The organism is Brasilonema angustatum, from assembly GCF_059505445.1.
The window spans coordinates 49061-106731 of the sequence record NZ_JCACKO010000151.1; the positions used below are offsets into that span (position 1 = coordinate 49061).

Below are 57671 nucleotides of genomic sequence, written 5' to 3' on the forward strand. Positions count from 1 at the left end.
CTCTGTGATTGACCTGCGAATGCGGCGGTTGGAGCAATCATCAAACCTGCAGCCAATAAACCGAAAGCAATAGATTTGTTCAACATGATTTTTTGACCTTATTAGTTGTGTGTGGTGAAACTGAAAACTTATCTGTTGTGGTGAAAGTATGGCGTTGCATTTTGAGCAAATATTTGGCAACGCCGAAGCAGCAAATCAATGACTAGCGACTAACGAGCATTTTGGCGCTGAGTGTTGTTGGTGCGGCTGTTTTGGTCAGTGGTAGAACCATCAGTTGCTGCACCACTTTGCTTGGTCGTTTGGACACCATTTTGATCTTGGTTAACTTTGCCAGTACGACGGTAAGTGCTGCTACCGTAAGGATATCCGTGGCGGTTGATAACAGTAGTGCGAGGGCTTCTTGCATTTTGCACTTGGCGGCTGTTGGTTGTGGAGGTTTGAACTGTAGAACTACCGTTTACTGCTGCACCATTTTGCTCTGTATACTGGTCTGAACTCTGTGATTGACCTGCGAATGCGGCGGTTGGAGCAATCATCAAACCTGCAGCCAGTAAACCGAAAGCAATAGATTTGTTCAACATAATTTTTTAACCTTGTCAGTTGTGTGTGTTGTTTTCGTATTTGTTGTTTTTTGTGAGAGTGAACACCGTTGCCACCGTACGTAGGTATTTAGATGTATTTCTACCTTAAGGAGTTCCTTGTGGTGTTTGTTTCTCTGTTTGTTTTGCTATTGAGAGCTACATTGTCGAGTTACATCATTCCGCAATTATCCAAAAGATTTTTGAAAAATATTTTAAGCCGTTTATTTGCCCTCTGGTTCACCCTTCCCCCCCTAGAGATGACTAGAGATAGAAGTGAATTATATACTTTAATGTTTTAACCAAAGATTTTAAGTGCGTCAAGACCTGGACAAAAGTTTTTGGACAAAATTTTTTGGGCACAAGTTTTTTTTGGTGCTAGGATCTACGGCTAAGGTTAGATATATACGCGCTATAGCTGTGAAACAAAAGGCAAAACCACGGATAGCTTTTCTACGTGAAAAGGCAGGACTGACCCAGCTTGAGCTTTCACGCCTCGTGGGCGTGACTGAAAGCACTATTCAGAACTGGGAAAGCGGAAGGACGGGGACAGAACACATTGAGAGAATTATTAGATTTTGCAAAGCTCTGAATTGCCAAGTGGAAGATTTAGTTCAATACATAAGTGATTCACCAGAGGAGCCTGCTGCAAAACCTAGTTCACTAAGCGAGATACATCATTTATTAGGAACTGAGGAGGTTTCCCTCACTCCCAGCTTTGAATCTGAAGTTGTTCCAAAACGATAAGTTAGTCATTAGTCAAAAATCAAGCTCAAGGGTCATCAGTTATTATTTCTGTTACCCATCCCCAAAGGAGACCGCAAAGCCCCCACCCCCCTCACTTCCTGCCAGAGAGTGTCTACCGTTACAAATTGATAGCCTTGTTCCATAAGTTGAGGAATGAGGATTTCTGTCGTTGCGGTGACATCTTGTCCGCCGCACATACCGTCATGCAAAACAATTAGTGAACCATTACAGACCTGCTGGAGAATTCGCTGCACCACAGTGGCGATTCCTGGTCTTACCCAGTCCTCCGGTACAACGCTCCACATAACAGGTCGATAGTTCCATTGATTTAGTAATTTTAATGTTGTAGGTGTAAACAAACCATTGGGTGGACGGACATCGCGCACTTTATCGGGTGTCAGATCACAAGCATTGTAAATAGCAGCTTGGGTTTTTTCTAAGCTCTGTTGAAGTTCTGTTGGGGACAGCATGGGAAAATTTTGATGATCATAGCCATGCAATCCGATCCAATGTCCGCGATCGCACACCTGTTTGGCTATACCTGGCGATCGGTTAACGCAAGCGCCTAGCCAGAAGAAACTTGCCGTAACATTGTAACGCTCTAAAACTTTCAGCAGTTGTGGCGTGTATTGAGGATGTGGACCATCATCAAATGTCAGTGCGATAATTTTGGAATTTGCATCACCACACCAAAGACAGTTAGGAAACGTTGGTTTGAGGATGCGATAGAAAATCGGAAATAATGGAGCCAGTTGCATCTCGACCTACCTGCTGCTTTTGGTTTTATGTACTGTAATATAACGAAAGCGTAGTCATCTGTTCCGGATTTTTCCAACTTTTTTATCAGATGTTCTTTTGCTGTATAGCAGTCGCCAAAGCCGTTAGGACAAGTCGGCGGTAGACACCTTCAAAGCGCGTATATTGTGAATTTATTGTTGTCCTAAGCTTCCTGTCCGTTGCTATATGTCAAGAAAAAGGGAGTGTAAGGGGAGCCAGTGCCGGGGTGAGGCAGTCCGGTCTTGGGGGTTTCCAACGCCAGAACAAGCGTGAGGGAACCCTCCTATGGCACAAAGGCACAAAGTGCCACGCTACGCGCTTCAGTACTGGTTCCCCATGAGGAACTGCCGAAAGGGTTCCCCGACTTGAGGCCTCTGGCGTGGTAAGGGCATTGTCCTCCCCTATACCCCTACACCCGCGTGTTTTGGTCAAATCAATTGAAAAACGCTGTAACGATCACTGTTACTTGTTGCATAAATTATTTGAGATACTTATCGCACCAGTTCACCATCTCCCAAAGTGCATGAGCAACTCCTTCACGAGAGCGATAGCCGTGGTCTTCTAAAGGTAACACTACCAAGCGAACAGTTGCTCCCAGCCCCTTAAGCGCTTCATACAGTCGTTCCGTTTGTAGTGGATAAGTGCCAGGATTGGTATCTTTGTCCCCATGAATCAGTAAAAGTGGTGCTTTGATTTTAGCTGCATGAGTAAAAGGAGACATATGAATGTAAGTTTGTTGTGCCTCCCAGAAATTGCGTTGCTCTCCTTGAAAACCAAAAGGAGTGAGAGTTCGGTTATAAGCCCCACTCCTACCAATACCTATGCTAAATAAATCAGTGTGTATTAGCAAATTTACTGCTGTAAACGCACCGTAAGAATGTCCACCAATACCAATACGTTTGGGGTCGGCAATACCACGCTCTACCACATAGTCTACTGCTGCTTGTGCTCCCGCAATCAACTGCTCTACATAAGTATCATTTGGCTCTACATCGCCTTCGCCAATAATCGGTAAAGTCGGACCAGAAAGAACTGCATAGCCTTGAGTGAGAAGAAATAAAACAGAAGCACGGCTGGGACGGCTGAAAGTGTTTTCAGATTTCGTAATCTGTCCTGCAAATTCTTTATCTTTAAATTCTTCTGGATAAACCCAAAATAACATCGGCAGAGGACCATCACGCTTAGCATCATAACCAGGAGGCAGATACAGTTTTGCTGAGAGTTGCACACCATCAGCCCGTTGATATTTTACCAACTCACTGTAAACTCCAGCCAACTGAGGAGCAGGGTCTTGATAATGAGTTAGCGCGATAGGACTTTGGTTCTCGCGACGGTTTAAGAGAAAATAATTGGGTGGCTCAGTTTGAGATTGGCGACGAATAATCACAGTTTGTGCTTCATCATCCAGCACATAAGCGATTTCCTCTAGATATGGGTCTTGAGATTGCCATAGGCGTTGCTTCTGTCCTGTTTCTAAATCGAAGCAATCTAAAAACGGATACGCTCCATTGGGTGAAGCTCCTCGCCCATTAAGGTAAATGATATTGCCTTGTGGTGTAAAGCGCAGAACTTTATACCTGTAAGGTCCTATAGTCATTAAGGCTGACCCAGGATCAGTGTATTTATCTTCATAACTACGGTCAAAGAGTAATTGCGGCGGTGTTTCAGGCGCTTGGGGATATATGCGCCAGATTCGTTGTTTACGGGTATCGTACCATCGTTCCGAAACCAAAGCGACATCTTCTTTACCCCAAGCAAGGTTCGCAAAGCGGTACTCAGATTCCCAGAGTTGCTTTGGTGTATCTGTAAAAGGAGCATCCAATTCAAATAAAGCATCGCGTTTGGGAACGTCCTTTGTTGGATCACCTTCGTCTAAAGCTTCTAGCCAAGATAATGTCGCTTTTACATCGGTGCGCCAAGAGATTCCCCTACGTCCTGTGCGGACTTCATCAAATTTAGTTGTACGACGGACAAAAAGAGGGACGTCAGCAACCTCATAAACCCATTTTCCTATATCATCAATAACTTCAATTTTTTTGGGAAAATACGAGATTGGAACTTCGTTAGAAAACGGTCGGTGCAGCGTGGTGAGTAGGATAAATTTGCTATCAGGCGAAGGTATGGCTTCATGAATGAGACTGCTAGACACTAACAAAGTACGTTGACCATCTAGCATTACTTTCTCCAAGGTAGAGGTTAAGTAGTATTCAAGTAGTGCCTCATCGTGAGGATTTTGCAGTAGATTTGTGTAGGTGCGAGTTGGGCTTTTACCTTTGAGATTTTCTTGAATAAGCGGTCCTGGTGGAACGGCTGGTTCAGAGGGAGGTTTGGGGCGATGATCCAAAATGAACTTGCAAATAAGCGTCTCATCTGACAGCCAACGATAGGGTTCTCCATATGCAGCGTTGAGAACTGGCTGTGTTAACTGCTTGGGAATAAAATCTGCAACATCCACAAACCATAATTCCAGTCCTGTTGCTTGAGTCAGAGTAAAAGCAAGTTTTCGGCTATCAGGTGACCACTTTAGGTAACCAATCTGGGCGTTGTCAGGAAGCCCCACGGTTTTGCTCATCTCTAAGAAAGGGAACCTCCTAACTCTCATGGTTTGAAAAGGGTTAGGATGAGCAGGTGCGTTCGTTTTGGGATTGATCAAAAAACCTGCCAGAGGAACTTCCGTTTCTGCAAGCAAGGAAATGGGAACCAACAATGGTCTTTCCAACTCTACCATCCATTCTCTGTTGGGAGACAGCAGAATAGCGGGTGGCGATGGAGCATCCAGAATTTGGTTAATCGGTTCTGGAGGAGATTGCCAGAGTTGTTCAATAATCGGGTGATTTATAGAGAGATTGTCCATTTCGAGTCGGATGTTGGCAAGTTCATATTCCAAATTACCAACACCTGACTTAGAATACATCCAGAAAAGCTCACTTTGCTACTAGTGTGTTGAGACTTCTACATTGCTTCTTATAAGCAGATTAACTTTATTCAAATGTAAAATGTCCGCCACGAGGGAAACGTAGTGAGTAAGGAATCTAGATTCAATCAAAAGCAATTTTTGTAGGGTACGGACTCTATTTTTGATTTTTCAATGTTCACTTACTTTATTTGAAGTAATATTAGATACTTTTACTCCCAAACAGAGAACTATCTAGACTCAGCTATTTCTCACAAAAGTATAACCTCAGCCATAATTTCAACATCTTGTTTTTACAGATTTATGCGGAGTCTTTTAAAACTAAGTAGGAATAAACAGAACTACGAAGAGAGAAAGTACTGAAACTCTGAGCAATGAGTTATGACTTATCACTAATCACAACCCAAACGAGTTAACTTTATTTGTGTCGGCTTACTTATTCCTTAAGGTTTTTAAAGTTATTTCTTCTGAAAGATGACTAAAACTATTGCAGTGTTAAACTTAATATTAATCGCAACAAAAATGGAAGGTATTTAACAAATGAACATCATCGCGTGGGTGGTCTTAGGCCTTTTAGCCGGTGCAATTGCTAAAGCTATCTATCCTGGTTATCAAGGTGGTGGAATCCTTGCGACTATCGTGTTGGGAATAGTAGGTGCTTTCATCGGTGGAACTTTAGGAGTTTTCCTCACTACTGGAACTTTAGCCCTAGCAGCTCCTACCTTTAGCATCGCTGGTTTAGGTTTAGCTGTTCTTGGTGCACTAATTGCTATTTTCATTTGGTATTCGTTTGCTCGCAGAGCTGTTTAATGCAAGTTAACAATTTATTATTAGTGATTCGTAGTTCGGAATACAATTACGAATCATCCATTATTAAAGAAAGTAGATCTTTTTGCTATTAATTATAGAGAAGGCGTATTGTTGAAATAATCACAATGCCCGCTTTACTTAGAATCCAACTGACACCAGAAGAAGACTTAAGCCAAAGGTAGGAAAAAACGAAACGTGCTGCCCGATCCTAGCTGACTTTCTACTAAAATTTGACCCCCTTGCAGTTCGACTAAACGGCGGGAGATGGTTAAACCAATACCTGTTCCTCCAGAATGGCGATCGCGAGACTTGTCAGCTCGCCAGAAGCGTTCAAAGACATACGGCAAATCTTCTTTGGCAATTCCCATCCCTGTATCAATGACTGCAATCCATAGTTTAGAGGCTTCAGCCCAAGTACGGAGGGTAATTGAACCTTTAGTGGTATGACGCACTGCATTACCAAGTAGATTGACCAGCACCTGTTCTGTACGGTCAATATCAGCCAACACCAAAGGGAGTTTCGATGAACACTCTAAGTTCAGAACAGGTCCATCATCTAGCAGTTGGTCAGCAAATTTCTCTACTAAAGACTCTAATAAAGGACGTAGATTGACTGATTGTACCTTTATCGGAAGATAACCCGCTTCTGCCTTAGAGAGTTCTTGCAAATCGTTGACCAACCGCTCTAAACGCTTTGTTTCTTTTGCGAGTCGTAAATAAATTTCTGCACAGGGTTCAATACTTCCATCAGCAAGTTCTTCTAAGTAACCGCGTACGACTGTCAATGGCGTTCGTAGTTCATGGGTCATATCTCCAATTAGTTCCCGCCGTCGCGCTTCTATCCCTTCTATACTTATTGCCATACGGTTGAAACTAGCACCAAGTCGATTCAATTCTGGAATATCTGATAAAGGTAGTCTTGCATCAAATTCACCAGTTGCAAACTTTTGGGTGATTTGTTCCATCTGTGTCAACCGCTGCATGATCAATCTAGACACCCAGTAACTCAGTCCTCCAGCCGCCGTAGCACCAGCTAACACCGACCATACAGTGCTTCGTCTCCAAGCAAATTCAAAGCTGTTAACTAACTCAGTACGAACATCAAATAAGTCATATCCTCTTTTTTCCAATCGTTCCAAATGCAGAACGAAAAAGCGAGGGGAAGAGACTTTGCTGATAATGACGAAGCTAGCGACTCCTACTATCATCACCAGTAAGTGGGAGATAAATAGGCGTGATGCCAAAGGTAATGACTTTGCCCAACGCCACCCCGTTTTTCTCATAAAATAACAGAAGAATCTTCAAACTTATAGCCAACTCCAACAACAGTTTTCACAAAAGTTGGATTAGTAGGGTCTGGCTCAATTTTTTTTCGCAACCGAGCTATGTGAGTATCCACCACGCGCTCATCACCAAAAAAGTTATCTCCCCAAAGTTTGTCAATAAGTTGGGTGCGATCCCAAACTCGACCAGGATTGCTAATAAAGGTGCTTAACAAATTGAATTCTAAGGTAGTTAAATCTAGCACTTCTGGTTCCTGAGAATTGATTTGGCGACTTATCGTCCGCTGCTCTACATCCACAATAAAGTGTTTAGTACGGTACACCTGATTTTGTGACCCGTAGCGGAGGCTACGCCGCAATAGCGCTCGTACTCTAGCAATCAACTCTCTGGGGCTAAAGGGTTTGACCATGTAATCGTCAGCGCCTGTAGATAAGCCAATAACGCGATCAATTTCCTCACCTTTAGCTGTAAGCATCAAAATATACGGGTCTTTTGCACCAGGTTTGTGCCGAATTCTTGCACAGACTTCCAAACCATCTAAACCAGGAATCATTAAATCTAAAATAATTAAATCTGGTGATTGCTCCTGAAACATTCGTAAGGCGTTCAAACCGTCGCTGCTAACGCGACAGGAAAAACCTTCTTTTTCCAGAGACATTTGGATTAACTGGGCAATTTCGGGTTCATCTTCAACGATGAGAATGTCCATACTAAATTATCGGCAAGCAGAATGCACAAGGTCATTTATTAGGTTGCTATTGTAACTGATATTTATCTATCAAGATCAGGGTTGATAGACAAAATATAGTCAAACATTTTACAATTTATTGTTATATTTCTTTTATTGGTAGCCAAGTTTATAGTAATATCATTTGACTTTAAGGTTGATATATATCGGTAAGTAGTTCTTCCTCTGATGAGACAGAGAGACAGAGGAAATGAATTTTATCGAAATGTTGGTGAAATAATATAAGCCGTCCTTAAAAACTTTGTCTTTTACAAACTAGAATTCGACAGAGGTCGGTAGTTGTAGCAGGAATGGGAATCTTTTTGAATGTATTGTTTGATTGTCTCTATGTCAACGAAATAATCAGTAACATCAATCAAACTATCGCTCGTCATTGAGCGTATGCTGACAACTTCAACTCGAACTCCTTGATAGGAAAGAGCGTTAACTGCATAAGCTAAATCTCCATCACCACTGACTAAGACTGCAGTGTCGTAGTAAGGAGCTAAATTCATCATATCTACAGCAATTTCTACATCTAAATTGGCTTTTTTTGATCCATCTGGAAATTGTACTAAATCTTTGCTAACAACACGATAGCCATTCCGACGCATCCACAGCAAAAAACCCTGCTGCTTTTCATTTGTACGATCTACTCCAGTGTAAAAGAAAGCACGTAAAAGTTTTGCCTTTTCAGTTAAACAACAAAGAAGTTTAGCATAGTCAATTTCAATACCGAGTTGTAAACCTGCATGAAATAAATTCGCTCCATCAATGAAAATGGCTACTCGACCCCGATTTAAATTACCGAAAATGGATTGATCAATCTTAGTCACGGACATTTTTCTATCTTTATCTTGGTCAGTAATCTCTCTGTGGCATTCTTCTTGCCAATGTAATTGATCTTTGACTAATTTATATTGATTTTTTTCTTTGTTAAAACCAGCAAGATTCATTAATACCTCTGAATTTCAAAATTTGCAAGTCTTTTTGGGAAAATTGACAATAGATAACTTCTAGTAGGTTATCACCTTGACAAAAAATCGTCTAATGTCAATAATGTTAAATATACTCAACTGCTCCTAATTTTCAAAAATATAAAGCTCAAAAAATCTTTTGGCTTTATACTTTCAACTCTTGACTTAAACATATGCAGGTGCTCAACTAAAAGCAGCATGTTTATTAATTAGCATAATCTGAGTGATCTATCAACATTAACTTTATTGTAACTAGGCGTGTGACTCGTCTATATATAACATCATATTGTATTGATAAATTTTCTGATGAAAATTCAAAAAATTACCAAAAATATAAAGACTGCTTTTTATAGGGATGGATACCACGCTATTTCTTGATAAAAATAAAAATAGTGCAAGAAAGCACATAAGCCTCTGCGTTCCCCAGAACAGTGCCAGGGTGAGGTAGCGCGTTTGTGGTGAATCCAGGGCTATGTAGGCGCGTTTCCCACGTCCAGGCGAGTGGTGAATCCAGTTATGTACCGAGGTTTCCCACACCCCTTAATTGGTACTCGTTCTTCAAGCGTGTGCTCCCTTGCATACCGGTTGGGTGAGATTAGCAGTGCCATCAGAGGCAGGCATAACATTGATTCTGGATATTATAATCTGGAGTGCCAGAAGTTGGTTTTTTCTTAGAAAAGATTTAAACTTAACAGCGGGCTTTTTATATTCTGACAATTGCTAACTGGACATAAATAAACACCACTATGTATACAACTAAAGTTCTCAAAAAAAATTTATCTTTAAAGCAGACAGAATTACTATACAGAATACTATATGGTAGCTGTTTTGCATAATTCCCATACCAATACCTTCTCTCGTGATTCTATAAGCTGCATTCCAATTTTTTCTAGCACCCGCTTTGAGGCTATATTATCTGGATCACATCCAGCAGTCACTTTTTGCACATTTGGTTGACAAAATGCCCACTCTATTGTGGCTTTTGCCGCTTCAGACGCATATCCCTGCTGTCGATACGATGGAACTATAAAATAGCCAATTTCTAATGAACCTGTGGGTGAACCTGTGCTATCTGGGATAATTTTGACCATAGTATGACCAATCAGCGTATTTTCTGCTTTCTGAATGATTAAACTTCCCCACCCCCATTCACCTTGTAACGGATCTTTGCAAAAGATCTCTGGAATACCTGGTAAATTTTGAAGAAACTCTTCTTCACACCAGTTTGGCAAAACTGTAACCGCCAGAACTTTTTCTAATTCAGCATTTCCAATGATTGCTGCTTTTACTATTTCCAGCTTAAAGGGTACTAAATACAATTGTGTGGTAACTATATTTTCCATATTATGTGCTTTAAGAGCTTGAACTATTTACAATAGACTTCTTGCAGAAGTTGGAAACGCTTAACAGGGAACGCTTAACAGGGAACATAGCCTCATAAAATCTCACTTTTGCAAGAGGTCTAATCTACTGCATCGTTACTTGAGCATTTTTTGACTGTATAAATATCATAAAAAGGATAGGATTATAAAAAGTGTGGGTAGCCGCTAAACTCTTACCCATTTCAATACTTTTGGGTCTTTGTTATAGCGGTAAGTTAAACCATCTTTAGTAGTGATGAATTTACCTAAACTTGCCTTGCCTCTAATGGTATTAATGGAAGAGTCTGTTAATGTCTGCATTTCTTTATGAGAAAGCCCTTTGATTTTATCTATCTCAGCCAAGATTTGTACTTGTTTTTGAGATTGATGTTTGGGTGAAACATCGATTGTTATTTGAGCTTCTTCGGGGGAATTAATGACAATTGCTTTTTGCTGTCGATAATTCTCTACGGAAATAAGTTGCCAACTAGAGTCTTGTAAAAGTTCCAGAACCCATTGATGATAATTAAACAAACTTTCCCGATGTCCAACACTGATAAAAGTTGTTTTAGTTGCTTGTAACTGTTGATATAAATTACTTTCATTTTTCAAATCCAAAGCACTCGTTGCTTCATCTAATATCGTGAAGCTAGGACGACTAATTAATAGTCGCGCGAAAGCAAGACGTTGTTGTTCTCCTAACGACAATACATTCTCCCAAGGAACTTCTGTATCAAAACCATTAACGCGAGTCAGCAAGTGTTGGAGGTTGACTTGTTGCAAAATATTTTCTAGTTCGCGATCGCTCATTTGCCGATTTGCATGAGGATAGAGTAACTGTTCGCGCAATGTTCCTAAAATTATATAAGGACGTTGGGGCAAAAACAACATTTCTTCTAGGGGAGGTCGCACCAGACGACCAGTTCCTGCATTCCATAAACCAGCGATCGCCCTTAACAGAGAACTTTTACCTCGACCACTCGGACCAACTATCAATAACCCTTCTCCTGGTTGAACAGACAGTGACAAGTCTTCGACGATCACCTGCTCATAGTTTGGTGTTTGTAAGGTGATATTCTCGAAAGCCAAATGCTTATCTTCTATTGCTTTAATAGTACTTACATTCTCTGGTTGTTTGGTAACAGCTTCTAACGCATCCGAAAACTCAGCTAAACGCTCAACATAACTAGAAAATCGTCCGGAAGTCCCAAATTCAGCTATTAATTCTCCCAAAGCATTAGAAAATAGAAAGCACGCTAAACTAACTTGATTAATTTCTCCATAATCAATTTTATCTTGAAGAAATAAAGGTGTGAGTATGAACATCGAAAATACAGTTACAGCAGACTGATATCCTCTGTTAAAAACATCCTGACCTCTCTCCCAATTTAGCCTACGTTCAGCGCTTTTCAGAACATTATTAAATCTGCGTTGAATAATATTTAATTCTTCGTTTTCTCCCTGAAAAAAAGCTATCGATTCAGCGTGATTCCGAACATGAGTCAGGCAATAAGCGAAGTCAGCTTTAAATTCAAGTTCTTCTTGATTAATTTGATTCAGTTTTTTATTTAAGTAAACAGCAATCAAATTACCTATAATCGTATATATAACCAGATATATTGCGATTTCTGAGGAAATTGTCCAGAGGATTATTAAAAAACTTATCATTTCCAGCGTTTTTTCTAGGAAAGTAGCTGAAAATCTCAAAACACTGCTGGTAATCGGTTCAATTTCTTGAGATATGCGTTGATCTGGATTACCAATATCGGATTGAAAATTTATTTTATAATATGCTTGACGACTTAAATATTTTTCTAAAATGTGATTATTTAGCCATTTGTACCAATCAATAGCTATTTTTTTTCTGATATATTTAGAAAACGCTACCAAGAGCGTTATCACGACAATAAAAAGGGTGGAAACCCATAACGTACTTGTGTACTTAGAAAGATTTCTCTCTTCAATAATGATATCGAGTACATAGCGATTCCAGAAGCTACTTGAAGCATTTACCCCTATAAGTGCAACTATTAATAATATTAGGACAATCAGCATTCCCCATGAGCGAATTACGTCTGAGAAAGCTCTTGATCCTACCTCTGTTGGATACCAGTAAGGTTGAGCAACTACTTTGACATCCTCCCAAAATTGAGTCAAAGTCGAAAAAGGATTCGTTATGGTTTTATCACGAACAACTTGAGTTGGCATATTCTAAAAATATAGTTATTCTTATTTGAGTGAAATGTAGTAGCAAAAGAAAGCATCCCAAATGTTTAAATTTATGGTGTTTCGTAGTGCAGGCTTCTAGCCTACTTTGGTTAAAATTTGTGAGCATCTTGCTTGCACTACTTGTTTTCTTTGATCCATTGGAATAATCACGTAGTCAAATTGGTATTTGAATAATGGTCTTTGAGGGTGAAATCGGATTCACTGGCCATTTTCTCATGTTACTGCAATGCTGTCTCTACTTGTCGCTTTTCTTCGCTTCGCCTGACGCTCGTTACTCGCTAATACACTCGTAGTTTGGTTGGTAAATTCTCATTTGATAGAATCAGCCTTCTGAGTTTCGCACCGGGAACTAGTCTAGTTCCCGGTGCAAAACTAAATTTCCAAAAAATAAGGGTACGAATTTAAGATGTTTCCAGGAACCAAAACCTTGGTTTTTATGCTTGATAGAATCAGCCTTCTGAGTTTCGCACCGGGAACTAGTCTAAACTCCAAAATTAATACTCATTTACAAAAAAACTGACTCTATGATTTAAAACCACGAGCCACTTGAAGAGGTAAATTTTTCGCTTTATTCATGTTTTTCCATACCAGTTTTCAATCAACTCTGTTGTTGGGTTTTTTTGTTTGCTACACCTCAAGGTGCGTCTCTTACTTCCTTGCGATAAAGACGTTCGCTTAAAATTCAAGACAATCGCTATAAATTAAAATGGGATGATTTATTTTTTGGTAGTGAGTAGAATTTCTGCGATCGCACCAGAAATCGGGAAGTGTGGTGAAAACATCTCCAGCCAGAAAAACTCCCCAACTGGGTTAACCTCAAGGAATACATGCCGACCATCGGGTGTAACGATAATATCAATTGCCCCATAGTTTAAGCCAAAATAAGCCATCAGTTTGAGAAGCTTTTTCTCAACATCTTCGGGTAAATCGTAGGGTTTCCAAGCGTTACTCAATGCCCTCCCTTCTTTGCGCCAATCAAAAGTAGATCCCTCCAACTTTTGGGAGTTTACTGCGGCTGTAAATACACGGTGTCCCACAATAGTTGTCCGCAATTCCAGCGCCTTTGGCAGGTTTTCTTGAAACGTCATTGGACAGAAACGCAGTCCTTCCAGATTATCCAGATCATCATCTGTAATTGGATTGGTGAAAACAACCATTTCTTCTCCTTTATCACCATAGATGGCAAAGGAAGAAAGCATTTTTGTAATAATACCTTGCTCCTTACATTCTTGGGCAAATTGCTTCACTGCTTCTGGATTGTTTGTAGTCAGGGTACGCGGAGTCAAAAGACCAACCTCTCGTGCGACTTGCAGCTGTAGTTGCTTATTATTGGTTAGATCGACATTTGACATTTTGTCAAAGTGGAATCCTTTGAGGCTGGCAATCATCCCCCTAACAGTGCGGCGAGTTTCCTCAATTGAAGCGTCTCTAAATTGCTTGTCCATCGTGTCGGGAATTTTTTGCCCGTAGCGCATCCTTCGATACCAAACTGAGGACACCTCACTCAAATCGAGCTTCTGTTCACCATCAGTAATAATGATCCGTTCAGAATCACCATGGTAAATATCTAGTTGTACTTCAGTGGGAAATCTGTCTGTGTCAAAACGAAATGCTTTTTCTCCTTTAGCCTCAATTGCTTTGATTACCGGAGGAATACTCTCGTTGTCTTTACTAAAAGTGATTATTAAAACTGTCATTTTATTTTAGATTTTATATTGATACCACGTAGTAAATCTGAACCAATTTTTGTAGGGTGGGCACTCTTAACTTAGCACTCAGCACTTTCAAGACAAAGATTCAGTTCAGCCTTTAGCCTTCATCCTTTTTTTGAAGTAGGGCATCTGCGATCGCACCAGAAATCGGCAAGTCTAAATCTCGTTCCAGCATTCCCCACTCTCCTACGGGGTTAACTTCCAAAAATACATATTCTCCTGATGGTGTGACAATAAAATCTAACGCCCCAAACAAAAGCCCAAATTTACCCATAAAAACTTTGAGACGACGCACCACTTCATCAGGAAGCTCATAGTGTTGCCATGCACCAACCTCAACACCAGGTTTACGCCAATCAACTTTGGATGCTGTATAAACATTTGCATCTAGCGCCCCCACAAATACATTTCCATTCACATACACCACCCGCAATTCCGACTGCTTAGGAATTTGCTCTTGAAAAACCATTGGGCAATAGCGCAGTGACTCAGCATCAAGCAAGTCTTCTTCTTTAACAGTGCTGGTGTAAAGAAAGAAAGAGGTGGCTTCCATACTGTGGGAGAGAGCAGTTAATAGCTTGCTCACCATTTTTCCGTTGACTTGTTGGAAAAACTCCCGTGCTGACTCAGCTTTATTGGTGACAAGAGTTTGGGGGATGACAAAACCTACCTCAGACGCAACCCGCAGTTGGCGTAGCTTATTGTGTGCAACATTTATCCGCTCTAAATCATCTACCCAACGGGCTTCTTTAAGACTGTCCCAAAAACCATCCAAAGTTGCCTGTGATTCTCTAATACAGGCATCTCGGAACTGTGGAGCCAATTCTTTACTCAGTTCTGGCTCCCAAATGCGTCGCATCCAAACAGCTTGCACCTGCTCTGTACTGATAAAGTGAGTGCCATACTCCAAGGTGTGATAAGTTTTGGATTTGTTAAAGTGCGCTGTTAATTGGACTTCTAGCGGAAACTTATCGGTGTCAAGACGGAATGGTTCTGCCCCTTTTTTTGACAAAGCTTCTGCCACTCTATCTATTGTGAAGAAATCACCACTGTGAGTAATTAATAAAACAACATCACGCGACAAGTGCATAAAAACATTTTCTTTGAAAGTTTTTAGGAGGTAGATGTTAGGTATTACTGATATCTTGCACCATTCTCAATAACCGTAGGGTGGGCACTGTCCACAACGTAAAAATAAGGTTTTGAGCGAACTCTAGGCAGTGCCCACCTTACAAAAATTGCAATAACGCAACTGGTGCAAGATGTGAGCGCCCGACTAGCCGCGTTTTTTCGCCGCTAGCAACAAATAAAACTTGTACATTTTTCAAAGGAGGGCTAAAAGCTTTGCTATATAAGGCTTATAAAATGTGCAAGTTAGGAGTTAAAACGGACTGGAATTTATATTCAGTAAGCTTTAGCTTACTTGACCTTTGAGCCAAGAAATTTATTTATTGGCGGATCCAAAAGCAGGTGCAAGATCTCAGTTAAGCTATTAGCCTCAGAATGAATTCTGAGGCGGTTGTTGAAAACAGTGCAAGATCTGATTTAGTCAGAGACTTAACGCACCGTGACATTTCACCGCTCCTTGGAAAATACTTCTTGCCAAAGCTGTACTTTATTACTAAAGCATGACCGTTACCATTTAATAGTACCCTTAAAATGGTAACGATCACGCTTTAAGAAGTAGTTTTTAGTTATTGAATAACTGCAACTGCCTTGATTTGAGTAGAAGAACACGCTTATTTAGCGATCTTCCCAATCGGAAGGATACTTCAAAGTGAAGGGGGGAGGAGGAGGAGGAGGAGTATCTGACTTATCCTTATCTGACTGTTGAGATACTTGCTCTTCCAAAAAGCGAGCGAAGAATGGCACCTCTTTCACATCTGATGCTTTAACTGCGTTTGTAGACATGGAATTATTTCTGGATATTGGTTGATAGTAATCAGTACTTTTCAGTTATTTGATAACTGCTACTCGCTTAATTTTAGATCAAGCTCACACTAATTTAGCGGTCTTCCACATCGGAAGGAAACTTGAGAGTACTGGGATATGGAGCAGTATTTGGTTGTTCAGCAACTTGCTCTTCCAAGAAGCGGGCGAAGAATGGTACTGCTTTTACATCCGATGTTTTTACTGTGTTTGTAGACATGGTATTTCCTCGTGAGAATTTTTTTACCTAAATTATCTTATACTAGTTACCAATATCAATGCAACAACAGTTAAGAAATAACTATATAGCAATCCTCAATGATTTTTGAACACACATGAACCAGGTTCCTTTTATAAAGAGAGTTTGGTGGAATTGAAAACTTTTACACATCAAATGGGATGGCTATAAGAAATTGAACATAAGATAATTAGGACAGTTAAGACAGTTAAGACACTTAAGACGGTTGACAAAAAAGTAATCATGTATTAGAAAGATGAAAAAATGTTGGCTAAAAAAGCTTGATTTGGAAGCATCCCAATTCATGCAAAAAAGGCGAGAGACAATTACTCTTTTACGGGCGATAGTTCAGCAGACTGAACAACCTGTAATTGGTAGCTCTCAAAAGGAACTTTTTGCTGGTCATTCTCCGCTTGAGCTGAACTCACCGACTGATAGGTAACCAGTTCATAGTGAAGCCGATTACTTTGTCGCTCATATTGTGTATTGAGCAATCTATTTTTGACTCTGAATTGACTGTAGAGTCTGTCCCCAAACCACCACGCATCAATGAGAGTTCCATCTTTCTCATCAATCACAAAGTGACCAGCGCCTTGATCCTTAACAACCAACTCATAATTACGTACTAGCTTTTTCGCTCCCGTTCCATAAGTGATTTGCCAACTGTAGCGTGTGGGGTTATTAGAGATTGGCTGAATTCGGAGTGTCATTGGTACACTTTGAGACCGCCCTTGTACAGGGCGATTAGACATTGTGCCGCTCCATGTGCCTTGCCAGTTCTGAGGAAAGGAATGACTGGATGATGCAGCACTTTGCACAATTCCGGGGTTTGTGAGTATCAAAAGAGATATCAGCAGGACAACGAGGAGGTTTCGCTTCAAGATTGAAAGAAACTGTTTCATATTACTGTTTATTCGTGGTTAAATTGTGTCGTTAAATGTAGAAATATTGCATATCAAGATGTTTTTTGTAAAAAAGAAAGATAACAATGCCAGACCAAAAAATGGTTTGCACTTGCTTGCGATCGCAGTAATGTATTCATGCTAGAAAATAAAACAATCCTCATCACAGGAGCCACAAAAGGCATTGGCAAAGCGCTGGTGTCGAGGCTTGAAACACAAAAGACAGTTCGCTTTGCTTTAGTTGCTCGCTCTAGTGAACTTTTAGGTGAACTCAAAGCGCACCTACAAAACCAGGGACATGAATGTGAAGTATTTGCCGGGGACGTTGCGGCAGAACCTTTTGTTCTCTCCACGGTTCAACATTGCGTTGAACGTTTCGGTTCAATCGATATTCTGGTGAACAATGCAGGCATAGGAAAATTTGGGGAAGTTGAACAGTATTCTCTTGGTGAATGGCAGCAACTTTTTGATACTAACGTCACGGGTACTTTTCTATTTTCCCGTGAGGTTGTACCGCATATGAAACGACAAGGACACGGGCATATTGTCATAGTTGCATCCGATGTATCAAAACGGGTTTTTGACGGAGGAACTGCTTACTGTGCGACAAAATTCGCTCAAGATGCTTTCTCAATGGCTTTACGCAAGGAGGTTCGACGATTTGGCATTAAAGTAAGCACTATTTTTCCAGGTTTGGTTGACACATCATTCCATGCGCAACCTCAGGGAGATCCGGCACATCAAGGATGGCTGAGTGCATATGATGTTGCAGATGCCATTTGCTATGTGCTCAATGCACCGTCACATGTAGTCGTTGATGAATTGATGCTTCATCCACTCATACAGGAGTATTAGGTTGTGGTTGAAAACACCCTTTTTTTACTTTTTCACTAAAATATACGCTGTAGCATATTCAGGCAGTTGCCTAGTATGCTGCCCAAAATCTTGTCTACCTTGAAAAATACCTGCCAAAAAATCGAGTTGATGGAGATTAGGTAAAAATGCTCCACCTGTATCTGCAAGGACTCCTAGTTGTAGTTGTTTACGTCCACCTTTAGGATACTCAAGAACAATCACTCTACCTAAACCAATATTTAAGACATCTCCAGCAAAAGTCACTCCTGGTTTGATGGATATTTTTGCATCTATCTTATATCCATAACCTTTGATGTCATCCACTTGTCTAAAATACCAATAGCGCTTTTGTGATGTAGCTGCGACTCCTCGAAGATAAGGCATCTCATTACTTCTATCGACATTAAAAAGCGCTTTAGAACCATCCGTAAAATTAAGAAGTATTGTTCCCTCCATCAGCGCTTCTTCAAAACCTTCTCGGGTTAAGTAAGCAAGAGGTTCCACTTTTCCATATTCTTTACCACCTTGTTCATAAATACCTGATAATACATCCTGCTTTGTATATTTTGTATAGAACTTTTCAGACGTTGAGTTATCTTTTAAGCTATAAATTGGTATGTTATATTTAGAAGTTTTTTTATGAGAAGCTGGATGAGTAAAAACAGCATATTTTGTAATCCGCAATTGTTTTTTACTAGAATTTGGAGAGTGATAAGCAGACCACTTAATAACACGAAAATTAGTGTTAATAAAACTAGGATCTTGTAAACGAGTTGCTCGATTATTAGCAATATCTTCTTGTAAAACACTAATCATGAAGTCTAAGGTTTTGAGAATGTCTTCTACAGTCACTCCTTGAGTGGCAAGCGCTCCTGTGCGTAAAACATTTTGGTCTTCGGAAGCGTAATCTTGATAATACTTTCTAGTGTTAACGAGAACTGTTAGTAAGTCTGATTGATTGAAATTAACTTTCGTCGTCGGCAACTTTCCAGAAGTGAAAACCTGATTTCCGTGAACACTAAATTTATATTTTTTTAACTCGTCTATAACTTGATAATATGTTGATGTTGCTGCTGACTTTTGCTCAGAGGGACGAGTGTTTTGTTTGTCTAAATTCTCATATGAGGTTTGTTGAACCAAAAGAGTCTTTTTTTGACTTGAGGCTAAGGAATTCTGCTGTTGAAGTGGGACAGAATTTTCCGGTTGTTTAGTTTTTGACTGAGCAGACAGATTACTATTGGCTAAACCGATAAATAATGAGGTAGCAAAAGTGACTGTGAGTCCGAGTTTTTGATGAAATGGAATACTCATAAATTCGAGAATTAATGCCACTGGTCAATAATACACGACTGACGCAAACAAAGGAAAAGTCAGGAAAAAGGGGTGTAAGGGTATAGGGGTGTAGGGGTATAGGGGTGTAGGGGTGTAGAAGAAATGCGGCGTTTCGTTGGTGATGACTTGCAATCGAGTCTTGATGAATAAACTTTATGGATCAACTAAAAATTAGACAAAAAATTGATAATATTCTCCCAATTCTAGTCTCTATAAGGCTTTTGAGCTTCGCGACCTTCACTTAATTATCAAATGAGGTAATTCTCCAAAAACTCCTTATATGTAAAGATTTTAACGTTTTATGCTCAAAATTAGTCTAAAATCTCGATCAATAATTACATCTGGATAAGGTTTTGGGAACATTTCCAACTGCATAAGTTAATCTCACTGGTATTTATATAATCATTAGGCAGTTTAGTGCCTAGATTCACTACAGCCCTTTCCCCCAGCCCGCGAGCTAAGGGGGTTTTTTTATTTTGCCATAAAGAAAACAGATGCGGTGCTGATAAAATCAGAACGTCTGAGTTGACCTCCTAAAAAAGGGGGTGAATGGGTGCTTTGCCCCATCGCATCCCCAATACTTAATTTTGATGTTTCGTAACCCAGCTTCTCACCACAACTCTGATATCGCTTGATAACGACCCAGAGCTAATAAAGGAAAATATTGTTGATAGAGGTGATACTTCAGATAAAAATGACAAGGAAACCCCGTCCCTGTGAAATCTGCCTCGTACCAAGTCCCATCAGATTGCTGAGTTTCCAACAGGTAGCTAATTCCTCGCTCAATGGCAAGCTTAGCAAACTTGCTAGTTGCTTGACCTGCTGCTATTAAACCTAATATTGCCCAAGCTGTTTGAGAAGCAGTACTAGGACCTTGTCCTTTAAGGGCTGGATCATTGTAGCTGCGACAAGTTTCGCCCCAGCCACCATCTGAGTTTTGACACCCAACTAACCAAGCAGCACCCCGTTCTATACTGACTTGCGTCTTTTCTGGCGCAATTAACGACAAAGCTGAAAGTACTCCACTGGTTCCATAGATGTAATTTACTCCCCAGCGACCAAACCAGCAACCTTCAGTTTCTTGCTCGCGTATGAGATAGCTAATTGCCCGTTCTTGGTTACGTGTATCTATTGACAAATTGCCACTGCCTAACATTTCTAAAACTCTAGCGGTGACATCAGCGGTGTTTGGGTCAATCATGGCTTTGAGGTCAGCATAGGGAAGCAGGTTGAGCCACTCCTGATTATTGTCCAAATCAAATGCTGCCCAACCTCCGGGCTGACACTGCATAGATGCAGTCCAGTTGACAGCACGGGCGATCGCCGCTTGCTTTAATTTTTCATTCGGCAGTTTCACCTCATTGAGAGCCATGACAACAACAGCAGTGTCGTCTACATCCGGATAAAAGCGGTTGTCAAACTCAAACGCCCAAGCCCCCGGTTTTCCTTTTTTATTTTTCATCGCCCAATCACCGTAGTCCAGAATCTGCTTGCTCAACAACCATTCTCCAGCCCGAACCACAGCTGGATGATCTGGTGCCAAACCTGACTCTACCAAAGCTCGCATTGCCCACCCAGTATCCCATACAGGGGAAATACAAGGCTGCACTGTGTAGGTATCAGCAGTTTCTATGGCAAAGTTGTCAACTGCTCGTAGTCCTCGCTCTACAATGGGGTCGGCTGGGTTATAATCCAGAGCGCGCAAAGCTAGCAGTGAATTCAGCATGGCGGGAATAATACCACCCCAATCGCCCGTTGCTTCTTGCCGTTCTAAAATCCAACGCTCTGCAGCTTGAATACCTTCTTCGCGAAAAGGAACAAGATTCAGAGTTTCTGCTAACTTAAAAGTCTTATCGAGAGTAATAAATAAATCTGTCCAATCACCATTGCTGGGCAACTCATACCGGGCTTGCTCGATACCTTCGGCATACAGTTCGTCCAAGGTGATAGCGGGATCAGTCACAAAAACAGGTTTACGGTCAATAACAATCAGTAAAGGAACAGTACTTGACCTTGCCCAGCTTGACATTTCGTAAATGTTAAACACAAAATTATCGGGCAACAACATCACCCAAGGTGGCAAAGAAGGAATGCCTTGCCAGCTGTAGCATCCAATCAGGGCTAGGTGTAACTTAGTGAAAATGCGAGTTTTACTGATACCACCGCGTTCTAAAATAAACTTCCGCGCCTTTACCATTGCGGCATCTGTTTGTGGTACACCAAGCAACTTCAGCGCCATGTATGCTTCAACCGAAGTGCTCAGTTCTCCTCCATCACCGTAGAAAAGTTCCCATCCTCCGTGATCCCGTTGTTGAGAACGTAGGTATGTTTCAACTTTGTGTAATGGTCTTTCTTGGTCTGTTCCCCAAATTTTATGAAGGAGGACAACCTCAGCAGTGATGGTAACATTAGATTCTAACTCCGCCCACCAGTATCCATCAGGATATTGAATGGAAAGAAGATAGTTCTGATTTTTGGCGATCGCATCCTTGACACGGGAAACTGTCTGTTTATCTTGAATTTGCATCCGTTTCCGTTACTCCTCAACCACATCTGCTTCTTGTTAGCTGTAACAAGAAAAATCTTTGCTTCTCTAATCGTGACATTGTAATGTGTTTTCTATGTGAAGAAAACAAAACACAATGATCGGCGAAATTGGACTATGGCTTTCTATTGTATCCTTGGTAATTTGGGTGATATTACTAGGCTTTTGGGGTCAATTTTGGCGCTGTAACCAACGATTATCAAGACAGGAAACAGATTTACAAAAGTTCCCTGCCATTTGTGCCGTAGTTCCTGCTAGAAATGAGGCGGAATTACTTCCTGTGACTTTGCGATCGCTTCTTACCCAAAACTATCCTGGTTCTTTCACTGTCGTTTTGGTAGACGATAACAGTACTGATGGAACAGCAAATATTGCCTCTGGAGTTGCCCAGGAATTAAACAAAACTCAGCAATTACACGTTCTTTCTGGACAACCTTTGCCTCCTGACTGGACGGGCAAATTATGGGCGCTACACCAAGGTATCGAATATGTACAAACCCTGACACAGCCACCAGACTATGTTCTTCTGACAGATGCCGATATTGAACATGATGCTCAAAATCTCCGCTTTTTGGTAACAAAAGCGCAACAAGAGAATTTAGAGCTTGTTTCTCTGATGGTGCTGCTGAGGTGTGAAAGTTTTTGGGAAAAATTCCTCATTCCAGCATTTGTCTTTTTCTTTCAAAAACTTTACCCCTTCCCCTGGGTGAATGATTCTACAAAGTCAACAGCTGCCGCCGCTGGTGGTTGTATTTTAATTGCTAGTAAAGCTTTAACTCGGATTGGTGGTATTCAAGTCGTCCGCAATGCACTCATTGATGATTGTGCCTTAGGGCAAGCAGTCAAGTCTAGCCGTTTTACTCAACTTCCCCTGCTCCCTGCTAAAAGCCCCGTTTCCTCCTCATCTGCTTCATCTCACAAAATATGGCTAGGACTGGACGACTCAACTCACAGCTTGCGATCTTATCCGTCGCTGTCAACAGTTTGGGACATGGTAGCCCGAACGGCTTTTACACAGTTACATTATTCTTTAGGGCTGTTAATTTTAGCAGTCATCGGGATGATACTTGTCTACATAGTTCCACCTGTTAGTGCAATCTTCGGTTTGCTCACCGGAACTTGGCTTGTCGCGTGTGTTGGCTTATTAAGCTGGCTACTTATGAGTTGCGCTTACTTGCCTACGATCCGATTTTATGGGTGTTCACCCTGGTTCGCACTCTGTCTTCCAGGAATTGCGCTCCTATATACGCTTATGACTATAGATTCAGCTGTGCGTCATTGGCAAAAGCGAGGAGGAACTTGGAAAGGAAGAGTATATTCTAAAACGAATAGTGGTAGTTAGCCCAATTAGTCATTAGTAGAACAACTAATGATCCTATGGCTGACGCTACGCCTCACGGCTATCGGGAGAGCCAGATCCGGCAAGAGGGAAATCCTCAAAGCCGCAGCTTGTCTCACTCATAACTAATAACGACCACTACTTTGTTAACTTTATTTGTACTGACCTACTTAACAATTCCCTATTAAGTTTTATGGCTTCAATTGCTCGTAAGAATTTACTCGAAGATATTCCTCGCTTTTTGGTGGCGCAGGCGGGAATTTTATTTGCTGTTAGCCTAGTCACCATTCAAACAGGTCTTCAATATGGATTTGCTCGTTCTTCTACTCAGTTAATCGATCAATCCCGTGCTGATATTTGGGTGTCTTCAAAAAATATGCAGCATTTGGGGCTAACTCTACCAATTCCCTACGAACGAGTCACTAAGGCGCGCAAAGTCAAAGGTGTAGACAAAGCTGAAGCTGTGATTATTGATGGTGGACTTTGGCATGAACTTGCAACAGACAAGATTAGTTCTATTACGCTGGTTGGTGCAGATCCACAGGGGATGTTATTTGACCGAGCAAATATTGTTGAAGGTCGTTTGAATGACTTGAAGCAATCGTTTCGTTTCATGATTGACAAAACTAACCTGGATTCTATTGATCTCAAAAGGTTGGGCGAAGTAGGAGAAATTAACAATATTCCAGCAAAGTTAGTGGGTTTCACTCAAGGGACTCAATCAATTGTCTTTGGTACTTTAATATTCACCTCTTTAGAGACTGCCAATACTTATAGAAATTATGGAACTCAGACAACGGCTTCTCCAAATAACGTGGGTTCCTCTGCAAAGAAACCAGTATCAACAGACCAAATAAGCTTTGTTTTGGTTAAGGCAAAACGAGGTCAAAACATCGCCAAACTCAAGCGAGATTTAGAACAGGCTTTGCCAGATACCCGTGCTTACACTCGCCAAGAAATATCTAAAATCACACAGGAATATTGGCAGGTTCGCTCTGGAATTGGATTTATTCTCGGTCTTGGTGCGGTGGTTGGTGTTGTTGTTGGGGCAGTTGTGGTAAGTCAGATTCTTTACGCTTCTGTCACAGATCACATAAAAGAATTTGGCACCCTCAAAGCAATGGGGGCATCTGATTGGTTTATTTATAATGTGATTATTGAGCAAGCAATCTGGATGGCAATTTTAGGCTATTTACCAGGAATTGCTCTTTGCGTAGGAGTAGCGGCTTGGACATCAACAACACAAGGAATTGTCATTTTAATAACACCAGTATCAGCAGTCATTGTTTTCGGAATTACAGTCTTGATGTGCGTTGGTTCCGCTGTTTTTGCCATTCAAAAAGTTACACGCGTTGATCCAGCAATTGTCTTTAAAGGATAGTTTTATTGGTACTTATTAACTTTACCAAAACTTAGTGTTAATTATGACAAAATCATAATAGTAAGTTTAAAGTCTACTCAAAAGCACTCAACAAATATCAACTAATAATTAAAAACTATATATGACCAAAGAATTTGAGGAGATGGCTGATTATAAAAAGAAATTTGATAAGTTTGCTCAGAGCAAATATCAAATGAATTTCACCACAAGAGGGGCAATAATTGCCAAAAATGTGGGAATGGTTATTAATTCCAAACAACAGCGCCTTCAAATCTTGAAAAAAGTTTACTGGGAGATCCAAAAAGGTGATATAGAAATTTTGATGGGGCCTTCTGGTTCAGGGAAAACAACCTTGCTATCTATTTTAGCGGGACTGTTGACTCCAACGGCGGGGAATGTTTATTTACTTGGGCAAGAAATTACGAGAATGTCTCGAACTCAACTAGCTAAGTTCCGAAGACAGAACATTGGTTTTATTTTTCAAGATTTTAACTTGTTTCCAGCACTAACGGCGATTGAGAATGTAGAAGCAGCCTTGAACGTTAAAGGGATTCGTGGAAGATCAGCACGCAAGGAAGCCCAAGCTTTGTTGGAACAAGTTGGACTGGCTGATAAAGCAAAGCTGCTTCCGCGTGATTTGTCAGGAGGACAAAAACAAAGAGTGGCGATCGCCCGTGCCTTAACTGGTTCTCCACAGATCATTATGGCGGATGAACCAACGGCTGCTTTAGACTCCCACAGCGGACATTTGGTTATGGAGTTACTGCGTGGACTAGCAAAAGAACAAGGTTGCACAGTACTCATTGTGACTCATGATCCCCGGATTTTAGATTTAGCTGACCGAGTAGCGCATATGGAAGATGGAGTACTAAAGTAATAAACAAAAAATCCCTCTTATCCTACCAGGAATATTGGTACAAAAATACTAATAAGATGGTACCGTTGAATATTATATTTAGGTTGCCGATACACATCTTCCAGGGTGATTTATGCACAACCTATTCCAAGCCTTAAAGAAATTTACAAATAAGCAAGAAGTACCAGTTATTAGCCGAGAAGCAGTTCTTTGGGGTTATCGTCTTTTTCTCGATAGAGATCCAGAAGATGAAAAAATCATTTTGGAAAAAATGGCTAGGTTGAAAAATAGGAAAGATCTTAGACAAGACTTTATACAATCTGATGAGTTCAAGATGAAGAATCCATCCTATTTGTCAACAGCATTATCAGGCAATGAACCAGAAATGAAGATTGAAGAAATCTCATCTGAAGCTGAACTACAAATTCTCTTCAAACACATCCAAGACTCTTGGCAACACCTTGGTAAAACAGAACCTTATTGGTCTGTGCTAACATCAGATAAATTTTTACAAGCGAATATTCAAAACACAAACACCATAGCGGATTTCTATGAAAGTGGAGAACATGACGTAAGTCGAATCCTTGAGACACTCGAAAGAAATCAGATAGATTTTACGCTTCTCAAGTCTTGCTTAGAATATGGGTGCGGTGTTGGTCGTATCACTCAATGGTTAGCTAAAGTCTTTGATATTGTATATGGATATGACATATCGCAAGAACACCTGCAAATCGCCAAACAACATGTTGATAGCAAAAACATTCAAAACATATTCTTGCATCAAATAGAGAAATTAAATGATGTAGAATGCCTCCCGAAAGTGGATTTTATATACTCTGTTATCGTCTTACAACATAATCCTCCTCCGATTATTCAATTTATCATTCGACAATTGATTAAGGCACTCAACCCAAACGGAGTTGCACTGTTTCAGGTGCCGACATACAAACTGGGTTACGAATTCTCCCTACAAGAGTATCTCTCAGGAAAAGCCAAAAGAGGTGAGGTTGAAATGCATGTACTCCCACAAAATCAAGTGTTCAAAGCAATTAGACAAGAAGGTGGTAAACTCCTTGAAGTTATAGAAGATGGGTGTACTGGGTTGCGATACAAAGAAATGTCAAATACCTTTTTAGTTCAAAAGGAATAGCAAGCTGATACGCGTATATATTGCACTTGTTTGGATTAAGGCTGTCAAGAGTTAAAACTCAAGAGTCCTTCTAGACTTTTAAGTGTTGTGTGTTCACTCCTTTCACAAATAAATGTGCACTTTGATGGGTAAGCGCTGAGAGGATGTCTGAAAAGATTAAGCAAGATATATTTTGTCATTCTGTTAGCGTAGCGTGCCCGCAGGGCAGTCAAGCAAGCGCAAACGTGTCTACACTACGCTATCGCTCCGTTCAGCATGACATTTTAGACTTCTCAGACATCCTCTGAATCTGTCAAGAAACAAAAGCAAAAACATATTACGTGGTGAGGCAATAGAAGTAAAGTTCTCCAATTCAGTCATAGAAACTACATAAGTGAAATTCTGTCAACGTGGAAATCTTCTAATCTATGAGAAAATCATAGTTTCTCGATGCCTCTTTGCCTGTGCGATATAGAATAGAGATTAGTCTTCCTGTCAGCTTTTAGAAAAATACAGAAACTTAATCTAAAATAAAACAACAGAGCATTAAAATATACACGACATAACGTAAAAAATTGTATTAAATAAAGGCTAACTGCATCTAACCATATGACTTCCCAGATTCGCTTTTTAATCTGTCCTCCTCATTACTACGATGTAGACTATGTGATTAACCCTTGGATGGAAGGGAATATTCACAAGTCATCGCAAGAGCGTGCCGTAGAACAGTGGGACAAACTGCATCACATCCTCAAAGAACACGCAATTGTTGACATAGTACCACCCCAGAAAGGCTGGCCCGATATGGTGTTTACGGCAAATGCTGGTTTGGTACTAGGGAAAACAGTTGTACTGAGTCGTTTTTTACACAAAGAGCGTCAGGGTGAAGAACCTTATTTCAACCAGTGGTTTGAAGATAACGGTTACACTGTCCACGAATTGCCAAAAGATTTACCTTTTGAAGGTGCAGGAGACGCACTGCTGGATCGGGAAGGACGCTGGCTTTGGGCTGGATACGGTTTCCGGACAGAATTAGATTCTCACCCTTACCTGGCAAAATGGCTGGATATTGAGGTGTTGTCGTTGCGACTGATTGATGATCGTTTCTATCACCTAGATACTTGCTTCTGTCCGCTGGCTAATGGTTATCTGCTATACTATCCACCTGCGTTTGATTCCTACTCCAACCGCTTAATTGAAATGCGGGTATCACAAGAAAAGCGGATAGCGATTACAGAAGCTGATGCGGTAAACTTTGCCTGCAATGCGGTGAATATTGAGAGCATTGTTGTGATGAATAAGGCGAGCGAACCACTGAAAGCACGCCTTGCAGAAGTTGGTTTTCGAGTTATTGAAACACCACTGACGGAATTTCTCAAAGCTGGTGGTGCGGCTAAATGCTTGACGCTACGAGTAACTGAACCAGTACGGGAAGAACTTCACGCCAGTGTGTGGGTGGAGAGTCGCGTTTTTACCCTAGAAGGACACTTGCTTGACTCTGGGTTGATTAACCGCGCTTTGGATTTAATTGTCGATAACGGCGGTAGTTTCCAAGTGCTGAATTTCTCATTGGGAGAACAGCGGCAAAGTACATCAGCAGCTAAGGTAAAGGTATCAGCGCCTTCCCATGAGGTGATGGAAAGCATCATATCCCATCTGATTGATTTGGGTGCGGTAGACTTGCCTCAAGATGAGCGCGATGTTAAGTTGGAGCCGGTAACTCAAGCAGGGGTAGCTCCTGATGATTTTTACGTAAGCACGATTTATCCCACCGAAGTGCGGATTAACGGTGAATGGGTGAAGGTAGAGAATCAGCGAATGGATGGGGCGATCGCCATCACTCGGACACCCAAAGGTGTAGTAGCACAGTGTAAACTACTACGCGACGTTGAAGTCGGCGAAGAAGTCGTTGTGGATGTGCTAGGTATTCGCACCATCCGGAAACCCGAATCACGGGAAAAACGTAATGCTGAAGAATTCAGCTTTATGTCCTCGGGAGTTTCCAGCGAGCGACGCGTGGAACTCGTCGTTGAACAAGTGGCATGGGAATTACGTAAAATCAGGGATGGTGGTGGTAAAGTAGTTGTCACAGCCGGACCTGTGGTGATTCACACTGGAGGCGGTGAACATCTGGCACAACTGATTAGAGAAGGATATGTGCAGGCGCTACTGGGTGGAAATGCGATCGCCATCCACGACATTGAGCAAGCGATGATGGGAACTTCTCTCGGTGTGGATATGAAACGGGGTGTGGCTGTACGCGGTGGACACCGCCATCACTTAAAAGTCATTAATACCATTCGCCGTTATGGTAGTATTGCCAAAGCTGTTGAGGCTGGGATCATTCAGAGTGGTGTCATGTATGAATGCGTCCGTAATGGAGTTCCATTCTGTCTGGCTGGCTCGATTCGCGATGATGGTCCTTTGCCCGATACCGAGATGAATTTGATCAAAGCCCAAACCGAATACGCCCGACTGCTCAAAGGTGCAGATATGATTTTGATGCTGTCGAGTATGCTGCACTCAATAGGTGTGGGGAATATGACTCCGGCTGGCGTGAAGATGGTTTGTGTGGATATTAATCCAGCTGTGGTGACAAAGTTGAGTGACAGAGGTTCTATAGAATCAGTTGGTGTGGTGACAGATGTTGGGTTGTTCCTGAGTTTGTTGCTACAGCAATTGCAGAAGTTAACTAGTCCCTATACTGCTAAAGTGAGTTAAGAAAGTAGAAAGTAGGGTGGGCGGCATTGCCCACCTTGTGTTTAAAAAATGAACCGCCTTAGCAAAGCGTGTCCGCAGAACATAGACGAGCTAGTGCGTTGGGGAGGACAGTGCCGGGGTGAGGCAGCGCGGTCTTGGGGGTTTCCACGCCAGGTGCTACAACGGGGGGAACCCCCGCAACGCACTGGCTCCCCATGAGCGACTGCCGAAAGGGTTTCCCGACTTGAGGCACTTGTCCGTTGAGCCAGTACTGCAGGAGGGAAACCCTCCGTAGGTATCTGGCATCCGGCTTTGCCGACTTGTAGCAACTGGCGTGCAAAGGACGCCAAGGAAAAACGAAAGAAGAAAGAAATGTTGCCAGGATTAGTTTTCAAAAGAAGTTCTTCTACTCAGCACTTTCAAATTCGTTGGGTGAGTGCCATTGCTGATTTTTTATTAGCAGGGATGGTGGTAGGACCACTTGTAGCTCCATTTCTTGCCGCGTCTGGGTTGCCGATGTTACCCGTAATTGCGAATATTATTTATTTCATGGGCATTCATGTATGTCCGCAGCCGGATATGGGCGTAGCATTGTCACCACCGTATATTATGGCTGTCTGTATGCGTTGTTACGGTACTGTAATAGGGTTGTTGATAACGCGTCTGTTATATGGAGTTACAGGTGGGAAAGGTTTTTACTGGTTAAGTCAGTATGGTTGGAGTGGTGCGGCGCTTGCTAGTGTATTAATGATGGCTTATCCACTGGAATTGGCAGCAGAGGTTTTGGGTTGGTGGAGTTTTGATAATTACGTTGTTACACCTTTTGGGTTAATCACTGGTTTGGCGTGGGGTTTATTTACTATGCCAATATTACACGAGTGGCGGCGAACACGTATTCATCAGGAGTTTGGGGCGTGACAATAAGCGAATTTGTTCAAAAATAAAAACTCGTAGGCGTGGTAAACGCTCACCACATTTACCACGCCTGCAAACGAATTGAATCACACAGTCAATTTACTCTTATCCAACCGTTCCAGCGGGGAAGGAAGTTGGGAAGCTGATTTCCCAGGCAGGACTACCAGTTTTGGGGAGTGCGCTCGCCTGTGCTAAGTTAGTACCATTCATCTGCCAAATAGCAGTCTCATCAGTACCAGAGTTGCGCCAGAGAATGTCAACCTTACCATCGTTTGTAAAGTCTGCCAGTCCTGCGACTTGCCAACCAATATCTAGTTTGTTGAGCGCGATCGCCTGTTTCTGAGTAGTACCATCCATCTCCCAAACAGCATTCTCACCTGTTTTGTAGTTACGCCACAAGATGTCTGTTTTGCCATCACCTGTAAAGTCTGCCTCACCCGCAACATCCCAACCAGTATCTGTAAGTGTAGGCAGTGGGGTCTTCTGTTGTACAGTAGTACCATTCAACTGCCAGATTTGATTTTCACCAGTACTCTTATTGCGCCAGAGAATTTCGTCTTTGCCATCACCTGTAAAATCTGCTAGACCTTTGATTTCCCAATTTGTATCGGGAAGTGCTTCCAGCACCACCTTAGCTCCTACAACAGTATTACCGCTAGCATCAGCGTTCAACCCCCAAATTGCATTTTCACCTGTGGTCTTGTTGCGCCACAGAATGTCTGTTTTGCCATCACCTGTGAAATCTGACAGACCTTTGACTTCCCAACTCAGCTGAGCCTCTGGGTCAAGAAAAGTTAGCTTTTGTATAGTAGTACCATTCAACCCCCAGATACCGTTCTCGCCAGTAGCATAGTTGCGCCACAGAATGTCTGTTTTGCCATCGCCTGTGAAATCTGCTTGACCTTGGATTCTCCAGGCAGTATTTTTGGTTGGCTCAAATGCAGTCGCTTGTTTGAATGTAGTACCATCAAGCTGCCAAATAGCAGTCTCATCAGTTTTGTAGTTGCGCCACAGAATATCTGGTTTGCCGTCCCCAGTGAAATCAAGTTTAGCGGGATTTTTCGCATTAGCTGAAGCATTCCCACTCACATTAACAGTGACGCTACCAGTCAGTTGTAAAGTTGGATCGCCTTGTGAGCCACCATACTCTACGATATAACCCTGAGGTATATACTCTCCACTTTCGACAACGTCGGAAAGGTCATTCCATTTACCTTGTTTATCTGAACCAATGGCGGAGTTACCAATAACGTGGGCGTATTTTTCGATGCCATTAAGGTTGTTCGGTTCACCAAATGCCCAGTCGCTGTATTGACCATTAACTGCACTACCATCTGCACCTCCACTCCAAAACGCGGTTCCAGCCTCTGGTCCTGTCACCCAACGCCAGTCTCCCTCAGTGGCAGCATCACTACCCCCTATCCAGCCGTTTCCTTGAAGTTTGCCTTGGATGAAGTTTTCTTCTTTGTCAGAGGTGATAGTTCCTAGGTAACCTTTGAGTCCCAAGTAGTTACGACTAGCAGCTGCAGACTGAGCATCCGTCCAGGTAATATTGGGAGCCGAGACAAACTCGTAGAAGTGGTTGTTATCTGCACTTCCTAAGGTTGTTCCCAGAGTAAATTCAATACCACGCGCTGCTGTAGTGGGGGTGTTACTGGTATTACTGTAAGTAACTTGGCGCAGTGCATCCTGGTAAGCACTGCTGGAAGCTGCGCCAGTTATGCTTAAAATCCCTGTTGTTGTGTTGTAGTTCCAGTTCAGACCATTGATAGTGCCAGTGGTACCGTTCTGTCCGTTAATCCCAAGCTGGTCTTGATCTTTGTTGAAATTAGAGTTGATAATGACCGATACACCATTTAAATTGCCATTATCGGCGTCAGAAATAGTTAAATTGGCGGCAACAATTTGGGGAGTAGCGGCAGCCGTATAGTTGGTTGTTCCAGAAACGTTTAAAGTCTGTACCATGGCTCATCCTTTGTTAAGAAAAAGTATTTTGGAAAAGATTTGGGTTGACTACATAGTAATGCAAAATACCTATGTTGTAGATGCTACTGACAAAGCAAATTAGCTTGCTAAAATATTGTATAAACTAATACGAAATATAGTCAACTCACTTTATTATAAAATTAAATGACGTATGATCAATTACATAAAAAAAATAGAAGATAATATCAAGTATAGTGTCACAAATGATTATTCTACCTGCATTGTAGCTTCTTTATTCCAAAAAATGGCTTAGATAATAACTGAAACTTTGGTATAAGAAAACTTTAAAAATGAGAACGTGCACTTTTGTGTCGCACATTTTTCTGACATCACGTGTGAATTGTATAAATTACAATTCACAAGATAGCGACACAGCATTGCTGTGTGTTCTATCTAATTGAATACAGCTATCAAAATGACCAATAACAACCACCCTGTTGTCGAACGCTGTACATATTTAGCCTAAGCATCAGCGGACACTACGGAACCACTCAGTAATTCCATCACTTATGACTTTTGCCAACTTCTTTTGTTCCTGAGCATTCGTCACCCACTCAAATTCATTAGGGTTGCTCATAAAACCTAATTCCAGCAAAACTGAAGGTGCACTTGCTGGACGTGTCAGTGCTAAATTATCCCAAAAGACCCCATAGGATGGTCGTCCTAACTTGCTAACAACATACTTTTGCATAAAGACTGCAAAGCTGTGAGCTTGGGGATGATACCAAAAGGCTGCCATTCCCTTGATTTTTTCAGCATCACCTTCATCGGGTAGGGAGTTGTAATGTATGGAAATGGCGATCGCTGGTTCTTCTTTATCAATAATTGCCACACGATCAGGTAGCGACACTTCCTTATCATCTTGCCGTGTCATCACCACTTTCGCCCCTTGCTTCACCAACTCATCGCGCACCAACTTGGATACCACCAGATTGACATCTTTTTCCAAATAACCTGTTGGTCCCGATGCACCAGATTCTTTACCTCCATGTCCTGGGTCGAGTAAAATCTTGATTCCAGATAACGGCTTTTGTATGGCGAACATCCCCCTTCTTTCCCTAGTATTAGCAGAGGAGATGAAAGGAGAGTGACGTAAAGATAGCACCAGACTTGTGTTGTCGTATCTCAGCTTATACCCCCACTGTTGAGCTTTTTTGAGGTTAAATATGTACTGTACTCCTGGCTGTCCCCCTGGGACAGTGGGTGGTAATTGTTGCCAATCTAAGCGAGAGATCAGAGGATCATCATCTAGGCGGATTATATCTGTCTGAGCAGTGGTGTTATGAAGAGTGAGAGTAAAAGTCTGGTCATCTTGCTGCACACTCACAGGGACAGGAACTTGCAGTGGGAAAACCATTTCTGTCACACTAGGAAGTCTACGATAGCCAACACTGCGGATGATACTGTGTGGAGGAATTGCTCCTTGTAAAAGACGAGTTTCCTTACTATTGATCCAAGCACCATAGTCCAAACGCAACCACTCACCTTCGTGTCCTGTAACTGCTGCTCGTGTGCCTTTGGGTAGAGGTGTTAGTCTAGAATAATCTGTACTCGGACCAGTGCGCGCAACTCCAGAGTCTGCTATAATTTCCACGACTTCCAACTGTGCAGGTGAGAGGATGCTGATTTTTCCAGTTCCTTGTTGAGTTATTGTTTTACCATTCAGGGTGAGTTGGAATTCTGGTTTACCCAAATCTATATTTTTGGTCTGGTTCTCGCCAATAGCAGCAGAGACAGTGTTGTTGGTATACAGTTGAGGATTAAACTGAGGAACTGTCGTACAACCCTGATACTTGCCCGCGTTAGACTGGGTTGAGGGTTGATTTTGCCCTGTTAAGGCGGCAGAATTTGCTGGTAGTTGTGCTTGTTGAGGTTGCGGTAAAAGGGAAATAGTTTGATTTGCCAATTTTACAGAAACAGTCGTCGCATTCGGTGCGGCGAGACTCCCAGAGGGAGTCGCCCAAGGGGCGATCGCACTAAAACAGATTTGTTCTCCTGGTAGTTTGGCAATATCCACAGCTGGTGTGAGAGAATCTTTTGCAAAGGCTAATCCCTGTGGGACTTCCGGTTGAGTGGAAACTCTTGTCACCCGAATCTGGATTTGTTGATTTTGATAGCGGACAGTAAAAAGATTTTCTCCCAACTGTAAGGGGAAACTTGGGGCAAAATTACCAGACTTACTACGAGTTACTGGCTGATCATTGATCAGAACCTCTCCACTTGATGGTGCTGTCCCAAGAAAGAAAATTTTCTGTGCAGAAGTCTGGTAGTTTGTTTTTGGAAAAACAACCTTCAGTGATTGTTCTTGAGCCAAAGCGATAGAGGGGGTGACTATAGAACTTAATAAGATTAATCCTAAAAGTGATCTCACGTCAAAATAAAAGAATAATTGATAACAAGAGCGGAGTTAAGCACCTTCCCCTAAATGTATGGGGGTTGAATTCAAAAATAAATTTATAATTTTAAATTTATAATTTTGAATTTTGAATTCCCGAACGGGGTGACTGTGGCACAATGGCGGGGTGTATTTCTAGAAGTTGCGCGAAATTAAAAGTACTATGACTAAGTTTGTATTTGTAACTGGTGGTGTTGTTTCTAGTATTGGTAAGGGAATTGTAGCAGCAAGTCTGGGGCGATTGCTCAAGTCAAGAAATTATTCAGTCTCAATTCTCAAACTCGACCCCTATATTAATGTTGATCCCGGAACCATGAGTCCTTTTCAGCATGGAGAAGTATTTGTGACTCAAGATGGTGCTGAGACAGATTTAGATTTGGGACATTACGAACGTTTTACTGATACCTCTATGTCCCGGTTGAACAGTGTGACGACTGGTTCAATTTATCAAGCCGTCATTAATAAGGAGCGTCGAGGTGATTATAATGGCGGCACAGTCCAAGTCATTCCCCACATTACAAACGAAATCAAAGAACGGATTCTTAGAGTTTCTAAAGATACTACACCTGATGTGGTTATTACAGAAATTGGAGGGACAGTAGGAGATATTGAATCACTGCCGTTTTTGGAAGCAATTCGTCAATTTCGCAAGGATGTAGGACGACAAAATGTCGTGTATATGCACCTGACTTTGATACCGTGGATTGCCTCAGCGGGTGAGATGAAAACTAAGCCAACACAGCACTCGGTGAAAGAACTTAGATCAATTGGTATTCAACCAGATATTTTAGTTTGTCGGTGCGATCGCCCACTGCCAACAGCACTAAAACACAAATTATCTGAATTTTGCGATGTACCAGTAGAATGCGTCATCCCATCTCAAGATGCTAAGAGTATCTATGAAGTTCCCCTGAATTTAGAACGAGAAGGACTAGCACAACAAACACTAGAGTTGCTGAACATGGGACAGCACCAACCTAATTTGGTACAGTGGCAAACACTAGTAGAAAAATTATACAGTCCTACTCATCGAGTGGAAATTGCGATTGTCGGTAAGTACGTGCAGCTGAGTGATGCCTATCTTTCAGTTGTCGAAGCGCTGCGTCATGCAGCAATTGCAATGAGTAGCGAACTGCACCTGCGTTGGGTAAATTCAGAACAATTAGAAACTGAAGCAGCCGAAACCTATCTCGAAGGTGTGGATGGAATAGTAGTCCCAGGAGGTTTTGGCGTCCGGGGGGTAGATGGTAAAATTGCTGCAATTAGATACGCTCGAAGAAGCGAAATCCCATTCTTAGGTTTGTGCTTAGGAATGCAATGTTCAGTCATAGAATGGGGACGAGACGTAGCCGGATTACAAGATGCTAACAGCGCCGAATTTGATCCACATACACTAAACCCAGTCATTAATTTATTGCCAGAACAACAGGATGTCATGGATTTGGGCGGAACAATGCGCTTAGGTTTATATCCTTGTCGCTTACATCCTAACTCTTTGGCTTTCAAACTTTACCAAGAAGAAGTTATTTATGAACGCCATCGACATCGCTACGAGTTCAATAACTCTTACCGCAACGTCTTTATAGACTCTGGTTATCTTATTAGTGGGACTTCTCCCGACGGACGCCTAGTAGAAATTATCGAAATTCCTAATCACCCGTTTTTTATAGCTTGCCAATTTCATCCAGAATTTCAATCATCTCCCAGTGCACCTCATCCTTTATTTAAAGGTTTTATCGAAGCGACAATTGCTCGTTATTACCCCTGTTCTGAGGTACATACACCACTGGAAGTTTTTTAAAGGGCAATTATAGCAATTCTATTTGATGTGCGTGAAAAAGTGCTTGCGCTTTGTGCATAAGTCGCGCTTGCTCAAATTCCCGACTTCTAAAAGAAGTCGGGAATCTTCTTGTTCACAAATGATTTAGGAGTGCTATAGCCCTCTTCTTAGGAGTGGTATAACTACGTAATAATTTCGCTTACGATATTTTAGATATACTGATGAACGTTCTGACAGTGAACACTTAACATTAATAAGTTGCAATTTTCAGGCACCATAAGTCAATTGTGTAAGCAAGCGTGTCGCAGGTATACAAAGTAGCGGACAAGGGAAGGACTTAGGAATCTCAACCACATTCAGTACTCGGTTAGAACGCAACTTAGTATTACTGATGATTTTTCCATGTATATACACAATTCTGCAAGTCATGCTAAATTTGAGAACTCGTTATGAATCCTAAGCGTGAGTTAACCATTACGAGCAATGATTTCAATCATCTCACTGCGAGTCAATTCATGTTTCCCAGCGACTTGAGCCAGTTTTTCCCAAGCTGTATCTGTGAGTCTGATAGATCTTAAACGTTTCGGCTCAGAATCATAATCTCGCTCAAACTTACCGGAATTCTTACGGTTACGTCTAGAAGATTTCTGCCTTGTACCTGAATATTGATCTGCGCTTAAATACTTCTGAGTCTGATTTGCAGTCAATAAATTAATCAGGTTGTTAATCAGGCGCTCCCACTCCATTGGTAAAATATCATTGGCATGAAGTATTTCCTCAATCAAGATAAAATGTACTAACGCCCCGACAAAGACTCGCGCAGCAACTTCTGGATCAGGTAAATTGAGTTCAGTACGAGATCTGAGGAATTGAGACAAATCCTCTAAGAATGGTTTTTCAAGGTTAAGAACAAAGGCACGCGCTAACTCTGGAAAGCGTCCAGACTCACCAATTACTAAGCGGATTAATCCTAACACCTGTTGGTCACCCATAATGTTGTTTAGCATACTCAATGCCAAGTGACGCAGGATAACAGATGCCTCACCTTCCATCAATTGAGCTTTTTGCGGGTTAAATGATGCATAATATTTTTCCAGTATCAGTTGCTGTATAAGAGCAGTAAACAGTCTTTCCTTGTCTTGAAAGTGGCTGTAGATAGTTGTTTTAGATACACCTGCTGCTGCTGTCACTCGATCCATTGTTGTCGCAGCATAGCCATGTGCCAAAAACTCTTGCATTGCACCTGCCAGAATAGCATCCACTTTTTCGTCTGACAGCTTACGATCCAAATTATTAGCTTCTGTCTTTCTCATTTTTTCATCTCTTGCTTTTAGCGGGTTATAGGTGTTTGCAACCCTGCAATCAAGGTTTCCTGTGGGAATATAACAATCCTCCCTTATGCGGAATGTATGCAGCTGAGGGGCGAAAATTTTATTGAAAGTTTGTACTATACAGTTTAGTTTAAAAAAAGAAATTAAACTATTTAGTTTATTTTGTCCCACAGGAAGTACCTTATGCTGCGTGATGCAACCGCTAGCGGTTCCTCATTTTTTAAGCATAGCCGTCGCCCACTGACAATACTGGCAGTTGTCATAACATTTGTTGTTGCAGGGGTGACAACATACAGATTCTGGCAGTTACACTCACACAAGTCTAATGAGATCCAAAAGTCTCGCCCCAGCATTCCTAAAATCATAAAAGTCGTTGCTTTAGGAAGGCTAGAACCACAGGGAGAGGTGATTAAAGTTTCTGCACCAACATCTAGTCAACAGAATCGAGTTGGACAATTGTTAGTCAAAGAGGGGCAGGAAGTTAAAGCAAGTCAGGTGATTGCTATTCTTGACAGCAAAGATCGTCTTCAAGCTGCTGTTATCAAAGCACAGCAACAAGTGAAAGTGAAACAGGCAAACCTTGCTATGGTGCAAGCAGGTGTAAAACGCGGTGAAATTGAAGCACAAAGAGCTAGGGTTGACGAATTAAAGGCGCAGTGGCAAGGTGATAAGACAGCACAACAGGAGGCGATCGCCCGACTCAAAGCACAGTCCAAAGGCGATAAAATAGCGCAACAAGCAACTGTTGAGAAATTGCAAGCCCAATTCAACAACGCTCAAGCCGAATATAGCCGTAATCAGCAACTCTACTCGAATGGTGCAATTTCTAAATCTTCATTTGATAGTAAGCGCCTGAATGTAGACACTGCAACACAGCAACTCAAAGAAGCCAGAGCAATACTCACCCGTATTGATGGTACGAGTAGCAGCCAAATCAGCGAGGCTCAAGTTGTTCTCACCCGCATTAACACAACGCTTAGTAAACAAATCAGCGAAGCTCAAGCCACACTCCAGAAAATAGCTGAAGTACGTCCAGTAGATGTGGAAGCTGCAAAAGCAGAAGTTGATGATGCGATCGCACAGGTGAATCAAGCTCAGAAAGATTTGCAACAGGCTTACGTGCGAACACCCCAAAATGGTCAGGTGTTGGATATACACACACGTGCAGGGGAAGTGGTGTCGAGTAATGGTATTGTTGAGATTGGACAAACCAGCCAAATGTATGCTGTTGCAGAAGTTTATCAAAGTGATATCAGCAAAATCCGTATAGGGCAGGATGTGCGGGTCATCAGCGATTCTCTACCTGGTGAATTACAAGGAAAAGTCGAGCGGATAGGCTTACAGGTGCGTCGGCAGAGTGTCGTCAATACCGATCCTAGTACCAATATTGACTCCAGAATTGTGGAAGTGCATATCCGACTCGATCAGACATCAAGCCAGAAAGCTGCTCAGTTTACCAATTTACAAGTTAAGGTGGTGATTTCACTTTGATTGGATTCATACAACAGTTACACCAGCGAATACCTCTGGGATGGTTGCAACTGAGTCATGAAAAAAGCCGTCTGCTTGTCGCATTATCAGGTATTGCTTTTGCTGATGTGCTCATGTTCATGCAGCTTGGCTTTCAGACTGCACTTTATGACAGTAATACTCGCCTCAACCGAGTTTTGCAAACAGACATTGTTTTACTCAGTCCCAAAGCTCGTAATATGCAAAATCTGTCTACATTTTCCCGGCGGCGACTGTACCAAGCTTCCTCGATATCAGGAGTAAAGTCGGCAGAAGCATTGTATGTGAGTTTCATCACCTGGAAAAATCCCCAAACCCGTCGTGAAGCTTCCATTCAACTGCTAGGGGTTAATCCTGAGCAACCAGCTTTTGGGCTACCAGAAATAAACCAACAGTTGGATAAGATTAAGTTAGCAGATAATTTCTTATTTGACAAAGGTTCTAGAGGGGAATATCAACAAGTAATTGCTGATATTGAACAAGGTAAAACTGTTACTACCGAAGCAGAAAATCATACCATTACTATTAATGGCTTATTCAAATTGGGGACTTCCTTTGGGGCTGAGGGTAACCTGATTACCAGTGATCAGAATTTTCTACGCCTGTTTCCCGGACGACAAGCAGCTAGTATTAATCTGGGTTTAGTTTATCTTGAACCGGGCTACGATCCACAGCAAGTTGCAACAGCATTAAGAGCTTACTTACCCAATGATGTCAGAGTTTTGACTCATGAAGAATTTATCCAGTTTGAAGAAAACTACTGGCAGACAGAAAGCCCTATTGGCTTTATCTTTGGTCTCGGTGTATCAATGGGGTTTATAGTCGGCATCATTATTGTTTATCAAGTTCTTTCTACTGATGTTAATGCACACCTGAAGGAATACGCAACCTTAAAAGCAATGGGATATCATAATTTATACTTTTTAGGAATTATTTTTGAAGAAGCTCTTATCCTCGCATTTCTCGGTTTTATTCCAGGAACAGTAGTTCCTTTGGCACTTTATTATTTAACAAGAACGGCGACAAATTTGCCCATATACATGACTTTAACACGAGCTTTGGTGGTGCTCATATTGACAATCATTATGTGTGTGATTTCTGGAGCGATCGCCACCCGCAAACTCCAAGCTGCTGATCCTGCGGATATGTTTTAAAGAATAGTCATTAGCCATTAGAATTGTAAGTTAGGTTAAAAAGAATAGAGTTTGTAGAGACGTTGCCCTCCGGGGAGAACCTTCGGTTCCGCTAGCCCCTAAGGGGGTGCAGCGCAAACGCGCTCCGCCAGTCGCCTGGCTGTCGGGAAACCCTCCCGCAGCGCTGGACTCACATGCAACATCTCTACGCGTGTGCAATTTCTAAAAACAATCCTTAACTGAACGGCATTGCACTATAAACAAAGCGATCGCTCACTCGGAAGCGATCGCCAAAAACTTCTACTTACAAAAACATCGTGACGGCTAAGCTAATATCCAGTATCTTTACGGACATTCCAAAGACTCACGCGTAGAAACACCAGTTTTAGAATTCACCCCACTTGCTTTACCACAAAGTTTTTTCACTTCCAGACGATCTAGAACTGCATCGGTGAAATCAGCACCAGTAATGTCTACATCATCAAAAGTAGAACGCAGCATCATTGCGTTTGTAAAGATCGCATCGCTCAAATCACTGCCCTGAAAAGCTGCCAAATAGGCTATACCTTCAGTAAAATCTACACCATGCAGATTGACTCCCTCTAACATCGAACTATTGAAAACGCCACCGCGCAAATCAGCATTGCTAAAATTAACGTTCTTAAGCTTGACATTAATATATTCAGATCCAATCAAGCTTTGACCAGAAAAATCCTTACCGTTGAATGCGTCGTCCGTGGAACGCCTGATACTCGAAGAACCGACTCCCTCTGCTGACAAGGGAAACAAGAAAAGAGCTATAGCTAGAACCAAACCAACGACTACTTGCTGATACTTCATAATGCCAACTTAATAAATCTCAACACTGCCACAATTTATTAAAACAGTGAACAGTGAACAGTGAACAGTAAAAAGTTATCAAGATTTCAGATAATTGCTCACGGATTCAAAAAGCTGGGCGAGTAGGAAACTTTGGCTGGGAGCGTTGTATACCAGTTTTGGTAGGATTATAGTCTACCAGAAGCACCTCGCCTTTCTCATTAAAAATCCATCCTTAAGCAGGTTTTATATGAAAAGTCTAGAGGAGAGCCTACCCTCGTAACGCTTGTAACACAGCCTGGGGGTTTTTAGCAATTACCCGTAACAAAACCTTCGCAGCGCTATCAGGCTGCTTCGCTCCTTGTTCCCAATCCCTAATTGTTCCTAGAGGTAAGGAAAAGCTCTCGGCAAACTCTGCTTGAGTCATATGCAGCTGCTGACGAATCTGTTTGAGATTCGGTACGGGCTTGAACCGCTCTAGCTCTTCTTTGCTCAAGGGGGGATTATCAGAATCGGACAGGGCGGCAGATTCTATTTCTTCCTCCGTCATCGTCTTGATACGTTCCCAATGAGTCTGTCCCTGCAAAGGCTGCGTTGAGTGATCTGGAAAAATTTGAACAACCGTACCATCAGGAAGTAGTTTGGCTCTGACTATATCTTTCTGGCTCATCTTTTCTCGCTCTGGGTGCTGATATGATGTGGGTTCTCCCATTCCTTTGTGTGTAAACAACCGCTACAATCAAAGCCTCATCAATCATTCCTATCACTTTCAGTCGTTTCTCACCGTGCTCTGGACGGGTGGAATCTTCTTCAAGCCGACACTCATCCAAAAAGACCTTTATTGCGTCCTGAAAGCTGATGCCATGCTTATGTAAATTAGTTTCAGCCTTGATTGAGTCCCACTCAAATTCCATATGCTACCTTTTTTAAGATACTGCATAGCAGTACATTATTCAATCATGCAAGGTAACTGAAAACAAGGAATTGCAGCAGAAAAAGCAGATTTAACGACTTGGTTGCAAGATAAATCGAATCAGGTTTAAGTACACTGTAGATACTAGAAGTGAAATACTACAGACAAACGTATCTAAACAAATAGACCTGTGGCTAATCAAGAAGAAATTATCCTATCCTTAGCGCGATCGCCTTTATTTCAACTTGCACAAGAACTCAAAGCACGACTCACCAGTTTTGGTGGTTGGGAAATGCCCGTACAATTTGTTGGCATAACCAAAGAACACGAGGCTGTGAGAAATGCAGCAGGGATGTTCGATATTTCCCACATGGGTAAATTTACTCTACAAGGCAAAAACCTGATTTCTCAACTCCAGTTTTTAGTTCCTTCAGACTTAAACCGCTTGCAAGCCGGTCAAGCTCAATACACCGTCTTATTAAATCCTCAAGCTGGTATCATTGACGACATCATTTTTTACTACCAAGGCGAAGACGCCACTGGTGAACAACGAGGAGTCATAATTGTCAATGCGGCTACTTCTGACAAGGATAAAGCATGGCTCTTGCAACATCTTGACCAAAATGAGGTGAAATTCCAAGATCTTTCACGAGAAAAAGTCTTAATTGCCGTGCAAGGACCAAAAGCCGTAACCATTCTTCAGACCTTGGTGCAAGAAGATTTAACATCTATTAAAGCATTTGGGCACTTGCAGGGAACAGTACTAGGTAAACCAGCATTTCTTGCCCGCACAGGTTACACCGGGGAAGATGGCTTTGAGGTGATGTTAGATTTAGATGTGGGGGTAGAATTATGGAGAAGTCTACTCAATGCTGGTGTCATTCCCTGCGGACTAGGTGCGAGAGACACCCTCAGGCTAGAAGCAGCAATGGCACTTTACGGGCAGGATATTGACGACACGACTACACCTTTGGAAGCCGGTTTAGGCTGGCTAGTTCATCTTGATACCAAAGGAGACTTTATCGGTCGCTCAGTTTTAGAACAGCAAAAAGCTGTTGGAGTTCAACGCCGACTGGTAGGTTTGCAAATGCAAGGGCGCAACATCGCCCGTCATGGCTATCAAGTGCTATCAACTGGTGTCATCGTTGGAGAAGTAACTAGTGGTACACTATCACCTACACTTGGTTATCCCATAGCTTTAGCCTATGTTCCAACTGAACTAGCGACTGTGAATCAGCAGCTAGAAGTGGAAATTCGTGGCAAAGCTTACCCAGCGGTTGTGGTAAAACGTCCGTTTTATCGATCCAAAAACCGTGTCAGTCACTAAGTGCTGAGTAATGGGTACTATAGCGTAAATCCCTATCGTAGTAGTAATTTTTTTATGTGGATGAGGAAGTGGTATGCCTTTTGAATATCCTGAAGATTTGAGATACTTAGATACTCATGAATACGTCCGTCTTGAAGGCGAAATTGCCACCATTGGCATCACCGACTTTGCCGTAGATCAATTAGGTGACATTGTGTTTTTAGAGCTCCCAGAAATTGGTGACGCTGTCTCCAAGGAAGAAACCTTTGGCACAATTGAATCCGTCAAAGCTGTGGAAGACCTTAATTCCCCAGTCACTGGTACAGTTATAGAACGCAATGAAATTTTGATAGAATCACCAGAACAATTGGCAGAAGATCCTTATGGGGAAGGGTGGTTGCTCAAAGTACGCGTCAACAAGTCTGATGAAATTGATGATGCCTTGACTGCGAATGAATACAGCAGGCAGGTTGAAGGATAGAAAGCAGTGAGGGAGTGTTAGCGCAGCGTTAACGTTTGCGCAGCGCCCCTTTTAGGGGCTAGTGGACCGTAGTAGGTCGCCGCCGTAGCCTGGGAGGGAGGAAAAAGATTTATTGAGCATTCACTATTGCCTCCCTCCGTCCCTCCTTCTGTCTGTGGTGTCTATTGCTGCTGTTTCCCTTTGTCTGCTTCACGCTTTCTGGAAAAGTTTTATTAATTTTGATAAAAAAACTTCATTAATTTTGATAAATTGACAAATTATACCCAACGCGTCAAACAGAATTGTTGCAAAATATGAAGTAGTCGCGTCGGAGAGCAGTTTGTGGTAACTAATGTTCCTCGTCCTAAATCAAACCATTGGCAGATGTCAGGGGAAAGTAGCCAAAAGTTAAGTTCTTTTCAAAAACGGCACATTGGACCATCGTCCAGTGATATTCAGCAAATGCTTGAGGTGCTGGGTGATAGTACTCTTGATCAACTTATTGACCAAGCAGTGCCGCAGGCAATTCGGTTGTCTGATTCATTAGAGTTACCAGAAGCAGAAAATGAGTACGCAGCACTTGCTAAGCTCAAGGAAATCGCTTCCAAAAATCAAGTTTTCCGCTCGTTTATTGGTATGGGGTACTACGACTGTATTACCCCACTTGTGATTGGACGCAATATTCTAGAGAACCCTGGTTGGTATACCGCCTACACTCCCTATCAGCCAGAAATTGCCCAAGGACGACTCGAAGCGCTGCTCAATTTCCAAACCATGATTATTGACTTAACAGGTTTAGAAATTGCCAATGCTTCATTGCTAGATGAAGCCACAGCAGCAGCAGAAGCGATGAGCATGAGCTATGGTTTTTGCAAAAATAAAGCAAATGCTTATTTTGTCTCTGGTGAGTGTCATCCCCAAACTATAGATGTGTTGCAAACACGTGCTCAACCTCTGGGAATTGATATTATTGTTGGCGACCATCAAACTTTTGATTTTTCTGAACCTATTTTTGGGGCAATTCTCCAGTACCCCGCCAGCGATGGCACAATCTATGACTACCGCGCTTTTATAGAAAAAGCCCATGCTATGGGAGCATTGGTCACGGTAGCAGCAGATCCCTTAAGTCTGACTTTGCTGACACCGCCTGGTGAATTTGGTGCTGATATTGCTGTAGGAAGCACTCAGCGTTTTGGTATTCCCTTGGGGTACGGTGGGCCTCATGCAGCTTACTTTGCCACCAAACAAGAGTATAAGCGCCAAGTTCCAGGGCGAATTGTTGGTGTATCAAAAGATGCTCAGGGCAAACCTGCGCTGCGTCTTGCCTTACAAACCCGTGAACAACACATTCGCCGCGAAAAAGCAACTAGTAATATCTGTACAGCCCAGGTGTTGCTGGCAGTAATGGCGAGTATGTATGGTGTATACCACGGTCCTGCTGGACTCAAAAAAATTGCTGAGAATATCCACCAGATGACTGTGATGCTGGCAAAAGGATTAAAGCGTTTGGGTTACAGCATCCATTCTGAATATTTCTTTGATACCCTGCGAGTCGATTTAGGAGAACGCAGTTTAGATGAGATTTTACAAGCTTGTGAAGATCGTAAAATAAACATCCGCATTTTAAACACAACTACTGTAAGTATATCTCTAGACGAAACCACCACAGAAAAAGACTTAATCGACCTGTTGGAAATTTTCGCTTTTGGCGACGATCTATTGTTCCCCCCTGCTTGTGGTGCTTCCAGTGCTCTTTTCCTTCCCCGTACCACTAGTTACCTCACCCACCCGGTCTTCAACCGCTATCACTCAGAAACTGAGTTGTTGCGCTACCTGCACAAGCTGGAAGCTAAGGATTTGTCGCTAACTACATCGATGATTCCCTTGGGATCATGTACGATGAAGCTTAATGCCACATCTGAGATGATACCAGTCACATGGGCTGAGTTTGGCAAGATACATCCTTTTGCACCACTGTCACAAACACGGGGTTATCAAATCCTGTTCCAGCAGCTAGAGGAATGGTTGGGAGAAATCACCGGATTTGCGAGAGTTTCCCTGCAACCAAATGCTGGTTCTCAAGGTGAATATACAGGGTTACTCGTCATTAGGAAGTATCACGAAAGTCGAGGGGAAGGACACCGCAATGTTTGTTTGATTCCCCAGTCAGCACACGGAACAAACCCTGCAAGTGCTGTGATGTGCGGGATGAAGGTAGTTGCTGTTGCTTGTGACACTGAAGGTAATGTTGATTTAGATGACCTTAAGGCTAAGGCTCAAAAGCATAGCAAAGAACTTGCGGCATTAATGGTAACATATCCCTCAACTCATGGTGTGTTTGAGGAGCAAATTCAAGAAATCTGTGCTGTTGTTCACACTCACGGTGGACAAGTTTACATGGATGGGGCGAATATGAATGCTCAAGTGGGGCTTTGTCGTCCAAGAGATATCGGTGCTGATGTTTGTCACTTGAACTTGCATAAGACCTTCTGTATTCCTCACGGTGGCGGTGGTCCTGGTATGGGACCGATTGGTGTCGCTTCTCATCTGGTACCATTTCTTCCTGGACACGCTGTTGTTGAAATGGGCGGTGAACAAAAAATGGGTGCTGTTTCTGCTGCACCTTGGGGAAGCGCCAGTATCCTCGTGATTTCTTGGATGTATATTGCCATGATGGGTGCAGATGGTTTGACGCAAGCAACCAAAGTCGCAATTCTGAATGCAAACTATATCGCCAAGAGACTTGAACCTTATTATCCTGTTTTGTACAAAGGAAAAAATGGTTTAGTTGCTCATGAGTGTATTTTGGATTTGCGTAGCTTGCGAGGCGCTTCGCCATCGCTCAAAAAATCAGCAAATATCGAAATCGATGATGTTGCCAAGCGCCTAATAGATTATGGCTTCCATGCACCAACTGTTTCCTGGCCTGTGGCAGGTACAATCATGGTGGAACCCACAGAAAGTGAATCCAAAGAAGAGTTAGACCGTTTCTGCGATGCCATGATTGCTATTCGCCAAGAAATTGCGCAAATTGAATCAGGTAAGATGGATGCCCAAGATAATGTCTTGAAAAATGCACCCCACACCGCAGAAAGTCTGATTGTCGGAGAATGGAATCATCCTTATTCACGGGAACAAGCTGCTTACCCTGCGCCTTGGACTCGCGAACATAAATTCTGGCCCAGTGTCGGTCGTATTGACGCTGCATATGGGGATAGGAATTTTGTTTGTTCTTGTCTGCCAATGGATGCTTATTAAATAGAGTCAGGAGTGAGGAGTTTTTATTCCTCGCTCAATACTTTATCTAAACCAATTCCTAAAACAGACTTAAACAATCGCGCTTTGTGTCGCCCTTCTGGATGTTCTGGATTCAAACAATAACCGGAAAGTTTTTGTCTGTCAATCACTGCCTGTTCGGGATTAGGAAGTTTCATATATTCGGGCGATCGCCAACAATAACCACTCAGTTAAAATGCAGGTATCTCTTTCTTTTGTGGTTCATTATTTTGGTAGCCGTAAATAGAACCGCCAAATTAAACATAATATTCGTGGTGTCAGAAACCCGATTTCTAGATTTTACGTTTTTTTCTGTTGACCAACTTAAAATATAGCCGTCGCCAGTCTTGTTAGGACATAGACTGAGAGTGTCCCTACCGTTTCTGCTCAACTACGATGGCTAAAGCTTATAGCTATGACTTCCGGCAAAAGGTGATGCAAGCGATCGAATTGGATGGACTCAAGAAAAGTGAGGCGAGTGAACTGTTCAACATTAGTCGCAATACGATCAACCTGTGGTGTCAGCGCAAAGCTGAGACGGGCGATGTCCAAGCAAAGCCAAAACCAAGCTCTAACCCGACTCGGAAGATCACCGACATGGAGTTGTTTCGGGCATTTGTGAAGGAAAATGAGGATAAGACTCAAGCCGAGATGGCTCTACTGTGGGAAACAAATATTAGTGAACGTACGATTTCACGAGCCTTGCAGCAGATTGGGTTTACCCGTAAAAAAAAACTTATGGGTATTGCCAACGTGATGAAGTCAAACGAGCCGCAAATAAGCGCGCAACTCGGAGATCCCAAAGCCCCTCACTTAATCTATGTCGATGAGTCGGGCATGGATGAGCGGGATGACTATGGCTTTGGATACGCCGAAGTAGGGAAACGGCTCTACGGACTCAAGTCTGGTCGTCGGCAGGGACGCATCAACATGATAGCGGGCTATCGGAATGGTCAATTGATTGCACCGTTTACCGTGGAAGGAGCTTGTAATCGTACGGTGTTTGAAACGTGGTTGGAAACCTGCTTAATTCCAGTTCTGTGCCCTGGTGAGTGGGTAATTATCGATAATGCAACCTTTCATCATGGCGGTCGGATTGCTCAATTAATTGAAGCTGCCGGCGCTCAGGTGGTGTATTTGCCACCTTATTCCCCGGACTTCAATCGGATTGAAAAGTGTTGGGCGTGGTTGAAAGCTCGCATTCGCAAACACTTACGACAATTTGATAATTTACATGATGCCATCGACTCCGTGCTTAAACAAGCTGCGTCCTAACCTCAGTGGCAACAGCTATATAAAAAAATTTACGGACTAGGAATTATCCTAGTCCGTAAAAAAAGCGGGCTAACCGCTATTAACCTGGTTAACCCGTGCAGCTTTGGGAACGCGCAGAGATATGACTATTGCAATACCAACTTAACGTTGGCGTTTTGCAGACCGCGTTGCTTCACTTCTGCCAGGGTTTTGTTAACGGCATACTTTTGGTTGATGGAGTTGATCAGCTCGGTCTGGTTGTGCTTCTTAGCAACACCCCACAGGTCTGCGATCAGATCGAAGGAACCATCGCTGTTGCGAGACCAACCGAGGTCATACTCGCCTTCCAAAACTGCAACGATGTCGGAACGAACACGCTGACCGTTGTAACCACGAACATCAGCTTCGGTCTTAACAGAGATGCCTAGATCGCGCAGGGAAGACTTAAGAATTTCTGCATCGGTGATTTTGGTACGCAGAGTGCTAAAGTGAGACATTTGGGTTTCCTCCAATGAGAAAGTAGAGAAAAAGACAACAGTTTGTTTTAAGCGAAGCCGCGTTTACCAAGACGCGGTTTTTTCATAACTGCTAGCTTTTTGACGCTAGCCTTTCCCCCTGTGGTAGCAGGAGAAAGCTTTTAGAACTCCATTCGCTGATACTCAGCAACGGAGGATGCGGCTGGTCTTGCTCGTTGTCTAGCCCAATCTCTGAGGGCTGTCACTTGTTCTTGCATCGTACGAGACAACGGCAGTGTTGCTTTAATAGCCGCAATAATATCTAATTGTGTGAACTCCCGATCTTGGGCAAAAGCTTCGTACATTGCCGCAACAATCGCTTGTTCAATTTCTGCTCCAGAAAATCCGTCAGACATCTTAGAAAGTTGTTCTAGATCAAATCGCGAGATGTCTTCCCGGCGCTTAGACAAGTGTATCGTGAATATGTCTTGGCGCTCTTCCGGGGTGGGCAGATCTACAAAGAAAATCTCATCAAAGCGACCTTTCCTCAAAAATTCACCAGGTAGACGTTCAACTCGGTTGGCTGTTGCCATGACAAATACTGGTGATTTCTTTTCTTGCATCCAGGTGAGGAAAGAGCCGAATATCCGGCTGGAGGTACCACCATCAGAATCTCCAGAACCTCCACTTCCAGCAAATGATTTATCCAACTCATCAATAAACAGAATTGCTGGTGAAATAGATTCTGCTGTTTTTAGGGCGTTACGTAAATTTGCCTCTGAACGTCCTACCATTGAGCCATCGTAGACTCGCCCCATATCTAATCGCAGCAGTGGTAAACCCCAAAGTCGAGAAGTTGTTTTGGCAATCAATGATTTACCACAACCTGGGACTCCTAAGATTAACATACCTTTTGGTTGAGGTAAACCGTATTCACGCGCCCTCTCTGTAAAAGCGTTAGAGCGCTGCTTCAACCACCTCTTCAACTCTTCTAAGCCACCAACAGCATCAATAGTTGCGTCTTCTTCTATGTATTCTAATATACCATTGCGCCGAATTAGCTGCTTTTTCTCAGATAAAACTATGTCTACTTCATCTTCCGTCAGACGCCCTGTTGTGACCTGTGCCTTACGGTAGACTTTTTCAGCTTCATCTTTAGTTAATCCTAAAGCAGCCCTCAATAGCTTTTCACGCGCCTCTGTTGCTAGCCGTCGCCCACGGTTTTGCTCTAAATGACTTGATAAAACTTTATTTAAATCTCCCATGTCTGGAAGTGGAAAATCAAGAACAACAACTTCTTTTTCCAGTTCAATTGGGACTTGCTGCATCGGTGACATCAAGATAACATTCTTGTGCAACCCCTTAAAGCTAGCGATCGCATCACGTAATGACCTTGTTGTCGCTGGCGCATCTATAAATGGATGTAAATCTTTAAGAATAAATATACCTGGTTCTTTCTGCCGGATAATCCATTCAACAGCCGCTTCCGGAGAAACGGTGTTATGTTGAGTGACATTCCGGGGTTGACCATACTCCACGATGCCATGAGTTACTGTCCACACATACACTCTTCGCTGTGGCTTTGACGATTGAGCGATTGTGGAGATTGCCTGCTCAGCCCGCTCTTCCTCGGAGGTCACAAGGTAGATTAGAGGGTATTGAGCTTGAATGAGGATATTGAGCTCTTCTTTCATACATCGACCTACTTGAGACCTTTACAGACAGTACAGACTTCGCTTTGCTACGTAACAGATAAGGCAACTATGAACTTGAGATTCATGATCCCTATCTAGCAAGGAACTAATTCTTCCTTACCCTTTTGATTTTGATTCCGATTCATTTCATCCATCGGAAGACGCTCCTCCTGCTGACCAATCATTCCGGGTTCCTGACCCAGACTGAGCAATTCTCCATCTCGCAGTACTAGTGAACTATCGCAAGTTGGACAGGAATAAACTCTGTGCGTCCTTCCATATGATGCTTCCGTTTCGTCTACTAACTCAGAATTTGCCAGGTAGAAGTCTAAGGCACGTTCCGCTAGTTCTGACATCGGTTCCGAGTCAATTGCCGAGCGAATCTTCAACTTCCTGTGCAGTTCTGGCGACAGATACAATGTTACCTTTTGCTTAGCTTGCATATTACTTTTTAACGGTCTTACCCGGGTATGTATATAACCATATCGGAACCCCAATTCCTTGTCAAGACGTCAAAGCGTTTTGACGCTTTTTTTGTTACATATCTTAATCAAACAGGATCATTGATGATAAATTCAACAACTCGTTAGAACAAAGGCAGAAGTACGTAAGCGCTCCGCGACTTAGCCTTCACTGCTTCACTCCCCGCTCCATCTTTCATGATTAGAGGGGACACAAACCTGGTAGATTTAGCTATCAGCGAGTAAAAACTGGTGAAAATGAAAGTCCTGGTTATTGGTGGCGATGGGTATTGCGGCTGGGCAACTGCGCTTTACCTTTCAAATCGCGGTCATGAAGTTGGTATTTTAGATAATTTAGTGCGCCGGCACTGGGATAATGAGCTGGGGGTGCAAACTCTAACCCCAATCGCGCCAATTCAGCAACGTATACAGCGCTGGCACGATTTGACTGGTAAATCTATCGACCTTTTCATTGGCGATATTACTAATTACGAATTTCTGAGTAAGGCCCTGCACGCATTCTCGCCAGAAGCAATTGTGCATTTTGGTGAACAGCGTTCAGCACCTTTTTCAATGATTGACCGCGAACACGCGGTTATGACTCAAGTGAACAACGTAGTTGGTACGTTGAACTTGCTGTATGCGATGCGGGAAGACTTTCCTAACTGTCATATGGTGAAGCTAGGGACAATGGGTGAATACGGCACACCCAACATCGATATCGAAGAAGGATACATTACTATAGAACACAATGGGCGTAAAGATACTCTTCCTTATCCCAAGCAGCCCGGTTCAATGTATCACTTGAGTAAAGTTCATGACAGCCACAATATTCACTTTGCTTGTCGGATTTGGGGATTAAGAGCAACAGATTTGAATCAGGGCGTTGTCTACGGTGTTTTAACCGAAGAGACAGGGATGGACGAACTGCTGATTAATCGCCTTGATTACGATGGGGTGTTTGGAACTGCACTAAACCGTTTCTGCATTCAAGCAGCCATTGGTCATCCGTTGACTGTTTATGGTAAAGGTGGCCAAACTCGGGGATTTTTAGATATTCGAGATACAGTACGATGTGTTGAGATTGCAATTGCTAACCCAGCTGAATCTGGAGAATTCCGCGTGTTTAACCAATTTACCGAACAATTCAGCGTTGGTGATTTGGCTATGATGGTCAAGAAAGCCGGTAATGCAATGGGATTGAATGTTGAAATTAATCATTTAGATAATCCCAGAGTCGAGAGAGAAGAACATTACTTCAACGCCAAAAACACCAAATTATTGGATCTTGGCTTGCAGCCTCACTATCTTTCTGATTCCCTACTCGATTCTCTGTTGAACTTTGCGACAAAATACCAGGATCATGTTGATCAAAATCAAATTCTACCCAAAGTCTCTTGGCGGAGAAATTAACTAAATCTTGAAGACCGCCGGTGACAAACAACTCGAGTCATAACTCACCAACTCAGAATTTAATATTAGTCGCTTACCACCCAATGAGGAGTTGAGGTTGCAAGTCCCTAAAAATCTCACAACAGTTTCCTCAATGCTAAATACTCCAGTAGATGCTGTAACGTTATTCTGAGTTATTTTTGAAGGAACGTTGACTGTCTACAATATAGTCGTCATATTGTTATTCAGTATGACGACTAGTCATTTTAGAAAGATCAAGAATGAAATAAACATTTTTGACTACATGCTTTAGACTTCAAACCTTTGCCTTCATTTCATAGTTCATACAAGGCTTGTACTGAATAGTTGTTTATGCGAATCGCCCTGTTTACCGAAACCTTTCTACCTAAGGTTGATGGAATTGTAACACGCCTGCGTCATACCATTGACCATCTTCAGCGTAATGGTAACCAAGTCTTAGTCATTGCCCCTGATGGTGGCATTTTTGAGTATAAAGGAGCTAAAGTATATGGTGTATCGGGTTTTCCCCTGCCACTGTATCCAGAGTTAAAAATGGCATTACCTCGTCCAGCAATCGGTGAAGCATTGGAGGGATTTAAGCCAGATATCATTCATGTAGTTAACCCAGCAATTCTGGGATTAGCTGGTATATTTTATAGTAAGTATATAAACGTTCCCTTGGTCGCATCTTACCATACTCATCTGCCTCAATACCTTCAGCATTACGGTTTAGCAATGCTGGAAGGATTATTGTGGGAACTATTAAAAGCAGCTCACAATCAGGCAGCTTTAAATCTTTGTACCTCCACAGCAATGATGCAAGAACTGATAGTACACGGTATTGAAAGGGTAGATCTGTGGCAAAGAGGAGTGGATACCGAATCATTTCATCCTGACTTTGCCAGTGAGCAAATGCGATCGCGCCTGTCGCAAAATCACCCAGAAAGCCCATTGTTACTTTACGTAGGGCGTCTTTCCGCTGAAAAAGAAATTGAACGTATCAAACCAATCTTAGAAGCTATTCCCAAGGCACGGCTAGCATTAGTTGGAGATGGTCCCCATCGTCAAACACTGGAAAAATACTTCGCTGGAACAAATACTTATTTTGTTGGGTATTTGGTGGGTACAGAATTAGCTTCTGCCTTTGCTAGTGCTGATGCGTTTATTTTTCCTTCTCGAACGGAGACACTGGGATTAGTTCTCCTAGAAGCAATGGCAGGTGGATGTCCAGTCGTTGCAGCACGTTCTGGTGGCATTCCTGATATTGTCACAGATGGAGTTAATGGATATCTTTTTGAGCCAGAACAAGATGTTCAAAGTGCCATTGATGCAACTCAGCGTCTTTTGCAACAGCAACAAGAACGAGAAACTATCCGTCAAAGTGCGCGTCAGGAGGCAGAACGTTGGGGATGGGGTGCTGCTACACGCCAGCTAGAAAGCTACTATCAAAAGGTGATTTATTCTGAACTACCAAAAGTGGCATAGGGATTATTCAGTAGGTGAGTACAAATAAACAGAACTATGTTACCAACGGTAAAATATGTTACCAACGGTAAAAGAGGAAGCGTCAAACACAAAAAGATTTTTTACTTTGACTTTTACCCTTTGCCTTGGATTAAATGTGTGTAAAACTGTGAAATTACCATGAGGAGTCATCGTCGTGCGTATCTAGTTGCCTGTGGTGGCTGCAAAAAAAGCAGTTTAGTCTCAGTAACTAGTCTTATTGACAAATTAATCAGCCTATGCTTGCAAAGTCTTGCAGGGGAAACTTCTCCCGCAGAACTTTGCGCGAAAGTTGCCCAGCTTTACATACTTTTGATCAAAGGCTTTTTCCTTTACAAAAAGTTACATATTTTAGTTTGATTGTGCAAACCTGGCTTGAAAGTAAGAACAGAGGGAGGGAGTGTTAGCGCAGCGTTAACGTTTGCGCAGCGCCCCTTTTAGGGGCTAGTAGATCGGAGGTCGCCGTGGGCTGGGAGAAATATTTTCATGTGTTTTAATGTACACAGTTAATGACGACTACTTAGTTGTTAGTTACCGGTTATTAGTAGCTAAGTGTTGGTTATTTTTTGACTGACTAATTAGTACCCACGACCGACTAACCACTACTTACAACTTACTATCTACGATTTACCATATAATCTAAAATCCCCATGACACTCCTAAATGCTGGTAGCGTCTTGGCTACATTAACTGAACTGACTCAAGTGAATCGCACTCACTCCTTACTGTCTCGCGTCAAAAATCTTTCTGTTAACGAATTTGTTTGCTTACTTGACTTTATCACAGCCGAGTTTCAGCAGTTTCTTAGAGCAATCGAATTAATCAATAACGAAGCTCTAGAAACAATGCTGGAGAAAGTGCTGGAGGCGATTACACTTAAAATCGGTCAAATTTTGCAAGCAGAACACACGACAATTTTTTTAGTTGACTACGACAAAGGTCAGTTATGGTCAAAAGTTCCTCAAGAGAACACCCAAAAGGCTATAGAAATTCGGACTTCTATGACTGTTGGTATTCCTGGTCATGTTGCGAATACAGGTGAATGTTTAAACATATCTGATACCTCTACTCATCCCCTTTTTAGCCCAGAATTAGAAAAACAAATGGGCTACAAGTTCCGGAATATATTATGTATGCCCGTTTTGAGCAGCAAAAACCAAGTTGTAGCTGTGGTGCAACTTGCAAATAAAACTGTGGGTACTCCATTTGATTATGAAGATGAAGTACACTTTCGGGACTTTGCTTCTTCTATCGGTATTATCTTGGAAAGTTGCCAATCTTTCTATGTTGCAGCTCGCAATCAACGAGGTGCAACTGCTCTTTTACGCGCAACTCAGACTTTAGGACAAAGTTTGGATCTCGAAGCAACTTTGCAAATAGTCATGGAGCAAGCCCGGATTCTCATGCAAGCAGATCGCAGCACTTTATTTTTATACCGTAAAGAAATGGCTGAACTTTGGACTAAGGTAGCATCTGCAGATGGTACAACCACAATGGAAATTCGTATGCCTGATAACAAGGGTATTGCAGGCTACGTAGCATCCACAGGTGAAGCACTGAATATTCCCGATGCTTATAAAGATCCACGTTTTGACCCCACGACAGATCAAAAGACAGGGTATGCCACTCGCAATATTCTGTGTTTGCCTGTTTTTAACTCAGCAAATGAATTAATTGGCGTGACGCAGTTAATTAATAAGCATCAAGGTAGTTTTTTTACCGCATCAGATGAAGAATTTATGCGGGCTTTCAACATTCAAGCAGGGATTGCTTTAGAAAATGCCCGCTTATTTGAGAGTGTTTTATTAGAAAAACAGCATCAAAAAGATATTCTACAAAGTCTTTCGGATGCAGTCATATCTACGGATATGGAAGGAAGAATTGTTACAATAAATGGTGCTGCATTGCAGTTATTAGGTTGTCCCATTAGAGAAGCAAACGCAAAAAACAACCAGTACCTTTGGGAACAAAACTTGATTGGTCGCTTGGTCTGGGAGGTTGTGCCTATTGATAATCTACAATTGCGGCTACAAGATAGTTTAAAAACTGGGGCAAGACATTATGTGCCAGAGCAAAGTTTAACGGTAGGACTGTATGTAGAGACATTTTATGTAAAGTCTGTGCAGGACGCACCTGTCTACATTTTGGCAGTACGCGATCGCATCAACCCAAATATTTTCATTCCTTGGAATCAACCTGTAACACCTCAGTTGACCTTGCTTGATGCAGACAAGGTTCAGAAAATTGAACGTAGCATCAATCTCACCGTCAACCCCTTGACGAATCCAGAAGGCGGAGTAAGAGGTGGTTTGGTGGTTTTGGAAGACATCAGTCAGGAAAAACGCATGAAAACGACCATGTACCGTTACCTGACTCCCCGAGTCGCAGAACAAGTTATGGCATTAGGGGAAGATGCTTTGATGGTGGGCGAACGCAAAGACGTGACAATTTTGTTTTCTGATATTAGAGGTTACACCACATTAACAGAAAATCTCGGTGCTGCCGAAGTAGTATCTTTGCTGAATCAGTATTTTGAAACGATGGTCGAAGCAGTTTTTAACCATGAAGGCACCCTAGATAAGTTTATTGGTGATGCCTTGATGGCAGTGTTTGGTGCACCACTACCGTTAACGGAGAATCATGCTTGGAGAGCAATCCAGTCGGCTTTGGAAATGCGCCAACGACTGACAGAGTTTAATCAGCGGCGAGTTATCCTAAAAAAGCCACAAATCCATGTTGGTATTGGAATTAGTTCTGGAGAAGTTGTTTCTGGCAATATTGGTTCTCGAAGACGGATGGACTATACCGTCATCGGAGATGGTGTCAATTTGAGTTCGCGCCTAGAAGGCGTTACCAAGGAATATGGCTGTGATATTATCTTAAGCGAATTTACCTACCAATTATGCAGCAAACTGATTTGGGTGCGTGAGTTGGACAAAATAAGGGTAAAAGGAAAACATCAAGCAGTCAATATCTACGAGTTGATAGGCGATCGCCATACCCCCTTAGATACCAACACTCAGGAGTTTTTATTTCATTATCAAAATGGACGTGATGCTTATTTGTCACGCAATTTCCAATACGCTATTGACTGCTTTAAAGCCGCCAAAAAAATCCGACCCAAAGACCAAGCGGTTGATATTCATCTAGAAAGAACTTGTAATTATCTTAACTTACCACCCAGTGATTCTTGGGATGGTGTCTACTGTATGCTGACGAAGTAATCAACCAATTGTAGCCGTTTCTTCTGTTCGCCGTAAGCGTGTGCAAAAGGACACAAACAACTCCCAACAATGCTTAGAGGTTGGGTTAATCTTGCCCAAAATTGACGAGTTATAGCAACCGCCTTGGCGGTTAGGACATAAACTAAAGGTGTTATCGTGACCTGCTATCGTCTGCTGTGCCATGGCTAAACCCTATAGTTACGACTTCCGTCAGAAAGTGATCCAAGCCATCGAGTTAGATGGACTGAAGAAACGCGAAGCGAGTGAACTGTTCAATATCAGCCGCAACACTATCAACCTGTGGTTGCAGCGCAAAGCTGAAACAGGAGATGTTCAAGCATTGCCCAACCGCCCCCCGGTAATAACCACAAAATCACAGACTGGGAGCAGTTTCGGGCGTTTGCCAAGACTCATGGAGATAAAACCCAGGTGGAGATGGCGCAACTGTGGGAGAGTGACATCAGCGATTGCCTACGGCAGAGCTGCGCTTAACGCACAATCTCACGGGCTTTGAAGAAAATT

45 protein-coding genes and 1 pseudogene (1 of these 46 cut by a window edge) are annotated in these 57671 nt (G+C 42.3%); 20 read left to right on the plus strand and 26 right to left on the minus strand.

Annotation, left to right across the window (positions count from 1 at the left end; translation table 11 throughout):
• Positions 1–209: 209 nt before the first annotated feature.
• Positions 210–581: a hypothetical protein gene (locus tag AC5JM2_RS32435; protein ID WP_495839757.1), complete on the minus strand. Its 372-nt coding sequence runs from the start codon at positions 579–581 to the stop codon at positions 210–212.
• A gap of 417 nt (positions 582–998) precedes the next feature.
• Here AC5JM2_RS32435 and AC5JM2_RS32440 point away from each other — a divergent pair, with 417 nt between their 5' ends.
• Positions 999–1325, plus strand: coding sequence for a helix-turn-helix transcriptional regulator (locus tag AC5JM2_RS32440; protein ID WP_495839759.1), 327 nt, complete (start codon positions 999–1001; stop codon positions 1323–1325).
• Between the two features lie 35 nt (positions 1326–1360).
• Here the strand turns inward: AC5JM2_RS32440 and AC5JM2_RS32445 are convergent, their stop codons facing one another.
• On the minus strand, positions 1361–2083 hold the full coding sequence (locus AC5JM2_RS32445) for a polysaccharide deacetylase family protein (protein WP_495839761.1): 723 nt from the start codon (positions 2081–2083) through the stop codon (positions 1361–1363).
• A 497-nt stretch (positions 2084–2580) separates the two neighbouring features.
• Entirely contained in the window at positions 2581–5016 is a 2436-nt protein-coding gene (locus AC5JM2_RS32450; protein WP_495839763.1) for an alpha/beta hydrolase family protein, read from the minus strand.
• Between the two features lie 540 nt (positions 5017–5556).
• Between AC5JM2_RS32450 and AC5JM2_RS32455 the strand changes: the two genes are divergently transcribed.
• Positions 5557–5826, plus strand: coding sequence for a GlsB/YeaQ/YmgE family stress response membrane protein (locus AC5JM2_RS32455; protein WP_495839765.1), 270 nt, complete (start codon positions 5557–5559; stop codon positions 5824–5826).
• Positions 5827–5993: 167 nt separating this feature from the next.
• Here the strand turns inward: AC5JM2_RS32455 and AC5JM2_RS32460 are convergent, their stop codons facing one another.
• From AC5JM2_RS32460 to AC5JM2_RS32505, 10 genes are all read right to left on the minus strand, one after another.
• Positions 5994–7109 carry a sensor histidine kinase gene (locus AC5JM2_RS32460; RefSeq protein ID WP_495839767.1) on the minus strand — a complete coding sequence of 372 codons (1116 nt, stop codon included), beginning with the start codon at positions 7107–7109 and terminating at the stop codon, positions 5994–5996.
• The gene (locus AC5JM2_RS32465; protein ID WP_495839769.1) at positions 7106–7819 is read right to left on the minus strand and encodes a response regulator transcription factor; all 714 of its coding nucleotides are present in this window, start codon (positions 7817–7819) and stop codon (positions 7106–7108) included. Before AC5JM2_RS32465 ends, AC5JM2_RS32460 begins: the two co-directional genes overlap by 4 nt.
• A gap of 287 nt (positions 7820–8106) precedes the next feature.
• Positions 8107–8793 (minus strand): LabA-like NYN domain-containing protein, encoded by a 687-nt coding sequence (locus tag AC5JM2_RS32470; protein ID WP_495839771.1) that lies wholly within the window; start codon positions 8791–8793, stop codon positions 8107–8109.
• Positions 8794–9626: 833 nt separating this feature from the next.
• Positions 9627–10157 carry a GNAT family N-acetyltransferase gene (locus tag AC5JM2_RS32475; RefSeq protein WP_495839773.1) on the minus strand — a complete coding sequence of 177 codons (531 nt, stop codon included), beginning with the start codon at positions 10155–10157 and terminating at the stop codon, positions 9627–9629.
• A gap of 204 nt (positions 10158–10361) precedes the next feature.
• Positions 10362–12383: an ABC transporter ATP-binding protein/permease gene (locus tag AC5JM2_RS32480; RefSeq protein ID WP_495839775.1), complete on the minus strand. Its 2022-nt coding sequence runs from the start codon at positions 12381–12383 to the stop codon at positions 10362–10364.
• Positions 12384–13120: 737 nt separating this feature from the next.
• Positions 13121–14101, minus strand: coding sequence for an MvdD family ATP-grasp ribosomal peptide maturase (locus AC5JM2_RS32485; RefSeq protein WP_495839777.1), 981 nt, complete (start codon positions 14099–14101; stop codon positions 13121–13123).
• A 112-nt stretch (positions 14102–14213) separates the two neighbouring features.
• Positions 14214–15206, minus strand: coding sequence for an MvdC family ATP-grasp ribosomal peptide maturase (locus AC5JM2_RS32490; protein ID WP_495839779.1), 993 nt, complete (start codon positions 15204–15206; stop codon positions 14214–14216).
• Positions 15207–15859: 653 nt separating this feature from the next.
• Positions 15860–16027 (minus strand): microviridin/marinostatin family tricyclic proteinase inhibitor, encoded by a 168-nt coding sequence (locus AC5JM2_RS32495; RefSeq protein WP_495839781.1) that lies wholly within the window; start codon positions 16025–16027, stop codon positions 15860–15862.
• Positions 16028–16121: 94 nt separating this feature from the next.
• A complete protein-coding gene (locus AC5JM2_RS32500; RefSeq protein ID WP_495839782.1) occupies positions 16122–16265 on the minus strand; it encodes a microviridin/marinostatin family tricyclic proteinase inhibitor in 144 nt (47 codons plus the stop codon).
• Positions 16266–16609: 344 nt separating this feature from the next.
• Positions 16610–17035 (minus strand): hypothetical protein, encoded by a 426-nt coding sequence (locus AC5JM2_RS32505; RefSeq protein WP_495839784.1) that lies wholly within the window; start codon positions 17033–17035, stop codon positions 16610–16612.
• A gap of 288 nt (positions 17036–17323) precedes the next feature.
• On the opposite strand from AC5JM2_RS32505, the gene AC5JM2_RS32510 reads away from it, so the two are divergent.
• Positions 17324–18040: an SDR family oxidoreductase gene (locus AC5JM2_RS32510; RefSeq protein ID WP_495839786.1), complete on the plus strand. Its 717-nt coding sequence runs from the start codon at positions 17324–17326 to the stop codon at positions 18038–18040.
• A 24-nt stretch (positions 18041–18064) separates the two neighbouring features.
• Here the strand turns inward: AC5JM2_RS32510 and AC5JM2_RS32515 are convergent, their stop codons facing one another.
• A complete protein-coding gene (locus AC5JM2_RS32515; RefSeq protein WP_495839788.1) occupies positions 18065–19351 on the minus strand; it encodes a hypothetical protein in 1287 nt (428 codons plus the stop codon).
• Positions 19352–19982: 631 nt separating this feature from the next.
• Positions 19983–21899 carry a squalene--hopene cyclase gene (shc, locus tag AC5JM2_RS32520; RefSeq protein ID WP_495839790.1) on the minus strand — a complete coding sequence of 639 codons (1917 nt, stop codon included), beginning with the start codon at positions 21897–21899 and terminating at the stop codon, positions 19983–19985.
• 115 nt (positions 21900–22014) lie between these two features.
• On the opposite strand from shc, the gene AC5JM2_RS32525 reads away from it, so the two are divergent.
• The 6 genes from AC5JM2_RS32525 (at position 22015) to AC5JM2_RS32550 (ending at position 30240) form a co-directional block, all read left to right on the plus strand.
• On the plus strand, positions 22015–23259 hold the full coding sequence (locus AC5JM2_RS32525) for a glycosyltransferase (RefSeq protein ID WP_495839792.1): 1245 nt from the start codon (positions 22015–22017) through the stop codon (positions 23257–23259).
• Positions 23260–23449: 190 nt separating this feature from the next.
• Positions 23450–24637, plus strand: a complete 1188-nt coding sequence (locus tag AC5JM2_RS32530) for an FtsX-like permease family protein (protein WP_495839794.1) — start codon at positions 23450–23452, stop codon at positions 24635–24637.
• A 121-nt stretch (positions 24638–24758) separates the two neighbouring features.
• Positions 24759–25514 (plus strand): ABC transporter ATP-binding protein, encoded by a 756-nt coding sequence (locus tag AC5JM2_RS32535; RefSeq protein ID WP_244838653.1) that lies wholly within the window; start codon positions 24759–24761, stop codon positions 25512–25514.
• Positions 25515–25626: 112 nt separating this feature from the next.
• The gene (locus AC5JM2_RS32540) at positions 25627–26643 is read left to right on the plus strand and encodes a class I SAM-dependent methyltransferase (protein WP_495839797.1); all 1017 of its coding nucleotides are present in this window, start codon (positions 25627–25629) and stop codon (positions 26641–26643) included.
• 588 nt (positions 26644–27231) lie between these two features.
• Positions 27232–29343, plus strand: coding sequence for a bifunctional arginine dihydrolase/ornithine cyclodeaminase (gene argZ, locus AC5JM2_RS32545; RefSeq protein WP_495839799.1), 2112 nt, complete (start codon positions 27232–27234; stop codon positions 29341–29343).
• 351 nt (positions 29344–29694) lie between these two features.
• Positions 29695–30240, plus strand: a complete 546-nt coding sequence (locus AC5JM2_RS32550) for a DUF2085 domain-containing protein (RefSeq protein ID WP_495839801.1) — start codon at positions 29695–29697, stop codon at positions 30238–30240.
• Between the two features lie 102 nt (positions 30241–30342).
• On the opposite strand, the gene AC5JM2_RS32555 is transcribed toward AC5JM2_RS32550, so the two are convergent.
• Together AC5JM2_RS32555 and AC5JM2_RS32560 are read right to left on the minus strand one after the other, a co-directional pair.
• The gene (locus tag AC5JM2_RS32555; protein WP_495839803.1) at positions 30343–32202 is read right to left on the minus strand and encodes an FG-GAP-like repeat-containing protein; all 1860 of its coding nucleotides are present in this window, start codon (positions 32200–32202) and stop codon (positions 30343–30345) included.
• A gap of 490 nt (positions 32203–32692) precedes the next feature.
• Complete coding sequence (locus tag AC5JM2_RS32560; protein ID WP_495839805.1) at positions 32693–34594, minus strand: N-acetylmuramoyl-L-alanine amidase; 1902 nt, start codon at positions 34592–34594, stop codon at positions 32693–32695.
• Positions 34595–34781: 187 nt separating this feature from the next.
• On the opposite strand from AC5JM2_RS32560, the gene pyrG reads away from it, so the two are divergent.
• Entirely contained in the window at positions 34782–36419 is a 1638-nt protein-coding gene (pyrG, locus tag AC5JM2_RS32565; protein ID WP_495839807.1) for a CTP synthase, read from the plus strand.
• A gap of 446 nt (positions 36420–36865) precedes the next feature.
• Here the strand turns inward: pyrG and AC5JM2_RS32570 are convergent, their stop codons facing one another.
• Positions 36866–37711, minus strand: coding sequence for a TetR/AcrR family transcriptional regulator (locus tag AC5JM2_RS32570; protein ID WP_495839809.1), 846 nt, complete (start codon positions 37709–37711; stop codon positions 36866–36868).
• A 201-nt stretch (positions 37712–37912) separates the two neighbouring features.
• Here AC5JM2_RS32570 and AC5JM2_RS32575 point away from each other — a divergent pair, with 201 nt between their 5' ends.
• Both AC5JM2_RS32575 and devC read left to right on the plus strand, forming a co-directional pair.
• Positions 37913–39220, plus strand: coding sequence for an ABC exporter membrane fusion protein (locus AC5JM2_RS32575; protein WP_495839811.1), 1308 nt, complete (start codon positions 37913–37915; stop codon positions 39218–39220).
• A complete protein-coding gene (gene devC / locus AC5JM2_RS32580; protein WP_495839813.1) occupies positions 39217–40392 on the plus strand; it encodes an ABC transporter permease DevC in 1176 nt (391 codons plus the stop codon). Before AC5JM2_RS32575 ends, devC begins: the two co-directional genes overlap by 4 nt.
• A gap of 324 nt (positions 40393–40716) precedes the next feature.
• On the opposite strand, the gene AC5JM2_RS32585 is transcribed toward devC, so the two are convergent.
• The 3 genes from AC5JM2_RS32585 to AC5JM2_RS32595 form a co-directional block, all read right to left on the minus strand.
• Complete coding sequence (locus AC5JM2_RS32585) at positions 40717–41211, minus strand: pentapeptide repeat-containing protein (RefSeq protein ID WP_495839815.1); 495 nt, start codon at positions 41209–41211, stop codon at positions 40717–40719.
• A 250-nt stretch (positions 41212–41461) separates the two neighbouring features.
• Positions 41462–41860, minus strand: coding sequence for a helix-turn-helix domain-containing protein (locus tag AC5JM2_RS32590; protein ID WP_495839817.1), 399 nt, complete (start codon positions 41858–41860; stop codon positions 41462–41464).
• A complete protein-coding gene (locus tag AC5JM2_RS32595) occupies positions 41820–42104 on the minus strand; it encodes a BrnT family toxin (protein WP_495839819.1) in 285 nt (94 codons plus the stop codon). The genes AC5JM2_RS32590 and AC5JM2_RS32595 overlap by 41 nt, the downstream gene beginning before the upstream one ends.
• A gap of 189 nt (positions 42105–42293) precedes the next feature.
• Between AC5JM2_RS32595 and gcvT the strand changes: the two genes are divergently transcribed.
• From gcvT to gcvP, 3 genes are all read left to right on the plus strand, one after another.
• Complete coding sequence (gene gcvT, locus AC5JM2_RS32600) at positions 42294–43430, plus strand: glycine cleavage system aminomethyltransferase GcvT (protein WP_495839821.1); 1137 nt, start codon at positions 42294–42296, stop codon at positions 43428–43430.
• Positions 43431–43503: 73 nt separating this feature from the next.
• On the plus strand, positions 43504–43890 hold the full coding sequence (gene gcvH / locus AC5JM2_RS32605; RefSeq protein WP_495839823.1) for a glycine cleavage system protein GcvH: 387 nt from the start codon (positions 43504–43506) through the stop codon (positions 43888–43890).
• 321 nt (positions 43891–44211) lie between these two features.
• A complete protein-coding gene (gene gcvP, locus AC5JM2_RS32610) occupies positions 44212–47127 on the plus strand; it encodes an aminomethyl-transferring glycine dehydrogenase (protein WP_495839825.1) in 2916 nt (971 codons plus the stop codon).
• A 23-nt stretch (positions 47128–47150) separates the two neighbouring features.
• Here gcvP and AC5JM2_RS32615 read toward each other — a convergent pair whose 3' ends face one another.
• Positions 47151–47303: a DUF6883 domain-containing protein gene (locus tag AC5JM2_RS32615; RefSeq protein WP_495839827.1), complete on the minus strand. Its 153-nt coding sequence runs from the start codon at positions 47301–47303 to the stop codon at positions 47151–47153.
• Positions 47304–47541: 238 nt separating this feature from the next.
• Between AC5JM2_RS32615 and AC5JM2_RS32620 the strand changes: the two genes are divergently transcribed.
• Entirely contained in the window at positions 47542–48420 is an 879-nt protein-coding gene (locus AC5JM2_RS32620) for an IS630 family transposase (protein ID WP_495839829.1), read from the plus strand.
• A 125-nt stretch (positions 48421–48545) separates the two neighbouring features.
• Here AC5JM2_RS32620 and AC5JM2_RS32625 read toward each other — a convergent pair whose 3' ends face one another.
• The 3 genes from AC5JM2_RS32625 to AC5JM2_RS32635 all read right to left on the minus strand — a co-directional run bounded on the left by AC5JM2_RS32625 (position 48546) and on the right by AC5JM2_RS32635 (position 50991).
• Positions 48546–48896, minus strand: a complete 351-nt coding sequence (locus AC5JM2_RS32625; RefSeq protein WP_048868763.1) for a DUF1257 domain-containing protein — start codon at positions 48894–48896, stop codon at positions 48546–48548.
• 140 nt (positions 48897–49036) lie between these two features.
• Positions 49037–50548 (minus strand): stress-responsive protein Ycf46, encoded by a 1512-nt coding sequence (gene ycf46 / locus AC5JM2_RS32630; protein ID WP_495839832.1) that lies wholly within the window; start codon positions 50546–50548, stop codon positions 49037–49039.
• Between the two features lie 95 nt (positions 50549–50643).
• A complete protein-coding gene (locus tag AC5JM2_RS32635) occupies positions 50644–50991 on the minus strand; it encodes a slr0373 family blue light stress response protein (RefSeq protein ID WP_495839834.1) in 348 nt (115 codons plus the stop codon).
• 276 nt (positions 50992–51267) lie between these two features.
• Between AC5JM2_RS32635 and AC5JM2_RS32640 the strand changes: the two genes are divergently transcribed.
• From AC5JM2_RS32640 to AC5JM2_RS32650, 3 genes are all read left to right on the plus strand, one after another.
• The gene (locus AC5JM2_RS32640; RefSeq protein ID WP_495839866.1) at positions 51268–52422 is read left to right on the plus strand and encodes an NAD-dependent epimerase/dehydratase family protein; all 1155 of its coding nucleotides are present in this window, start codon (positions 51268–51270) and stop codon (positions 52420–52422) included.
• Between the two features lie 351 nt (positions 52423–52773).
• The gene (locus AC5JM2_RS32645) at positions 52774–53907 is read left to right on the plus strand and encodes a glycosyltransferase family 4 protein (RefSeq protein WP_495839836.1); all 1134 of its coding nucleotides are present in this window, start codon (positions 52774–52776) and stop codon (positions 53905–53907) included.
• Positions 53908–54575: 668 nt separating this feature from the next.
• Positions 54576–57149 carry a GAF domain-containing protein gene (locus AC5JM2_RS32650; protein WP_495839838.1) on the plus strand — a complete coding sequence of 858 codons (2574 nt, stop codon included), beginning with the start codon at positions 54576–54578 and terminating at the stop codon, positions 57147–57149.
• Here the strand turns inward: AC5JM2_RS32650 and AC5JM2_RS32655 are convergent, their stop codons facing one another.
• Entirely contained in the window at positions 57150–57332 is a 183-nt protein-coding gene (locus AC5JM2_RS32655) for a hypothetical protein (protein ID WP_495839840.1), read from the minus strand. It abuts the gene before it with no gap.
• Between AC5JM2_RS32655 and AC5JM2_RS32660 the strand changes: the two are divergent.
• Positions 57331–57671, plus strand: a pseudogene (locus tag AC5JM2_RS32660) (IS630 family transposase); it runs 558 nt beyond the window's last position. The gene AC5JM2_RS32655 and the pseudogene AC5JM2_RS32660 sit on opposite strands and share 2 nt — an antisense overlap.

What these genes read in the sequence shown, in the direction of transcription:
- AC5JM2_RS32490 (WP_495839779.1), bottom strand. Translation starts at nt 15,206, where the DNA reads ATGCACTTGTCGCGTGATGTTGTTTTATTAATTACTCACAGTGGTGAT.
- pyrG (WP_495839807.1), top strand. Translation starts at nt 34,782, where the DNA reads ATGACTAAGTTTGTATTTGTAACTGGTGGTGTTGTTTCTAGTATTGGT.
- AC5JM2_RS32505 (WP_495839784.1), bottom strand. Translation starts at nt 17,035, where the DNA reads ATGTCTAATCGCCCTGTACAAGGGCGGTCTCAAAGTGTACCAATGACA.
- AC5JM2_RS32435 (WP_495839757.1), bottom strand. Translation starts at nt 581, where the DNA reads ATGTTGAACAAATCTATTGCTTTCGGTTTACTGGCTGCAGGTTTGATG.
- AC5JM2_RS32615 (WP_495839827.1), bottom strand. Translation starts at nt 47,303, where the DNA reads ATGAAACTTCCTAATCCCGAACAGGCAGTGATTGACAGACAAAAACTT.
- AC5JM2_RS32590 (WP_495839817.1), bottom strand. Translation starts at nt 41,860, where the DNA reads ATGAGCCAGAAAGATATAGTCAGAGCCAAACTACTTCCTGATGGTACG.
- shc (WP_495839790.1), bottom strand. Translation starts at nt 21,899, where the DNA reads ATGCAAATTCAAGATAAACAGACAGTTTCCCGTGTCAAGGATGCGATC.
- gcvH (WP_495839823.1), top strand. Translation starts at nt 43,504, where the DNA reads ATGCCTTTTGAATATCCTGAAGATTTGAGATACTTAGATACTCATGAA.
- AC5JM2_RS32650 (WP_495839838.1), top strand. Translation starts at nt 54,576, where the DNA reads ATGACACTCCTAAATGCTGGTAGCGTCTTGGCTACATTAACTGAACTG.
- AC5JM2_RS32645 (WP_495839836.1), top strand. Translation starts at nt 52,774, where the DNA reads ATGCGAATCGCCCTGTTTACCGAAACCTTTCTACCTAAGGTTGATGGA.
- AC5JM2_RS32495 (WP_495839781.1), bottom strand. Translation starts at nt 16,027, where the DNA reads ATGTCTACAAACGCAGTTAAAGCATCAGATGTGAAAGAGGTGCCATTC.
- ycf46 (WP_495839832.1), bottom strand. Translation starts at nt 50,548, where the DNA reads ATGAAAGAAGAGCTCAATATCCTCATTCAAGCTCAATACCCTCTAATC.
- AC5JM2_RS32620 (WP_495839829.1), top strand. Translation starts at nt 47,542, where the DNA reads ATGGCTAAAGCTTATAGCTATGACTTCCGGCAAAAGGTGATGCAAGCG.
- AC5JM2_RS32550 (WP_495839801.1), top strand. Translation starts at nt 29,695, where the DNA reads ATGTTGCCAGGATTAGTTTTCAAAAGAAGTTCTTCTACTCAGCACTTT.
- AC5JM2_RS32480 (WP_495839775.1), bottom strand. Translation starts at nt 12,383, where the DNA reads ATGCCAACTCAAGTTGTTCGTGATAAAACCATAACGAATCCTTTTTCG.
- AC5JM2_RS32540 (WP_495839797.1), top strand. Translation starts at nt 25,627, where the DNA reads ATGCACAACCTATTCCAAGCCTTAAAGAAATTTACAAATAAGCAAGAA.
- AC5JM2_RS32530 (WP_495839794.1), top strand. Translation starts at nt 23,450, where the DNA reads ATGGCTTCAATTGCTCGTAAGAATTTACTCGAAGATATTCCTCGCTTT.
- AC5JM2_RS32510 (WP_495839786.1), top strand. Translation starts at nt 17,324, where the DNA reads ATGCTAGAAAATAAAACAATCCTCATCACAGGAGCCACAAAAGGCATT.
- AC5JM2_RS32475 (WP_495839773.1), bottom strand. Translation starts at nt 10,157, where the DNA reads ATGGAAAATATAGTTACCACACAATTGTATTTAGTACCCTTTAAGCTG.
- AC5JM2_RS32470 (WP_495839771.1), bottom strand. Translation starts at nt 8,793, where the DNA reads ATGAATCTTGCTGGTTTTAACAAAGAAAAAAATCAATATAAATTAGTC.
- AC5JM2_RS32555 (WP_495839803.1), bottom strand. Translation starts at nt 32,202, where the DNA reads ATGGTACAGACTTTAAACGTTTCTGGAACAACCAACTATACGGCTGCC.
- AC5JM2_RS32460 (WP_495839767.1), bottom strand. Translation starts at nt 7,109, where the DNA reads ATGAGAAAAACGGGGTGGCGTTGGGCAAAGTCATTACCTTTGGCATCA.
- AC5JM2_RS32525 (WP_495839792.1), top strand. Translation starts at nt 22,015, where the DNA reads ATGATCGGCGAAATTGGACTATGGCTTTCTATTGTATCCTTGGTAATT.
- AC5JM2_RS32450 (WP_495839763.1), bottom strand. Translation starts at nt 5,016, where the DNA reads ATGTATTCTAAGTCAGGTGTTGGTAATTTGGAATATGAACTTGCCAAC.
- AC5JM2_RS32655 (WP_495839840.1), bottom strand. Translation starts at nt 57,332, where the DNA reads ATGGCACAGCAGACGATAGCAGGTCACGATAACACCTTTAGTTTATGT.
- AC5JM2_RS32585 (WP_495839815.1), bottom strand. Translation starts at nt 41,211, where the DNA reads ATGAAGTATCAGCAAGTAGTCGTTGGTTTGGTTCTAGCTATAGCTCTT.
- AC5JM2_RS32570 (WP_495839809.1), bottom strand. Translation starts at nt 37,711, where the DNA reads ATGAGAAAGACAGAAGCTAATAATTTGGATCGTAAGCTGTCAGACGAA.
- AC5JM2_RS32625 (WP_048868763.1), bottom strand. Translation starts at nt 48,896, where the DNA reads ATGTCTCACTTTAGCACTCTGCGTACCAAAATCACCGATGCAGAAATT.
- AC5JM2_RS32500 (WP_495839782.1), bottom strand. Translation starts at nt 16,265, where the DNA reads ATGTCTACAAACACAGTAAAAACATCGGATGTAAAAGCAGTACCATTC.
- AC5JM2_RS32445 (WP_495839761.1), bottom strand. Translation starts at nt 2,083, where the DNA reads ATGCAACTGGCTCCATTATTTCCGATTTTCTATCGCATCCTCAAACCA.
- AC5JM2_RS32515 (WP_495839788.1), bottom strand. Translation starts at nt 19,351, where the DNA reads ATGAGTATTCCATTTCATCAAAAACTCGGACTCACAGTCACTTTTGCT.
- AC5JM2_RS32535 (WP_244838653.1), top strand. Translation starts at nt 24,759, where the DNA reads ATGACCAAAGAATTTGAGGAGATGGCTGATTATAAAAAGAAATTTGAT.
- argZ (WP_495839799.1), top strand. Translation starts at nt 27,232, where the DNA reads ATGACTTCCCAGATTCGCTTTTTAATCTGTCCTCCTCATTACTACGAT.
- AC5JM2_RS32640 (WP_495839866.1), top strand. Translation starts at nt 51,268, where the DNA reads ATGAAAGTCCTGGTTATTGGTGGCGATGGGTATTGCGGCTGGGCAACT.
- AC5JM2_RS32575 (WP_495839811.1), top strand. Translation starts at nt 37,913, where the DNA reads ATGCTGCGTGATGCAACCGCTAGCGGTTCCTCATTTTTTAAGCATAGC.
- AC5JM2_RS32465 (WP_495839769.1), bottom strand. Translation starts at nt 7,819, where the DNA reads ATGGACATTCTCATCGTTGAAGATGAACCCGAAATTGCCCAGTTAATC.
- AC5JM2_RS32595 (WP_495839819.1), bottom strand. Translation starts at nt 42,104, where the DNA reads ATGGAATTTGAGTGGGACTCAATCAAGGCTGAAACTAATTTACATAAG.
- AC5JM2_RS32455 (WP_495839765.1), top strand. Translation starts at nt 5,557, where the DNA reads ATGAACATCATCGCGTGGGTGGTCTTAGGCCTTTTAGCCGGTGCAATT.
- AC5JM2_RS32485 (WP_495839777.1), bottom strand. Translation starts at nt 14,101, where the DNA reads ATGACAGTTTTAATAATCACTTTTAGTAAAGACAACGAGAGTATTCCT.
- AC5JM2_RS32635 (WP_495839834.1), bottom strand. Translation starts at nt 50,991, where the DNA reads ATGCAAGCTAAGCAAAAGGTAACATTGTATCTGTCGCCAGAACTGCAC.